At 48.6% G+C, this 57671-nt stretch carries 52 protein-coding genes and 4 tRNA genes (1 of these 56 only partly in view); 31 read left to right on the top strand and 25 right to left on the bottom strand.

Annotated elements, in window-relative coordinates:
• Nucleotides 1-40: 40 nt before the first annotated feature.
• Complete coding sequence (gene dsbB / locus J3B89_RS15465) at nt 41-577, top strand: disulfide bond formation protein DsbB (protein WP_215398507.1); 537 nt, start codon at nt 41-43, stop codon at nt 575-577.
• A 55-nt stretch (nt 578-632) separates the two neighbouring features.
• On the opposite strand, the gene J3B89_RS15460 is transcribed toward dsbB, so the two are convergent.
• The 3 genes from J3B89_RS15460 to J3B89_RS15450 form a co-directional block, all read right to left on the bottom strand.
• Nucleotides 633-1685 carry an alkene reductase gene (locus J3B89_RS15460; RefSeq protein ID WP_215398506.1) on the bottom strand — a complete coding sequence of 351 codons (1053 nt, stop codon included), beginning with the start codon at nt 1683-1685 and terminating at the stop codon, nt 633-635.
• A gap of 48 nt (nt 1686-1733) precedes the next feature.
• The gene (locus J3B89_RS15455; protein WP_215398505.1) at nt 1734-2048 is read right to left on the bottom strand and encodes an ArsR/SmtB family transcription factor; all 315 of its coding nucleotides are present in this window, start codon (nt 2046-2048) and stop codon (nt 1734-1736) included.
• A 118-nt stretch (nt 2049-2166) separates the two neighbouring features.
• The gene (locus tag J3B89_RS15450; protein ID WP_215398504.1) at nt 2167-2634 is read right to left on the bottom strand and encodes a GNAT family N-acetyltransferase; all 468 of its coding nucleotides are present in this window, start codon (nt 2632-2634) and stop codon (nt 2167-2169) included.
• 210 nt (nt 2635-2844) lie between these two features.
• Here J3B89_RS15450 and J3B89_RS15445 point away from each other — a divergent pair, with 210 nt between their 5' ends.
• Genes J3B89_RS15445 through J3B89_RS15435 form a run of 3 tightly spaced genes read left to right on the top strand, consistent with a single transcriptional unit; the run spans nt 2845 to nt 6074 of the window.
• Entirely contained in the window at nt 2845-4329 is a 1485-nt protein-coding gene (locus J3B89_RS15445; protein ID WP_215398503.1) for a TrkH family potassium uptake protein, read from the top strand.
• A 13-nt stretch (nt 4330-4342) separates the two neighbouring features.
• On the top strand, nt 4343-5410 hold the full coding sequence (locus tag J3B89_RS15440; RefSeq protein WP_215398502.1) for a sensor histidine kinase: 1068 nt from the start codon (nt 4343-4345) through the stop codon (nt 5408-5410).
• The gene (locus J3B89_RS15435) at nt 5403-6074 is read left to right on the top strand and encodes a response regulator transcription factor (RefSeq protein WP_215398501.1); all 672 of its coding nucleotides are present in this window, start codon (nt 5403-5405) and stop codon (nt 6072-6074) included. Before J3B89_RS15440 ends, J3B89_RS15435 begins: the two co-directional genes overlap by 8 nt.
• Nucleotides 6075-6122: 48 nt before the next feature.
• Here J3B89_RS15435 and bamJ read toward each other — a convergent pair whose 3' ends face one another.
• The 6 genes from bamJ to prmB form a co-directional block, all read right to left on the bottom strand.
• The gene (gene bamJ, locus J3B89_RS15430; protein WP_215398500.1) at nt 6123-6740 is read right to left on the bottom strand and encodes a BamJ family beta-barrel-assembly machinery protein; all 618 of its coding nucleotides are present in this window, start codon (nt 6738-6740) and stop codon (nt 6123-6125) included.
• Nucleotides 6741-6826: 86 nt separating this feature from the next.
• Nucleotides 6827-7117: a YfcL family protein gene (locus J3B89_RS15425; protein WP_215398499.1), complete on the bottom strand. Its 291-nt coding sequence runs from the start codon at nt 7115-7117 to the stop codon at nt 6827-6829.
• 1 nt (nt 7118) lies between these two features.
• Complete coding sequence (locus J3B89_RS15420; protein WP_215398498.1) at nt 7119-8249, bottom strand: ATP-NAD kinase family protein; 1131 nt, start codon at nt 8247-8249, stop codon at nt 7119-7121.
• Between the two features lie 37 nt (nt 8250-8286).
• Nucleotides 8287-9456, bottom strand: a complete 1170-nt coding sequence (locus J3B89_RS15415) for an MFS transporter (protein ID WP_215398497.1) — start codon at nt 9454-9456, stop codon at nt 8287-8289.
• A gap of 8 nt (nt 9457-9464) precedes the next feature.
• Complete coding sequence (gene aroC / locus J3B89_RS15410) at nt 9465-10568, bottom strand: chorismate synthase (RefSeq protein WP_215398496.1); 1104 nt, start codon at nt 10566-10568, stop codon at nt 9465-9467.
• Nucleotides 10569-10577: 9 nt separating this feature from the next.
• Nucleotides 10578-11537: a 50S ribosomal protein L3 N(5)-glutamine methyltransferase gene (gene prmB, locus J3B89_RS15405; RefSeq protein ID WP_215398495.1), complete on the bottom strand. Its 960-nt coding sequence runs from the start codon at nt 11535-11537 to the stop codon at nt 10578-10580.
• 53 nt (nt 11538-11590) lie between these two features.
• On the opposite strand from prmB, the gene smrB reads away from it, so the two are divergent.
• Nucleotides 11591-12133 (top strand): endonuclease SmrB, encoded by a 543-nt coding sequence (gene smrB / locus J3B89_RS15400; RefSeq protein WP_215398494.1) that lies wholly within the window; start codon nt 11591-11593, stop codon nt 12131-12133.
• 2 nt (nt 12134-12135) lie between these two features.
• Here smrB and sixA read toward each other — a convergent pair whose 3' ends face one another.
• Nucleotides 12136-12624 carry a phosphohistidine phosphatase SixA gene (gene sixA / locus J3B89_RS15395; RefSeq protein ID WP_215398493.1) on the bottom strand — a complete coding sequence of 163 codons (489 nt, stop codon included), beginning with the start codon at nt 12622-12624 and terminating at the stop codon, nt 12136-12138.
• A gap of 201 nt (nt 12625-12825) precedes the next feature.
• On the opposite strand from sixA, the gene J3B89_RS15390 reads away from it, so the two are divergent.
• A complete protein-coding gene (locus tag J3B89_RS15390; RefSeq protein ID WP_215398492.1) occupies nt 12826-15621 on the top strand; it encodes an insulinase family protein in 2796 nt (931 codons plus the stop codon).
• 124 nt (nt 15622-15745) lie between these two features.
• The gene (locus J3B89_RS15385) at nt 15746-17905 is read left to right on the top strand and encodes a bifunctional diguanylate cyclase/phosphodiesterase (protein WP_251372476.1); all 2160 of its coding nucleotides are present in this window, start codon (nt 15746-15748) and stop codon (nt 17903-17905) included.
• Nucleotides 17906-17956: 51 nt separating this feature from the next.
• On the opposite strand, the gene J3B89_RS15380 is transcribed toward J3B89_RS15385, so the two are convergent.
• On the bottom strand, nt 17957-18304 hold the full coding sequence (locus J3B89_RS15380; protein ID WP_215398490.1) for a MaoP family protein: 348 nt from the start codon (nt 18302-18304) through the stop codon (nt 17957-17959).
• Nucleotides 18305-18433: 129 nt separating this feature from the next.
• Here J3B89_RS15380 and hdfR point away from each other — a divergent pair, with 129 nt between their 5' ends.
• Nucleotides 18434-19294, top strand: coding sequence for an HTH-type transcriptional regulator HdfR (gene hdfR / locus J3B89_RS15375; protein WP_215398489.1), 861 nt, complete (start codon nt 18434-18436; stop codon nt 19292-19294).
• A 4-nt stretch (nt 19295-19298) separates the two neighbouring features.
• On the opposite strand, the gene J3B89_RS15370 is transcribed toward hdfR, so the two are convergent.
• From J3B89_RS15370 to fadI, 3 genes are all read right to left on the bottom strand, one after another.
• Nucleotides 19299-19496, bottom strand: a complete 198-nt coding sequence (locus J3B89_RS15370) for a hypothetical protein (protein WP_215398487.1) — start codon at nt 19494-19496, stop codon at nt 19299-19301.
• 68 nt (nt 19497-19564) lie between these two features.
• The gene (fadJ, locus tag J3B89_RS15365) at nt 19565-21697 is read right to left on the bottom strand and encodes a fatty acid oxidation complex subunit alpha FadJ (RefSeq protein ID WP_215398486.1); all 2133 of its coding nucleotides are present in this window, start codon (nt 21695-21697) and stop codon (nt 19565-19567) included.
• Complete coding sequence (gene fadI, locus J3B89_RS15360; protein ID WP_215398485.1) at nt 21697-23007, bottom strand: acetyl-CoA C-acyltransferase FadI; 1311 nt, start codon at nt 23005-23007, stop codon at nt 21697-21699. Before fadI ends, fadJ begins: the two co-directional genes overlap by 1 nt.
• A 199-nt stretch (nt 23008-23206) precedes the next feature.
• Between fadI and J3B89_RS15355 the strand changes: the two genes are divergently transcribed.
• From J3B89_RS15355 to J3B89_RS15320, 8 genes are all read left to right on the top strand, one after another.
• Nucleotides 23207-24160 (top strand): AAA family ATPase, encoded by a 954-nt coding sequence (locus J3B89_RS15355; RefSeq protein WP_215398484.1) that lies wholly within the window; start codon nt 23207-23209, stop codon nt 24158-24160.
• Between the two features lie 2 nt (nt 24161-24162).
• Nucleotides 24163-25107, top strand: coding sequence for a DUF58 domain-containing protein (locus tag J3B89_RS15350; RefSeq protein WP_215398483.1), 945 nt, complete (start codon nt 24163-24165; stop codon nt 25105-25107).
• Entirely contained in the window at nt 25100-25588 is a 489-nt protein-coding gene (locus J3B89_RS15345; RefSeq protein WP_215398482.1) for a DUF4381 domain-containing protein, read from the top strand. The genes J3B89_RS15350 and J3B89_RS15345 overlap by 8 nt, the downstream gene beginning before the upstream one ends.
• Nucleotides 25581-26573, top strand: coding sequence for a vWA domain-containing protein (locus tag J3B89_RS15340; RefSeq protein WP_215398481.1), 993 nt, complete (start codon nt 25581-25583; stop codon nt 26571-26573). Before J3B89_RS15345 ends, J3B89_RS15340 begins: the two co-directional genes overlap by 8 nt.
• A complete protein-coding gene (locus tag J3B89_RS15335; RefSeq protein ID WP_215398480.1) occupies nt 26563-28377 on the top strand; it encodes a VWA domain-containing protein in 1815 nt (604 codons plus the stop codon). Before J3B89_RS15340 ends, J3B89_RS15335 begins: the two co-directional genes overlap by 11 nt.
• Nucleotides 28371-30029, top strand: a complete 1659-nt coding sequence (locus tag J3B89_RS15330; protein WP_215398479.1) for a BatD family protein — start codon at nt 28371-28373, stop codon at nt 30027-30029. Before J3B89_RS15335 ends, J3B89_RS15330 begins: the two co-directional genes overlap by 7 nt.
• A gap of 227 nt (nt 30030-30256) precedes the next feature.
• Entirely contained in the window at nt 30257-31768 is a 1512-nt protein-coding gene (gene putP / locus J3B89_RS15325; RefSeq protein ID WP_215398478.1) for a sodium/proline symporter PutP, read from the top strand.
• A gap of 109 nt (nt 31769-31877) precedes the next feature.
• A complete protein-coding gene (locus tag J3B89_RS15320) occupies nt 31878-33098 on the top strand; it encodes an EAL and HDOD domain-containing protein (RefSeq protein WP_215398477.1) in 1221 nt (406 codons plus the stop codon).
• A 19-nt stretch (nt 33099-33117) separates the two neighbouring features.
• Here J3B89_RS15320 and J3B89_RS15315 read toward each other — a convergent pair whose 3' ends face one another.
• Entirely contained in the window at nt 33118-33432 is a 315-nt protein-coding gene (locus J3B89_RS15315) for a ComEA family DNA-binding protein (protein WP_215398476.1), read from the bottom strand.
• A gap of 360 nt (nt 33433-33792) precedes the next feature.
• On the opposite strand from J3B89_RS15315, the gene J3B89_RS15310 reads away from it, so the two are divergent.
• From J3B89_RS15310 to J3B89_RS15290, 5 genes are all read left to right on the top strand, one after another.
• A complete protein-coding gene (locus J3B89_RS15310) occupies nt 33793-34050 on the top strand; it encodes a PepSY domain-containing protein (protein WP_215398475.1) in 258 nt (85 codons plus the stop codon).
• The gene (locus J3B89_RS15305; RefSeq protein WP_092790854.1) at nt 34050-34727 is read left to right on the top strand and encodes a response regulator transcription factor; all 678 of its coding nucleotides are present in this window, start codon (nt 34050-34052) and stop codon (nt 34725-34727) included. Before J3B89_RS15310 ends, J3B89_RS15305 begins: the two co-directional genes overlap by 1 nt.
• Before the next feature lies 1 nt (nt 34728).
• A complete protein-coding gene (locus J3B89_RS15300; protein ID WP_215398474.1) occupies nt 34729-36036 on the top strand; it encodes an ATP-binding protein in 1308 nt (435 codons plus the stop codon).
• A 91-nt stretch (nt 36037-36127) separates the two neighbouring features.
• Entirely contained in the window at nt 36128-36493 is a 366-nt protein-coding gene (folX, locus tag J3B89_RS15295; RefSeq protein ID WP_215398473.1) for a dihydroneopterin triphosphate 2'-epimerase, read from the top strand.
• 45 nt (nt 36494-36538) lie between these two features.
• Nucleotides 36539-37432 carry a TIGR01777 family oxidoreductase gene (locus J3B89_RS15290; protein ID WP_215398472.1) on the top strand — a complete coding sequence of 298 codons (894 nt, stop codon included), beginning with the start codon at nt 36539-36541 and terminating at the stop codon, nt 37430-37432.
• Here J3B89_RS15290 and J3B89_RS15285 read toward each other — a convergent pair.
• Both J3B89_RS15285 and J3B89_RS15280 read right to left on the bottom strand, forming a co-directional pair.
• Nucleotides 37429-39915: an ABC transporter permease gene (locus tag J3B89_RS15285; protein ID WP_215398471.1), complete on the bottom strand. Its 2487-nt coding sequence runs from the start codon at nt 39913-39915 to the stop codon at nt 37429-37431. The genes J3B89_RS15290 and J3B89_RS15285 overlap by 4 nt on opposite strands.
• Nucleotides 39905-40609 carry an ABC transporter ATP-binding protein gene (locus J3B89_RS15280; RefSeq protein WP_215398470.1) on the bottom strand — a complete coding sequence of 235 codons (705 nt, stop codon included), beginning with the start codon at nt 40607-40609 and terminating at the stop codon, nt 39905-39907. Before J3B89_RS15280 ends, J3B89_RS15285 begins: the two co-directional genes overlap by 11 nt.
• A 1-nt stretch (nt 40610) precedes the next feature.
• Between J3B89_RS15280 and J3B89_RS15275 the strand changes: the two genes are divergently transcribed.
• A complete protein-coding gene (locus J3B89_RS15275) occupies nt 40611-41201 on the top strand; it encodes an arylesterase (RefSeq protein WP_215398469.1) in 591 nt (196 codons plus the stop codon).
• 84 nt (nt 41202-41285) lie between these two features.
• Here the strand turns inward: J3B89_RS15275 and J3B89_RS15270 are convergent.
• From J3B89_RS15270 to J3B89_RS15255, 4 genes are all read right to left on the bottom strand, one after another.
• A tRNA-Glu gene (locus J3B89_RS15270) sits at nt 41286-41361 on the bottom strand.
• A gap of 32 nt (nt 41362-41393) precedes the next feature.
• Nucleotides 41394-41469, bottom strand: a tRNA-Glu gene (locus tag J3B89_RS15265).
• 32 nt (nt 41470-41501) lie between these two features.
• Nucleotides 41502-41577: transfer RNA gene (locus J3B89_RS15260), tRNA-Glu, on the bottom strand.
• A 14-nt stretch (nt 41578-41591) separates the two neighbouring features.
• Nucleotides 41592-41667, bottom strand: a tRNA-Ala gene (locus J3B89_RS15255).
• Between the two features lie 348 nt (nt 41668-42015).
• Here J3B89_RS15255 and J3B89_RS15250 point away from each other — a divergent pair.
• Nucleotides 42016-43014, top strand: a complete 999-nt coding sequence (locus J3B89_RS15250) for an ExeA family protein (protein WP_215398468.1) — start codon at nt 42016-42018, stop codon at nt 43012-43014.
• Nucleotides 43015-43048: 34 nt separating this feature from the next.
• Here J3B89_RS15250 and J3B89_RS15245 read toward each other — a convergent pair whose 3' ends face one another.
• Genes J3B89_RS15245 through J3B89_RS15230 form a run of 4 tightly spaced genes read right to left on the bottom strand, consistent with a single transcriptional unit; the run spans nt 43049 to nt 47881 of the window.
• The gene (locus J3B89_RS15245; protein ID WP_215398467.1) at nt 43049-44677 is read right to left on the bottom strand and encodes a TIGR03016 family PEP-CTERM system-associated outer membrane protein; all 1629 of its coding nucleotides are present in this window, start codon (nt 44675-44677) and stop codon (nt 43049-43051) included.
• A complete protein-coding gene (locus J3B89_RS15240; RefSeq protein WP_215398466.1) occupies nt 44664-45614 on the bottom strand; it encodes an XrtA-associated tyrosine autokinase in 951 nt (316 codons plus the stop codon). Before J3B89_RS15240 ends, J3B89_RS15245 begins: the two co-directional genes overlap by 14 nt.
• On the bottom strand, nt 45611-47206 hold the full coding sequence (locus J3B89_RS15235) for an XrtA system polysaccharide chain length determinant (protein ID WP_215398465.1): 1596 nt from the start codon (nt 47204-47206) through the stop codon (nt 45611-45613). Before J3B89_RS15235 ends, J3B89_RS15240 begins: the two co-directional genes overlap by 4 nt.
• A gap of 39 nt (nt 47207-47245) precedes the next feature.
• Complete coding sequence (locus tag J3B89_RS15230; protein ID WP_215398464.1) at nt 47246-47881, bottom strand: XrtA/PEP-CTERM system exopolysaccharide export protein; 636 nt, start codon at nt 47879-47881, stop codon at nt 47246-47248.
• A gap of 186 nt (nt 47882-48067) precedes the next feature.
• Here J3B89_RS15230 and J3B89_RS15225 point away from each other — a divergent pair, with 186 nt between their 5' ends.
• The 8 genes in view from J3B89_RS15225 to J3B89_RS15190 are tightly spaced (at most 15 nt apart) and all read left to right on the top strand, a layout consistent with a single transcriptional unit that may run on beyond the window.
• Nucleotides 48068-49477: a TIGR03013 family XrtA/PEP-CTERM system glycosyltransferase gene (locus J3B89_RS15225; RefSeq protein WP_215398463.1), complete on the top strand. Its 1410-nt coding sequence runs from the start codon at nt 48068-48070 to the stop codon at nt 49475-49477.
• Between the two features lie 5 nt (nt 49478-49482).
• Complete coding sequence (locus tag J3B89_RS15220) at nt 49483-50331, top strand: XrtA system polysaccharide deacetylase (protein ID WP_215398462.1); 849 nt, start codon at nt 49483-49485, stop codon at nt 50329-50331.
• Nucleotides 50332-50346: 15 nt separating this feature from the next.
• Nucleotides 50347-51375 (top strand): FemAB family XrtA/PEP-CTERM system-associated protein, encoded by a 1029-nt coding sequence (locus J3B89_RS15215; RefSeq protein ID WP_215398461.1) that lies wholly within the window; start codon nt 50347-50349, stop codon nt 51373-51375.
• Entirely contained in the window at nt 51372-52592 is a 1221-nt protein-coding gene (locus J3B89_RS15210) for a TIGR03087 family PEP-CTERM/XrtA system glycosyltransferase (RefSeq protein WP_215398460.1), read from the top strand. The genes J3B89_RS15215 and J3B89_RS15210 overlap by 4 nt, the downstream gene beginning before the upstream one ends.
• Nucleotides 52589-54052, top strand: a complete 1464-nt coding sequence (gene xrtA, locus J3B89_RS15205; protein WP_215398459.1) for an exosortase A — start codon at nt 52589-52591, stop codon at nt 54050-54052. Before J3B89_RS15210 ends, xrtA begins: the two co-directional genes overlap by 4 nt.
• Nucleotides 54045-55202 (top strand): TIGR03088 family PEP-CTERM/XrtA system glycosyltransferase, encoded by a 1158-nt coding sequence (locus tag J3B89_RS15200; RefSeq protein ID WP_215398458.1) that lies wholly within the window; start codon nt 54045-54047, stop codon nt 55200-55202. Before xrtA ends, J3B89_RS15200 begins: the two co-directional genes overlap by 8 nt.
• A gap of 2 nt (nt 55203-55204) precedes the next feature.
• Complete coding sequence (locus J3B89_RS15195) at nt 55205-57100, top strand: XrtA/PEP-CTERM system amidotransferase (RefSeq protein WP_215398457.1); 1896 nt, start codon at nt 55205-55207, stop codon at nt 57098-57100.
• On the top strand, nt 57097-57671 hold the start of the coding sequence (locus tag J3B89_RS15190; RefSeq protein ID WP_215398456.1) for a TIGR04063 family PEP-CTERM/XrtA system glycosyltransferase. The gene runs 631 nt beyond the window's last position; 575 of the gene's 1206 nt are visible here — the first part of the coding sequence; it begins with the start codon at nt 57097-57099; its stop codon lies beyond the right edge, outside the window. The genes J3B89_RS15195 and J3B89_RS15190 overlap by 4 nt, the downstream gene beginning before the upstream one ends.

The raw sequence follows: 57671 nt of genomic DNA, 5'->3' as shown, positions 1-57671 counted from the left end.
TAACCGCAGCTGAAGAAAATTCCCGTCAGAAGGATAAAAAATGCTACAACAGATCAAACGTTTATCTATGCAGCGCTGGCCCTGGATGCTGCTGATGTTATCCTGCCTGGGGTTATTGGCCAGCGCGCTGTATTTTCAGTACGGGCTAAACTTACAGCCTTGTATTAAATGTATTTACATCCGCAGTGCTTTTGTTGGTGTATTACTGGCCGCCATTATTGGCTTGCTGGCGCCCGCCAATGCATTGTTCAGGCTACTGGCTGTGTTTGGTGTACTTGCATCTGCCGGTTTTGGCATTATGCAAGCCAACGAGCTACTGCATATTGAGCAACTACTGGCTGAAGGAGGCTTTTTCAGTTGCGCGCTGTTTGCTGAGTTTCCTAGCTGGATGCCGTTGGATCAATGGCTGCCAAGTGTATTTGAACCCACCGGCAGTTGTGGTGACACCATCTGGCAGTTTTTAGATAAAAGTATGGCATTCTGGAGTGCGGTATCGCTTTGGATTTATGCCGTAATAGCAGCAATACTGCTGCTAAGCCAGCCGGTACGGATTAGCAATAACCCTTACCGCGATTAATGCTTTTTGATAAAACAACACCGGCAAATGCCGGTGTTGTTTTATCTGTCTGCACTTAGCTAAGTGCAGGGTAATCGGTATAACCTTCAGCGCCGCTGGCATAAAACAGCTCGGGCCTGGGCGTATTTAATGGTGCATCTTTGGCAAAACGCTGCACTAAATCCGGGTTAGCAATGTAAGGCACACCAAAGGCTACCGCATCAGCCGTACCTGCTACCAGCGCGGCTTCAGCCGAGGCTTTATCAAACTTCTCGTTGGCGATATACACACCAGCAAATTGCTGTTTTAATTGTGGCCCCAGGCTGTCATCGCCCTGAGCTTCGCGGGCACAAATAAAAGCAATACCGCGTTTACCCAGTTGCTGTGCGACATAGCCAAAGGTATCGGCACGGTGCGAGTCGCCCATAGTATGCGCATCTGCGCGTGGCGCTAAATGCATACCCACCCGGCCTGCACCCCAAACAGAAATCACGGCATCGGTGACTTCCAGCATTAAACGGGCACGGTTTTCAATACTGCCACCGTAGTTGTCGGTGCGTTTATTGGTGCTGTCCTGTAAAAACTGATCCAATAAATAGCCGTTGGCACCGTGAATTTCCACGCCGTCAAAACCTGCTTTTTTCGCGTTTTCAGCCCCCAGCCGGTAAGCCTCAACAATATCGGCAATTTCGGCAGTTTCCAGTGCTCTTGGTGTAACATACGGCTTTTTCGGCCGCATTAAACTAACATGGCCTTCTGCTGCGATAGCGCTGGGGGCTACCGGCAACTGACCGTCTAAATAATGCGGATCAGAGATACGGCCAACATGCCATAATTGCAGCATTATCCGGCCACCGGCGTTATGTACTGCGGCAGTAATTTTGCGCCAGCCGGCAACTTGTTCCTCTGACCAAATACCCGGCGTGTCGGGGTAACCCACGCCCATTGGCGTAACAGAAGTGGCCTCAGTTAAAATAAGCCCGGCACTGGCGCGCTGCACATAATATTCAGCCATCAGCTCATTAGGCACCCGGCCCTCACTTGCACGGCAGCGGGTTAATGGCGCCATAATAATGCGATTGGGTAACTGTAAATCACCTACTTTTATCGGGTCGAATAACGTTGTCATAATATAAATCCTATGTGGTTAAGCTACAGTGTAATTACCGCTTGTTACTCAGAGTTGGCTACTGATCTGTGCCAGAAACTGCTGGATCAGCACCTCATCCCGTTTAAAAAAATGCCACTGCCCTACTTTCTGGCTGGTTATAGCCCCGGCCCGTTGCAAAGTAGCCAAATGGGCCGACACCGTGCTTTGCGACAAGCCGGTTTTACGTTCAATTTTACCGGCGCATACGCCCAAGCTAAGCGGGTGATCCTGATCAGCAAAATACAGCTCCGGCGTTTTTAGCCAGTGCAAAATATCGCGCCGCACCGGATGCGCCAGCGCCTTTATCAGGTCATCAATTTGTTTTGGGTTAAGTGCCGTCATACGTTAATCTTTAATTTATATATCGCGATGAAACGATATATATAGTTAAAGCAAAGGCATTTCAAGGGCGGGGTTTAATTAAATTAGGATTTGTAAAATTAGCTGGCCGTCAGGACGGTCAGAGCGTTCGCTTTTCCATTAAAAAATTCGTTAGCACCACGCCGCGAACTTCTTTTTGCTGCTGCCTTACTACTTCAAAGCCATAGTGCTGAAAAAATGGCTTAGCGGTAATGCTGACATCCGCGTAAAAGCGTTTTACGCCATAGCGTTTACCTGTTTTCAGCAGGTGCTTCATTAAGGCTTTGCCCACACCCTTACCCTGATACGCCTGATGGCAAAAGAAAAAGTCGATATAGCCGTCAGTTTGCACATCAGCAAAGCCGACAATCTCTTCGTTGTGTAGCGCAACAAAAGGCTCGCTTTGCGCCAGCCGTGCCGACCAGACATTGGCGTCATAACGCTGTGGCGCCCAGGCTTCGCGCTGCTCTACGCTGTAATCGCGCTGGTTAACATTATGCACGGTGCTGTAAAACAACTCGCGCAGTAGCGGCTCTTCGCCGGGTTGGTAAGGGCGGATGTGATACATAATTAACCTTCTGACAAAATATGCTGCACAGCATAACAGAGCTGTAAGCCATGGCCCAGAGCATGGCCTGGCTATAACTTAACTTACTGATAGAAAACAATCTTTATAAAATCTTTATATCCAAACGCTAAATCTTTAGAAAAGCTTTACAGCATCAAGCAGCCTAAATCATTAGGCTTTGACTACCAACCGGCCTTACCGCAGTACCTTATGTCGACCTACTCCTACTCTTTTACCGCAACCAATAGCGGCAACAGGCATTTCTTTTACCGGGTTATTGGCTATTTACTGCTTAGCCTGAGCGGTGCACAACTGCTCACCACAGTTGTCAGCTTTAGCCTGGCCGACAAAGCTTTCTGGAGTTTTTTATTGTCGGCCTGCATTACCTCCGGTGCCGGTAGCATGCTGGTTGGGCGATCCGGCGGCGCGGTGCAACTGAAAAAGCGTTATTTATTTTTACTCACCACACTGTGCTGGCTGGCAATCTGTGTGTTTTCGGCATTGCCGCTTTACCTGAGTATTCCCGGCCTTAGCATTACCGACGCCTGGTTTGAAACGGTATCTGCTATTACCACTACCGGTTCTACCGTATTAAGCAGCCTGGATACCATGCCCAAAGGCGTATTGTTCTGGCGCGCGCTGCTGCAATGGATTGGTGGTATCGGTATTATTGTGATGGCGATTGCCATTTTACCGGCACTGAAAATTGGCGGTATGAAACTGTTTAAAACCGAAAGCTCAGATATTTCTGAAAAAATACTACCGCGCAGCAGTAGTTTGTCGGCTTATATTCTGCTGGTATATTTAAGCATCAGTGTGGCAGCAGCACTTAGCTACGCTATTGGCGGAATGTCGTGGTTTGATGCTATTACCCACGCCATGACGTCAGCTGCCACCGGTGGTTTTGCTAATTATGATGCGTCGTTTGGCTACTTTAATGACAAGCCCTGGCTGCTATGGCTGGCCAGTTTATGGATGACTATGGCAGCGCTGCCCTTTGTGTTGTTTGTTGGTATGGCCAAAGGTGACAAATGGGCTTTGCTGCGCGATCCGCAGGTAAAGGCATTTCTGGCAGTAGTGCTGGCCGTTACCCTGATGCTAACCTTATATCAGATACAGCATCATGACAGGCCCTGGCCGGATGCCCTGACACACACCCTGTTTAACGTGGTGTCGGTGATCACCACCTGCGGTTATGCCTCTGAGGATTACTCTGCCTGGGGCAGTATGGCAATAGTATTGTTTTTCTACCTGACGTTTAGTGGCGGCTGCTCAGGTTCTACCTCGGGCGGTTTAAAGATTTTCCGTACCCAACTGGCCGGTTATTTACTGCTGAAACAATTAAATCTACTGATCCACCCCAATGCTATCTGGACGCAAAAATATGGCAGCAAAAAAGTAGACGACGCACTGCTTGGTGCAGTACTGGCGTTCGCCTTTGTATATTTTGCTACCATAGCCATACTGGCACTGGTGCTGTCGATGTTTAATCTGGATTTTGTTACCGCACTTACCGGTGCCGCTACGGCTGTTAGTAACGTTGGCCCCGGTTTGGGTGATATTATCGGCCCGGCCGGTAACTTTGCTTCTTTGCCGGATGGTGCAAAATGGAGTTTAACTCTGGGTATGTTACTGGGGCGGCTGGAAATTTTAACTATGCTACTGTTATTTACGCCTATGTACTGGCGCTACTGAGTTGATACCACCAATGAAATTACTGCAAAGCGGGCGCTATGCCATGTGGCAGCTGTTACTGCTGGCACTTGTGGTTCCGCTATTAATTGCTTTGGCATTGCTACCTGCCAGAGCATTACTGACCACCACAGATGTGGCCATGTTGCAACTATTATGGGTAACCTGGATTGCACAGCAGGCCGGGCAGCGCTGGGCCATTATTACCACCATTAACAGCGTGCTGCTGCTGGACTTTCTTTTTGTAGCACCCTACTACACCTTATATGTGCACCAGGTTGACTATCTGATCACCTTTATTGTGATGCTACTGCTGGGCATTTTTATTGGTCGTTTATCCGGCCGTTTGCGCGTAGAACTGGCACGGGCGAAAAAACATATGCGTCAACGCCAGTTGCTGGCCGGTAAAACACGCCAGGCCCGGATGCAGGCCGAGCTTGAACATAGCCGCGCCATGATGCTGCGCTCCATCTCGCATGATTTACGTACACCACTGGCTACCATTATGGGCGCCTCCAGCATGCTGGCCGATAAAGAACTGCAGCTTAGCGAAGCAGAAGTACATGAGCAAGCCAGCAATATATACCGCCAGAGCAGCCTGCTTAGCGAGCACTTTGACAAAGTCATGGAGCTAAGCCGGGTGCAGCAACCGCAAAGCACTATGCAGTTGGAATCGCTTGCCGTTACCGATGTAATATCAGCTGCTATCGCCAGACGCACCGCCTTACTGGCCACTCAGTCGTTTGATGTACAACTTAGCACAGCCGACTGCTTTGCCGACGCCACCTTACTGGAAATAGCCCTGGCTAATATGCTGGAAAACGCTGTAAAACACGGGGGGGCGCCGGTTAGCATTGGTTTTACCCGGCAAAATGGCCATTTTATGCTAAGCGTTTGCAATGCTGCCGCGCCTAAACGCAACGTACAGCGGGACAGCGGCACTGGCCTTGGCACAGCTATTTGCAAAGCCGTAATGCACTTACACAACGGCGACTTTAGTTTGCTGCACGATACAGAACAGGCCACGGTTACCGCTTTGCTGCGTTGGCCGCTAACCAGTAATAACGGAGTACAGCATGGCTGAAACTATACTGGTGCTGGAAGACGATCCGGCAATGCAGAGCTTTCTTGGCACCTTACTTAAAACCCAGCAGCATCAGGTGCATTGCTTTAGTGAAGGCATCGCCGCTTTACAGCATCTGGTGCAACAACCGGTAGATTTGATCCTGCTGGATTTAGGCCTGGCTGATATGGACGGTCAGCTGTGGCTGGCACAATTACGCAGTTGGTGTGACACGCCGGTAATAGTCATTTCTGCCCGCCACCGTGAGCAGGACAAAGTGCAGGCGCTGGATAACGGCGCTAACGACTATGTCACCAAACCCTTTAGTGCGGCAGAGCTACTGGCACGCATCCGGGCTAACTTACGCCATAATATGCCACAGCAGCAAGCATTTAGTTTTGGTGATGTCAGGCTGGACCCGGTGCTACGCCAGGTGAGCCGCGCCGGTGCTGAAGTACACCTGACCAAAACCGAATATGATATTTTGCTTTTGCTAATGCGCCACGCCGATAAAGTATTGACACACAACCAGATCCTGACTCAGGTATGGGGTAAAACCTATACCGACCGGCCGGAATATGTGCGCGTGCATATGGCACAGCTACGGCAGAAACTTGAAGACACCCCGGCCGCACCGGTATACCTGAAAACCGAGCCCGGCGTAGGTTACCGTTTAAAACGGTAAAAAAAAGCCCTGCAATGTGCAGGGCCTGGTTAACATTCAGTGTAGCTATTACAGAATAGCTAGCAGCTCTACATCAAATACCAGTGCACTGAATGGTGCGATAGCATTACCGGCACCGCGCTCGCCGTAGGCCAGGTTGTGCGGGATGTATAAACGCAATTTTGAGCCAGGTGACATCAGCTGCAATGCTTCAGTCCAGCCGGCGATAACACCTGATACCGGGAATTCTGCCGGTTCACCACGCTGATAAGAGCTGTCAAACACCGTGCCGTCAATTAAGGTACCGTGGTAATGTGTGCGTACCGTTGAATTACGGGTGGGTTTTTCACCTTCAGCCGCTACCAGTACTTCGTACTGCAGGCCAGAAGCAGTTACGGTAACTTCGGCACGTTTAGCGTTTTCTGCCAGGAAAGCTTCACCGGCACCGGCTAATAATTCAGCTTTTTCAGCTTGTTCAGCTTGCATACGCTCACTGATCACACCAAAGGCCGCGCGAATTTGCTCGTCGCTTACTTCAGCGTCCTGTTCGGTATAAGCTGCGATAACACCAGCGGCAACGGCGTTAATATCTAAGCCGTCAAACGGGTTGTCGGCCAGTTGCTGGCCCATTTGTAAACCAATACCATAGCTGGCGTGCTGTTCAAGCGTTGTGTATTTATCTGACATGAGTTCCACTTATGCTAACGAAGCCAATGCTTCGGGTTAAAAAGTGCGCCTATGCTAACGCAAAAACGCATGAATGTCTTGCCGCCTCACTCGGCCAGTTGCTGTACCCGTAACCAGATAACATTAACATGCTGTTGATCTTGCTCGGTTAGTTCACCATTGCCTATAGCCTGTGTCAGAGTACTACTGACCTGGGTTATGACATCGGCAGCGGTAAAAGGCTCAGCCGCTACCTGTAAGGTGCCTACAGCTAAATCAAAATGCCCGCGCAGATAACCGGAGGCAAATAACTCGTCATCGGTAGCAACCGGCACTAAGGCATCAAACAATTCGGCGGCAGCGTCAATAAACTGCTCAGGTACTGATACTGCTGTCATATTAAAGTTCATCCTCGTACCCTAAACGGTACATTACGTAATCGTTATAGCCGGTTAATATATTGATTAAACCGGTAAGCTGCTGATCCAGCATAGCATCGCCGGTATCGGCCAGTAACGGCCTGCCCTCAAGCTGCTGCAATTTGGCTTTGCTGGCAATCAGTAGAATATTGTCCCGACCAATAGCGCGAACCACCGCCGGTGACAACTGCTGATTACCACGGCCAAACACATGGCCCTGGCCACCAATTAAGGTGATCACTAATTTACTCGGGTAGCCCTGCACCAGCTTAAGTAGCTGTGCTGCGCTAACATCTTTGGCAATAAGCTTACCGTTTTCTACCACATCTACACCAAGCAGGGTGTTATCCAGCCCAAGCTCAGCCATTACTGCCGCTACGGTAGAGCCTGAGCCCATCACATAGCGCACGTTGTCTTCCATTTGCGTGGTAACGTAAGCGGCCAAATCGGCCAGCACCAGCTCTTCAGACTCTCGCCCGCCCATTTTTACGCTTTGCACATAACGTAACTGCGCCGGTATACGCATTTCACCAAAACGCCGGGCTTTTACCACACCGTCGCGAAAAGCCTGTTCGTCTATATCCATTACCGGTGCTTCACTAAGTGATACCAGTTCACCGGCAATTAACTTTGCCACCAGCTTACCGGCAGCCTGAGGCGATATCGCATAAACACCGGAATGAATTTTCACCCCGGCCGGAATACCCAGAACAGTTGTTTGCTCACCTACTGCAGTGCAAATATTACGTGCGGTGCCATCGCCACCGGCAAACAGCAGTAAATCCACGCCCTTTTCGGCCAACAGCCTGGCAGAGTGTTCAGTATCTGCAGCTGTAGATGGTAACATTTGTGGCTGGTATACCAGTTGATAATTCAGTCCAAGCGCATCACACACACTCTGGCCCATCTCACCGGCTACAGTAAGCACGGTAAATTTATCCCGTAGTGGCAACAGCTCAGTTAACGCAGTGGTGGCACGGTTCATGGCCTGTGGGGTGGCTCCCAGTGCCAGAGCTTGCTCTGCCTGGCCGTCTGAGCCTTTTAAGCCCACACTCCCACCCAGACCAGCCAGCGGGTTAATGATCAGCCCAAGCCGAAACAGATTTGCCATACTGCAATATCCTTTAGCGCACCTTAAAAAATGGCGGCTATTGTAAAGCCTTGGCGCCAGCTTTGCTACCCGGCAAGGTTAACGCCAGCAGCGTTGCGGCCAGCGCCAGCAGCGCAGCAATGCTAAAGGTTAACGCCGCCCCTTTGCCGTTTTGCCAGATTAAGCCTGAGAAATAAGCGCCTATGGCACCACCGCCACCGAAAATCACACCGGCGTACAACGCCTGACCACGGCTGCGCAGTTTTTTCGGGAAAAACTGCTGGATAAACTGCATGGCACAGCTGTGGGCGATAGCAAAGCTACCGGCATGCAGCAACATACTAAAACACAGCAACCAGACGTTGTCGGCCACCGTTGCCAGCAAACTCCAGCGTAGCACCGTTAAGCCGTAGCATACACTCAACAGTACACGGTAACTACGGTTACGCATTAAGTTGCCGGCAAAGTAAAACGCTGCTATTTCGGCCGCCACCGCCAGGCCGATAAATAAGCCGGTTTGCGTACCGCTGTAGCCCAGATCGCGGCTGTACAGCGTAAAAAAACCATAAAAGGGGGCAAAGCTCATTTGCAGCAATAAAGCAGCCAGCATAAAACGCAGCAATACGCTGTTTTTAATTAATTTACTAAAACGCACAGGCTCGCTGCTAAGCTCGGCATTTACCGTCACTTTGGGCAGTAAAAATAAGCTGGTAAGCAGCAATACTAAAAACAGCAAGGCAGATAATGGCAAAAACTCACTGCCGTAGCGCTCAAACAGCCAGCCACCCAGCATTACCAGCACAATATAACCCACGCTGCCTGCGGTACGAATACGGCTGTAAGCGCGGGTATCGTCATTCACAAAGGCAAAAGTGGCCACTTCCAGTTGCGGTAAAATAGCTGTCCAGAAAAAACTAAACAGCGCAAAACCCAACAGCAAAGGCCAGAAACCATAATCGGCGAAACTGCTCAGCCAGCCAATAGCCGCTAACAAAGCACCAAGACGCATTACGGTTAACGGCTTACCGCTGCGCTCGGCGATCAGCGCCCATACTGTAGGGCCAACAATACGACTGGCAGTAACAATGGCCAGCAGCATGCCGATATCAGCCGAACTTAAACCGCGGCCATCAAGAAACAGGCCGAAATACGGCACAAAAATACCCAGCACACCAAAATAAGTGAAATAAGCCAGCACTAAGGCTGGCCGGGCAGAAATGCTAAGCATACGGCGGGCTAATCTCTGTTGTTGCGGGCAATGTCAGGCGTAGTTACCTGTACATGCATATTTTGCGCGCGGTGGCGCAGGTAGTGGTCCATCAGCACTATCGCCAGCATGGCTTCAGCAATAGGCACGGCACGAATACCGACACAAGGGTCATGCCGGCCTTTGGTGACAATATCTACCACTTCACCACGGGTATTAATGCTTTTACCCGGGATACTGATACTGGACGTAGGCTTAAGCGCCATACTAACCAGCAGATCCTGGCCGGACGAAATACCACCTAACACGCCACCGGCGTGGTTGGCGCTAAAGCCCTGCGGCGTTAATTCATCGCGGTGGGTAGAACCACGCTGCTCTACCACCGCAAAACCGTCGCCAATTTCTACCGCTTTTACTGCGTTAATGCTCATCATGGCGTGAGCAATATCAGCATCGAGCCGGTCAAACACCGGTTCGCCCCAGCCTACCGGCATATTGCTTGCCACTACGTTTACCCGGGCACCTACCGAGTCGCCGTCTTTTTTCAGTTGGCGCATGTATTCATCCAACGCGTCAAGCTTGGCAGGATCCGGGCAAAAAAACGGGTTGTTGTGTACTTCATCCCAGCTTACCAGTTCGGCTTTTACCGGGCCCAACTGAGCTAAATAGCCGCGAATTTCAATACCACATTGCTCTCGCAGATATTTTTTGGCAATAGCACCAGCCGCCACCCGTACTGCAGTTTCTCGCGCCGACGAGCGACCACCACCACGGTAATCGCGGATACCAAATTTATGCCAGTACGTGTAATCGGCATGGCCGGGGCGGAACTGCTCTTTAATCTCAGAGTAATCCTGCGAGCGTTGATCGGTATTTTCAATCAGCAGGCCAATGCTGGCACCGGTGGTGGTGTTTTCAAATACACCGGACAGAATTTTTACCGCATCTTCTTCACGCCGTGCCGTGGTATAGCGCGATGTGCCGGGTTTACGCCGGTCTAAATCCAGTTGTAAATCGTCGGCAGTTAATGCCATACCCGGCGGGCAGCCATCCACTATGCCGCCAATGGCCGGGCCATGGCTTTCACCAAAAGTCGTAACTTTAAACAATTGCCCTATGCTGTTACCGGCCATAGCTGTTCCTTAACATAATGTGTCTTTAAATAAATGCTGGCAGCGCTCAAGTTCGGCTTTAGTAATGGCAAATACACCTAAACCACCATGCTCAAACTCCAGCCAGTCAAATGCCACTTCAGGGTAATCCTGCTGTAATTGCACCATACTGTTACCCACTTCACATACCAGCACACCGCCGTCAGTTAAATGTGCAGCCGCTTCACGCAAAATACGCCGTGTCAGTGCCAGGCCGTCTTCACCGGAAGCTAAGCCCAATTCCGGCTCGTGGCGGTATTCGTCCGGTAAATCGGCCATATCGTCTGCATCGACATACGGCGGGTTGGTCACGATTAAATCATATTGCGCGCCAGCCAGAGCGCTGTAGCCATCCGATAATATCGGGAATACTCTGTGTTCCAGGCCATGGCTTTCAATGTTTAGCTGTGCCACTTCTAAGGCATCTTCACTGATATCCACCGCATCAACTTCAGCCTCGGCAAAAGCATAGGCGCAGGCTATAGCAATACAGCCCGATCCGGTGCATAAATCCAGGATATGCTTTGGTGTTTTAGCACCAAGCTGGCGGACAAACTTAGCGCCGATTAATTCAGCAATTGGTGAGCGCGGCACCAGCACACGTTCATCTACATAAAACGGTAAACCGGCAAAATAGGCCTGATGCGTTAAATAAGCCGCCGGCAAGCGCTGTTCTATACGTTGTTTTAACAGGCTGATAAAACTCTGGCGCTCAATGCGGGTAAGGCGCACCGAAAACAGCTTTTCATCTGTCATTGGCGGCAAAAACAGTACATGTGTTAGCAGTGCTGCGGCTTCATCCCAGGGGTTATCAGTGCCATGGCCCAGATAAACCTGCGCCTGGTTTAATTTACTAACGGCAAAACGCAGCCAGTCGTGCACAGTAACCAGTTCAGCGAGGGCATCGCTTATTAGCTCGGAGGTAAACAGAATTTCGCCAGTATCGGACATGATGGATTTAAGCTCTTTTTGTAATAACCGGTCAGTTTGAGTAGACTTGCGCGATGCAAAAGAAAGCTATTGTAACATCAACCGGCATTAGTGCCGAGGACAGCCAGCTGTTTCGCGAGTCGATAACAGGCGCTCGGCCTATTGCGCAGGACAAGATACCGCCAGTTGCCGCCCCTCGCAAGAAAAAAAGACGTACAGACGTCTTAAGCAAACAGCTTGATGAAAATTTGTTCTGGTTCTCAGATGAGTTTGAAGGTTATATCGCCGACGGTACCAACCTGAGCTGGATACAAAGCGGTGATGATCCGCATTTAACCGGGCGTTTGCGCCGTGGTGAGTTTCAGCCCCAGGTGGTGCTGGATTTACACGGCATGACAACACAACAGGCAAAAACGGAACTGGCCGGCCTGTTGGCATACTGCGAAAAACAGCAATTTAACTGTGCCTGCGTAGTGCATGGCAAAGGCTTGGGTATCTTGGCAAAAAAAGTGCCTAACTGGCTGATACAGCACCCGAATGTACGTGCATTTCATACCGCACCGAAAAGCTGGGGCAAGCATGGCGCACTGATACTGTTACTGAAAATAGCCAGCTAAATTCAGAAACTCAGCAGCGCCAGCTCCTGTGGTGCCAACCGCTCTAACAAACGCCCGCCCCGCCCCGGCTGATAATCTATACAGGCCAGTTGCGCCGGGCTGAATATGGGCGCCTGATCGGGTATAGTAAAAGCCTCTACCAAAAAACTGACCAGTGGCATATGTGACACCAGCAACACTCGGGCATCGGGCTTTTCACTGATACGAACATCAAAATAGGCTTTAAATAGTGCGGCATCACCATCCGGCACCAGTTGCGGCACAATCTCCAGTTGGCTAAACGGCGCCTGCTTGGCTAACATTAGCTCTGCCGTCTGACGGGTTCGCAAATAGGGGCTTGCCCAAACCCAGTCAAAGGCGGCATAGTGGTGCTGTAACCATAATGCCATCTGGCTAACCTCATGCTGACCTCTGGCGTTTAGCTGCCGCAGGCTATCTTCCGATGATAGCGGCTCTGCTTCACCATGACGCATGATAACGAGATTTACCATTGCTTAAGTACCATACTGCTGTTTGAGTCCTGTTAAATCCCGGCAGATAACAATACGCCGGGTAAAAATTGTGCGCTATGATAATGAAAGTTGTCGTCCAGAGTAACTGCTAATAACGCATAACATCTAGGCTGTTTATTACTTATCGCTATGATAAAGCCGTTCAGAACCACACCAGTGCCGCCAGAAAAGGGATAACTTTTGAAAAATAGTCAGATATTGCAAAGCCCTAACGACAGCCGCAGCTATGAAAGCCTGCAGCTGAGCAATGGCTTAACAGTATTACTGGTACATCAGGCTGACAGTGAAAAAAGTGCTGCTGCGCTTACAGTAAATGTTGGCCACTTTGATGATCCACTGCCGCGCGAAGGGCTGGCGCACTTTCTGGAACATATGTTATTTCTTGGCTCTGCACGCTACCCTGTAGCTGGCGACTACCAGCAGTTTATCAGCCATCATGGCGGCAGCCATAACGCCTGGACAGGCACCGAACACAGCAGTTTTTTCTTTGATATTGATACTGCATTTTTTGCCGAAGGGCTGGATCGTTTCGCCGATATGTTCTGCCAGCCACTGTTTAGCAATGAATATGTCGAAAAAGAACGCCACGCTATTGAAGCCGAGTTTTCGCTGAAGTTAAAAGACGATGGCCGGCGCATTTATCAGGTACATAAAGAAACCATTAATCCGGCACATCCGTTTGCTAAGTTTTCTGTCGGTAATCTAAGCACTCTGGCCGACACCGCCGAGAGCAGCCTGCAGCAGGCACTGCAGGATTTCTTTACCGCACAATACAGCGCCAGCCGCATGACACTTACGCTGGTATCCCCGTTAACCTTAGCAGAGCAAAAACAGTTGGTATTGCAGCATTTCAGTGCATTACCCGCCCATTTACCGAAAAAAGCCGCCCTGACAGTGCCACTGTATTTAGCCGAACATCAGGCAATACAACTTAATATTCAGCCGCACCGCGACACACAAAAATTAGTGGCAAGTTTTGCCATGCCGGATATTCAGCCCTGGTATAAACATAAAATTATCAGCTTTATTGCCCATTTACTGGGTGACGAAGGCCAGGGCTCATTACTCAGTTACCTCAAGCAACTGGGCCTGGTTAACCAGCTAAGCGCAGGCGGCGGTATAGATGGCAGTAACTACAAAGATTTTACCATCGCCTTTGAGCTTACTGATGCCGGCCTTAACGGCCGCGACACTATTTTACAGGCGCTGTTCAGTGCATTGGCAGAGCTAAAACGCCAGCCGTTGCCCACAGGTTTATTTGCCGAACGGCAAAAATTGCTGCACTGGAGTTATTTGTATCAGGAGCCCTCAACCGCGCAACAAACCGCTAATCATTTATCGGTCAGTATGCAGCACTACCCGATGGAAGATGTCATATTTGGTGATTACCGCATGGAGCTGCCAACCGATACGTTGTATCAGCAGGTATTAGGTTATTTTAGCAGCAACAATATGCGGCTGATGTTTATAGCACCGGGAGTTCCTACCACGCATGAAGCACGCTGGTACCAAACGCCTTACAGTGTAGAGCCACTAAGCGCAGCCTTACTGCACCGGCTGGATAACTGCCAGCCTGACAGCGCCATTACCCTGCCTGCGGCCAACCCTTATTTAGCCGGTGATATCAGCCTGCTTGAGCAAAGTGCACATATGGCACTACCCGAAGCGATATACCAGCAACAGGCACTTAGCGTCTGGTATAAAGCCGATACTGATTTTCACACTCCCAAAGGCCACATTTTTGTTCAGCTTAGCCTGCCACACAGTATTGACAACTGCACGCATATGGCCGCAACCCGGCTTTGGGTTGAACTGTTTCTGGATAATATTAACCAGCAGTTTTATGCCGCCACTACCATCGGCCTGGTATACCATCTGCACGTACAACGCCAGGGGATCAGTATTCACACCAGCGGCCTGGCCAGCAACCAGATTTTGCTGCTGCAAGAGCTGTTAAAACAAATGCCAACGCAGCAATTTGATGAAAACCGCTTTGCCGAACTAAAACGCCAATTGGGGCGACATTGGCGCAACAGCAGCAAAAACAAGCCGGTTTCGCGCTTATTCAGCCAATTATCGGCCATTTTGCAGCCACTGAACCCTGAAATTGAACAACTGGCCGATGCATTAGAAACGCTGAGCTTTAGCGACTTTTTGCAATTTGACCGCAACTTGCTGCAACAGGTGCATATTGAAAGTTTATTGCTGGGCAACTGGTCTGCCAGCCAGGCCACACAACTGACCGACGTATTACACAGCTGGCAAACCCAGCTAGCCAGCACCGGCGTGCGGCTAAACAACCCGGCTTTTGCATTGCAAGGTCAGGGGCCGGTGTGGCTGCAACTGGATGTAGAGCACAATGACCATGCTCTGGTGATTTATTTACCGGCGCAGCAGGCTACGCCAGAACAAATGGCGCTGTTTATGCTGGCAAACCATCTGTTGTCTCCTGAGTATTTCCATCAACTGCGCACAGAGCAGCAATTAGGTTATCTGGTAGGTACCGGTTATGTTCCTATTAACACCTTGCCCGGCATTGCTTTTTATGTGCAATCGCCTAACACCAACTGCGAACAGCTGTACGAAGCCACCATCATGTTTTTCCGTGCTTTTCTGGCCGACACTGAAATGATGTCAGCAAACGATTTTGCCGAAATAAAACAAGGCTTACTGGCGCAACTACATGAACGGGACAACAGCCTGGGTGCCAGAGCCAAACGATACTGGCTGGCCCTGGGCCAGCAAGATCACAGTTTTGCTTTAAATAACCATATTGCCAGCGCACTGGATACGCTGAGCCTTAGCAACTTTATTGCCTTTTTACAGCAGCTGTTACTGCCCGATTATGACGCGATTTTTCTGGCAACCGATGGCAAACCAAGCCACAGCCATTTGCAGTTCAGTACTGTAGCCGCCCTGAAACAACGGCTGGTGCAAAAACAAATTGCTTTTGACAGTGCCGGTAAAGTTATATAACGTAAGCATTCATATTGCTGACTAGCCATCATAAGTGTTAGTAAAACTAAAAAAAATTATAAATATCAGCGCATTGCTTATTTGCTTTTTGCCCTTTAGCCTGCACGCAGCGGGCTGGACCAGTTTGCAACCCTATGTGCTGAGCGCAGTTTTGCTGTGCTCTTTCGGTGCTTTAATTCTGGCACATGTCAGCATTTTAAAAATGCGCCGTTATCAGGCAAAACTTGAAAGCAGTGAAGAACGGCTGCGGTTATCGCTGTGGGGTAGCGGCGATGAACTGTGGGACTGGAATATCAGCAGTGGCGAGCTGTATCGCTCCAGTTCCTGGCTGCACCCGGTAGAGTTACAGCCTAACAGCAGCGATATACCACCGAATAAGCAACAAATTCATCCGCAGGATATTGACCGCGTTTGCCAGCAATTACAGCTGCACCTGGAAGGTAAAACCAGCCATTTTGAAGCTACCTACCGGCTTAAAACTGCCGATCAGCAATGGACCTGGGTACTGGACCGCGGTAAAGCTGTAGAGTTTAGCAAAAGTGGCAAACCCAGCCGCATGACAGGTACCCTGAAAAACATTCACCAGTTAAAACAAACTGAAGAGCAACTGCAATTATTTGCCCGCTGCCTGCAAACTATTTCTGATGCGGTAGTGATTTGCGATACCGATTTTAACATTATTGAGGTTAACCCGGCCTTTAGCAAAATTACCGGCAAATCCCGCGAACTGATGCTAAACCGCCGCTTTGAACTGACAATGTACCCCAGCCGTTTTATGCATGATATCCGCCACACCTTGCATCAGCATGGCAGTTGGAGTGGTGAAATCCGTGAGCAGCGCCTTAATGCAGAGGTGTACCAGGCCGAACTGACATTCGATTTAATTAAAGATGATCTGGGTATGGTCAGCCAGTATGTTGCGGTATTTTCAGATATCACCGAACGAAAACTACGTGAAGCCGAGTTAAGCCGTCTGGCCAGCAGTGACACCCTGACCGGCCTGCCAAACCGGGCAGTATTCTTACAAAAACTGGCACAGCTGGTAAGTGAAAAAACCGAGCATGCTTTACTGGTATTTGATTTAGATAATTTTAAAAAAATTAACGACTCTCTCGGCCATGAGCTCGGCGACAACCTGCTGTGTAAACTGGCCGATCGCTTAAGTAACTATAAGCGCTATCAGAATTGCCTCTACCGGCTGGGCGGCGATGAGTTTGCTATGCTACTGGATCACACTAATGATCTGCATTTTATTACCTCACTGGCAAAAGAGCTGCTGGCACTAATCAACCAGCCGATACTGGTTAATCAGCACGAGCTGGCTATTACCAGCAGTATTGGCATAGTGTTATTTCCTGATGATGGCAGCGATCCGCAGGCATTACTGCGTAATGCTGATACGGCGATGTACCATGCTAAAAGCCAGGGCGCAAACCGCTACCTGTTTTTTAATGACTCCATGAACAAACTGGCTGTAAAGCGGCTGCAGGTAGAAAACCTTATTCGCCACGGCCTGAAAGAAAGCTATTTCAGTGTTTATTATCAGCCCAAAATGGATATCGCTACCGGGCAGCTAACCGGGATGGAGGCGCTGGTACGTTTTATTACCCCTAAGGGGGGGTTAATAAGCCCGGCCAGCTTTATTCCGGTAGCAGAAGAAACCGGCCAGATTATAGAAATTGGTGAGGTAGTATTACGCCAGGCCTGTAAAGATGTAAAACGCTGGATTGATCAGGATTTATTTCAGGGCCGGGTTGCGGTTAACTTATCTTCACGCCAGTTCAGCCTGCCATTTTTATGTGAGCAGATAGACGATATTCTGCAGGAAACCGAACTCCCCTCTTATCATCTGGAACTGGAAATTACCGAAGGCACGGTAATGCAATCGCCACCGCAGGCGATTGACACCATGAAAAAGCTACGCGCCCGTGGTATACATCTGGCCATGGATGACTTTGGCACCGGCTATTCTTCACTGGCGTACTTAAAGCAATTTCCACTTAATACGCTGAAAATAGACAAAGCCTTTGTTGACGATATGAACACCGCACGCGGCCGTAATATGGTCGACACCATAGTAACCATTGCACACAACCTTAGCCTGACGGTAGTAGCCGAAGGTGTTGAACAGGCAGAACAACTTGAGATGTTGCGTAAACTGCGCTGCGAAGTGATCCAGGGCTACTACTACAGCAAGCCGTTATCAGCTGATGACTTTGCTGAATTTCTACGCCTGCATAAAAAACAGCACAACAAACCGGTTGCGGTGCCTGCGCTTAGCTAAGCTTATGCTCAAACCGCAGCTACAAAAAAGCCCCAATCACGGGGCTTTAAGTTAGTCTGAGTCGGTCTCGACATAAGAAAAATCGTCACTGCCATCGGCAATACGCTTTTTACCAAACACAGTATGAAACTTACGCTTTTCTGCCAGGCGCTGTTTGTATTTCAGCCAGGTTTTCTCAAACGCCGTGGTGGCGGGTTCTTCCCCTTTACACACCAATAGAAAGCGTTTTTCCTCATCATTCACCGGTGCGCGGTTTCCCTGCTCCAGTTCCTGCATTGCCACCCCATGTTTCTCCAGCATATTACCTTCTGCCAGAGTAAAGCGCCCGGACCGCGTAAATCCTCTTGGGAAATTACGGTCATCGAAAAAGCGACGGTTAGCGACAAAACTTTGCTGCATCACTTTTTTCCTCTAATCTCGTTGAATATCAAGCCAGCCTGTTTAAACTGTGCGGAGTATGGTTAACAAAATTCCTGTCGTAAAACAAATATTTTTTATCGACACCATAAAAAAACTAAAGGATTCAATTTGGATACCGAACTGCTTAAAACCTTTATAGAAGTTCAGCGTACAAGGCATTTTGGTAAAGCTGCCGAAAATCTCTACCTGACCCAGTCTGCCGTTAGCTTTCGCATCCGTCAGTTGGAACAACAACTTGGCGTTAACCTGTTTAGCCGCTACCGTAATAATATTCAGCTTACCACCGCCGGAGAGCGCCTTTTACCACATGCTGAGGCCATGCTGACAGCATTGCAGCGGGCCAGACAAGACGTAGCGGTAAGTGCAGAACAAGCCTTGCAACTGTCTGTCGCCGCTACCGCTAATGTATGGGATGCGTTTTTATTACAGGGTTTTATTAACATCCAAAAAGCGTTGCCGGGTTTATCCTGGCGGGCAGAATCGATGGGTAAAGATCAGATAGCCCGACAAGTGCTGGAGCGCCATCTCGATCTGGCTATTTTGTTTGATGCGCCCAAAGTAGAAGAAATGCAGATAGATAAGCTCGGAGATATAAAGCTATTGCCCGTAACCACTCTTGCCAGCAATAACGCCAACCAGGCCATGCGCCAGCAATATATTCTGGTAGATTGGGGTACTGCTTTTGAGATCCAGCATGCACGTTTCTTCCCTGACTTACCGCCACCACAGTTACGTACCGGCAGTGCCCGTATTGCACTGGAGCTAATGCAGCAAAGCGGAGGTTCGGCCTATTTACCTGACACCATGGTAAGAAAATTGCTGGCAGATACCAGCTTACGTTTGATTGAAGATGCGCCGGTAATGACGCGGGAATTATTTGCCGTATCCTTGCCCAAAGCCGCCCAGCGCGGCCAGATCAGCGATATTATTGCGCAGTTGCGTACTTCTTTACACAGCACAGCTAAGTAAATGTTCAGGGCCGGAATAATACCGTATTGCGGCCACGCGCTTTATGAAGCAACAGGCGTTTATGACTGTTAAACAAGGGTAATAACAGGGGGCCGGTAAATAAAGCCGCCAGTGCCCATTTAAACGCCTTCATGCCACTGCGTAGCGCTGCAATATAAATACCGATGGCGCTAAGCAACCACACTACAGGTAACACTAACACGTAGATCCCCTAAAAATAGCAACAGGCCGGTTATTATACCGGCCTGTTGCTATCGCTGCTGTTAAGCTTTAGTTATAAAAGCGCTGTTGCTGCTCTGCCATCGTTACCAATAATGGTGCCGGTGAAAAACGGCTGCCAAACCGGCTTTCCAGATTACGCAGCTGTGTCACCAGGTTAGCGGCACCTAACTGATCGATATAACGGAATGGCCCCCCCAGAAACGGCGGAAAGCCAATACCGAAAATAGCACCTATATCACCATCCCGGGCTGAAGCGATAATGCCCTCATCAAGGCAACGCACGGCCTCATTTAGCATTTGCACCACACAGCGGCTACTGATTTCATCACTGTTCAGCCTCGGTGCCAGGGTCACACCCAGTACGTTGTACACGCTGTCATCCACCAGTTTTTTGCCTTTTTTGCCATTTTTGCCGTACAGGTAAAAGCCTTTTTCAGTTTTCTTACCTTTGCGGCCATCTGCCAATAACTTGTCAAAGGCAGCTGGCGCGGCAAAACGCTCACCAAGCTCAGAGGTTAGAATGGGCGAAATTTTGGCGCCAACGTCAATGCCCACTTCGTCAAGCAAGGTTACCGGCCCAACCGGGAAGCCAAATTTAACTAAGGCTTTATCTATTTTTTCTACCGGCTCACCTTCAAGCAGGATATTGGCTGCTTCGTTAATATACAGCGCCAGAATACGGTTAACGTAAAAACCTGCACCATCTTTTACCACTATTGGCGTTTTACCTTGCTTACGGGCAAAGGCTACCGTAGTAGCGATGGTTTGCGCCGAAGTCGCCTCATGCGCAATCACCTCTACCAGTGGCATTTTATCGACTGGTGAAAAATAGTGCAGACCAATCACATTTTCTGGCCGGGCCGCTTTCGCCGCAATCTGGCCTATTGGCAATGAGCTGGTGTTGCTGGCAAAAATAGTTTGCTCATTGCAATGCTGCTCAATATCAGCAACCATTTGCTGCTTTAAAGCTAAATCTTCAAATACCGCCTCTACCACGATGTCGGCATCATGAAAACCGCTGTAATTTGTGGTACCGGTAATTAACAGCAGTTGCTTTTGCATTTCAGCTTTGCTGATAAAACGGCGCTTGAGTTTTTTCTCCAGCAACGAGTAGCTGTATTTCAGCGCATTGCTGATCCCCTGCTCGTTAATATCTTTGATACGCACCGGTATACCGGCTTTAGTAGCAGTAACGTTAGCAATACCACCGCCCATTAAGCCGCCGCCCAGTACAGCAGCTTTGCGCACTTTATTGGGCTTAGTGTCACCGGCGCCGCTTTCTTTTTTCATCTGGGTGGTAGCAAAAAATAAGCTACGCAGTGCGGCCGATTCTTTGGTCATGCAAAGCTCACCAAAAGCTTTGGCTTCTGCGGCTAAACCGGCTTGCATACCGCTGTCGACACCGGTTTTTATCACATCAAGGATTTTCAGCGGTGCCGGATAATTACCCTGGGTTTTCTTCAGTGTTTGCTTGCGTGCCTGGCTAAATAAGATATTGCGGCCAAACGGAGTGCGCTCCAGCACTTTGCCAAGCAGGTTTAATTTCAGCTGCCCGCGCTGTGGTTTACCTTTAAGCGCACACTTAACGGCAGCTTCAAGTAAAATACTGTTTGCCACCACTTCATCCACCAAACCGGCTTTTTTGGCCTGTACTGCACGCAGTTGCTTGCCGGTTAAGATCATATCCAGTGCTTTTTGCAGGCCAACCAGGCGTGGCAGGCGCTGTGTACCGCCACTGCCGGGTAATAAACCCAGCTGCACTTCAGGCAGCCCCAACACCGTTTTACTGTCATTACTGGCAACTCTGGCATGGCAGGCCATGGCCAGCTCTAAACCACCTCCCAGACAAGGGCCATGAATCGCCGCCACTAACGGAATAGATAATTGCTCAAGCTGATCAAACATTTGCTGACCCATACGGCCAATAGCCTGTGCTTCTTCGGCAGTTTTACAGCCGTCCAGCATTGAAATATCCGCCCCGGCAATAAAGGAGTCAGGCTTGCCGCTGATAAACACCAGGCCTTTTAACTGGCTGTTGGCTTTTATCTGAGCCAACAGCGCAGATATTTCATCAGCAAAAGCGGCTTTTAATACATTCATTGACTCACCGGCGATATCCATCGTGATAACGCCAACCTGATCGTCGCGAATTTGCAGGCTAAAACTCGTTGTTGTTGTCATTATTCTGTCTCCACTATCATCGCCGCGCCCAAGCCACCTGCCGCACAGGCAGTTGTTAAGCCAATACCGCCACCACGGCGTTTTAATTCATTCAGAGTTTGCACGATTAAACGGGTGCCGGTTGCAGCAAACGGGTGGCCATAAGCCAGTGAGCCCCCCTGAACGTTAAATTTGGTCATATCAATATCACCGATGGCGCTTGAGCGCCCCAGCTTTTCTTCGGCAAATTTTTTACTGGCAAACATTTTCACGTTGGCCAGCGTTTGCGCCGCAAAAGCTTCATGCATTTCAATCAGCGTTAAATCATTTAAAGACATACCGGCACGGTCCAGCGCAATAGGCGTGGCATAGGATGGCCCCATCAGCATATCGTCATACACGTCAATGGCAGCAAAAGCATAACTGCGGATATATCCCAGTGGTGTATACCCCAGCGCCTTGGCACGGCTTTCTGTCATCATTAACACCGCAGATGCACCGTCGGTCAGCGGTGTGCTGGTAGCAGCCGTTACAGTACCGTGCACCCGGTCAAATACCGGTTTTAATTTGCTGTAAGATTCCAGCTTAGAATCCTGGCGGATATTGTTATCGATATCTAAAAAGCGCGAATAAGGCTCAACGTGTGCGGTCATTACTTCATCTTTCATCACGCCGCTTTGCCAGGCCTGGGCCGCTAAACTGTGCGAGCGGTGTGCCAGTGCATCCTGATCGGCCCGGCTGATATTATGGGTTTTTGCCATTTGCTCGGCGGTATCGCCCATTGATAAACCAGTACTGTATTCAGCTACCGCCGGCGGCACCGGCAGTAAATCTTTCAAACCTAAACGGCGGAAAATAGCCAGTTTCTGGCCGAAAGTACGCGCTTTGTTTAAATCTACCAGTGCCCGGGCCAGCTTTTTGCTGACACCAATGGGCAATACTGAACTGGAATCGGCCCCGCCTGCTAAACCAATTTGGGTAATACCGGCCATCATCGATTCAGCCACACTAACCACAGACTGAAAGCTGGTGGCACAGGCCCGGGTAACACTATACGCATCGGTGTGCACATTCATACCGGTACCCAGCACAATTTCGCGGGCAATATTCGGTGCCTCCGGCATTTGCACTACCTGACCATACACCACCTGCTCAACCAGTTTTGCCTCCAGCTCGCTTCTGATCAGCAACTCGTTTACCACCAGTTTGCCTAAGTCCAGTGCCGAAATACCATGAAATTCAGTAGCCTGCTTGGCAAACGGTGTACGCAGGCCACGGACGATAGCAATCCGGTCGCCCTGGCGGGTGGTAAGTTTAATTGGCGAGCTCATAGTGTTCCTCTTGTTATTAATATCACAGGTCTGACCTGTATTGTTAAGGTCGATTGTAACGACAGTCGCTGAAAATTAAAACACTTGTTTTAATGCAAACGGAACCATATTTAGGTTATAACGTCTTAGCCTAGCCCGTTTTTTCGGTAAATGGCGATAAAACAACCAATAAATCCAATTAATTAAGACAGATAACATTATGGTGAATGCGTTTTCAGGCTTAAAAGCCTATCTGGACAGCCAGGTACTGGGTCAATCTGAACTTACTGAAGGCATTTTGCTGGCGTTGCTGGCAAATGGCCATTTACTGGTAGAAGGCCCGCCAGGCCTGGCCAAAACCCGGGCCGTTAACGCTCTGGCACATGGTGTTGAAGGCCAGTTCCACCGCATTCAGTTTACACCGGATTTATTACCGGCCGATTTAACCGGTACCGACATTTACCGCCCCGAAACCGGCCAGTTTGAATTTCAAAGTGGCCCGCTGTTTCATCATATTATTCTGGCTGACGAAATAAACCGTGCCCCGGCCAAGGTGCAGTCTGCCTTGTTGGAAGCGATGGCAGAAAAACAGGTAACCGTTGGCCGTAAAACTTACCCGTTGCCAGAGCTGTTTCTGGTTATGGCGACACAAAACCCGCTGGAGCAGGAAGGTACCTACCCCCTGCCTGAAGCCCAGCTCGATCGCTTTTTGCTACATTTGAAAGTTGATTACCCGGATGCCGCTACTGAACTGGCAATACTGAAACTAACCCGCGGCGAGGCACTGTCTGGCGCGCAGGCTGCAGTGTCGCCCATCAGCCAGGCTGATATCTTTGCTGCGCGTAAAGCCATTTTACAACTGCATATGGCCGACAGCCTGGAGCATTATATAGTACAGCTGATTATGGCTACCCGTAACGCCAAGGCATACAGCGATAAACTGGCCAGTTGGATTGGTTATGGTGCCAGCCCCCGTGCCACTATTGCTGTAGAGCGCTGTGCCCGGGCCAAAGCCTGGCTGGCAGGTCGTGACTTTGTTACGCCAGATGATATTCAGGCCGTATTTCATAACGCCCTGCGCCACCGTTTAATTCTTACCTATGCCGCTGAAGCTGAAGGCATCACGACTGATGATGTACTAAGCGAAATTCTGCGTCTGGTGCCGTCGGCCTGATTATGAGCGTTCAGTTGTCTGCCCAGCAATGGCTGGCACAAAACGGCACTAACGGCACCATGCCAGGCCTGACAGAATTGCTGTGGTATCAGCGTTATACCAAGGTACTGAATTTAACCCCAGGTATGGCGATCCAAAGCAAACTGGCGGGTACTTATCTGGCTAAAAGTAAAGGCCGTGGCATGGAGTTTGACGAGGTACGGCATTACCAGAGCGGTGATGATGTGCGCACCATTGACTGGCGTGTTACTGCCCGTACCGGCAAAGTACATACTAAGCTGTTCCGCGAAGAAAAAGAGCGGCCGGTGTTTATTCTTACCGATCTTGGCAGTAGCATGCGCTTTGGCTCCAGCTTGCTGTTTAAGTCAGTACAGGCAACGCACTTAGCTGCGTTGATTGCCTGGCACGTTAAACAGCGTGGCGACAAACTCGGCGGTCTGGTATTTAGCCAGCAACAGCACGTTGAGCTGAAACCGCAAAGCCGCAGCCATGGTGTGTTGCGTTATTTTCATGCGTTAACAGAAGTGCACCAAAGCAGCAACGGTAACCGTGGTCTGAGTTTAAATGAAGCGCTCAGTCAGTTACGCCGTTTGGTGCGCCCCGGCAGCCTGGTTTATCTGTTGTCTGACTTTAACGATTTTAACGACGATGGCCTGCGTCATATTCGCGCCATTCGCCAGCACAATGAGATAACCTGCTGCCCGATCAGCGATCCGCTGGATTTAATGCTGCCGGTAAACAGCCATGGCATCGCAGCGGTAAGTGACGGCACTAGCACCGGTTATATCGAACTTGGCAGCAGCACACTAAAACAACGCTATGCCAGCCAACAACAAGATACCCGGCAGTTGTTACAGCAGCATATCAGTCAGCTTGGCTGTAAATGGTTGCCGGTTAGTGCTGCCGAGCCGGTACTAAGCCAATTAGAGAGAAAGTGGTATGGCTGATATACACTCGCCGTTAGACCAGCTTGCCGATATCAGTGAACCTGCGCTGCAGCAAAGCTTTGCGCTGGCGCCGCTCTGGTGGTTGCTGCTGATAGTAGTGCTTTCTGCTCTGACGTACTTGTTGCTACGGCTGTATAAACGCTGGCGTTATTTTGCCGCCAGGCGCCAGGCTTTACAGCTGCTGGAGAAAATATCAATTGAACCCGATGCAGCTGCACAAATTAATCAGCTGCTAAAACGGGTGCTACAGCATTACCAGCCGGCACACCCTGCACTGTCAATGCCGACACAACAATGGCAAAGCTGGCTGGCGCAGCAACACAGCAAGCCTTTACCGGATCTGTCCCGCCTGCTGTACCAGGCCGGTAGCGACAGCAGTGCTAACGAACAATTTTATCAGTTTGCCAAAGCCTGGCTTTGCAGCTACAGCGGCAAAGCGCAACCCAGCGTAATCAATAGCCAGGAGGCCGCCAATGCTTGATTTTGGCTATCCCTGGCTGGCATTACTGGCGCTGGCACCTTTATTATTGCGGTTAAAACGCCGGGCAGCCTCAGAGGCTACGTTAACCTTGCCCGCTCTGGCAAAACTGGCTTCATCTGATAAACAGGTTGATCGAAGTTGGCTAAATTTAAGCTCTGTACTGGCGCTGCTAATCTGGCTGTTACTGGTGTTATGCGCCACCCAGCCGCGCTGGCTGGGTGAGCCGGTATCTTTGCCACAACAAGGGCGCGATTTAATGCTGGCACTGGATTTATCCGGTTCAATGGAAATTGCTGATATGCAGCATCAGGGCCAGAGTATTAACCGGCTTGATGCAGTAAAACTGGTGGTCAGCGATTTTATCAAACGCCGTCAGGGTGACAGAATCGGTTTAATTTTATTTGCCGATGCGGCTTATCAGCAAACACCACTGACCTTTGATTTAGTTACCGTACAAAAAATGCTGGATGACAGTGTACTGCGCCTGGTTGGCACCCGCACGGCTATTGGTGAAGCCATCGGTTTAGCAGTAAAACGGCTCAATACTTATGAAAGCTCAAACAAAGTGCTTATTTTGCTAAGCGACGGTGCCAATACCGCCGGAAATATTCAACCGCTCGAAGCGCTGCAACTGGCCAAAGCCGCCGGGGTAAAAATTCATACTGTTGGCGTAGGTGCGGAACAAATGATGCAACAAAGCGTATTTGGCCGGCGCATGATTAACCCGTCGCAAGATCTGGACGAAGCCTTATTAACCCGGCTGGCCAGCGAAACCGGCGGCCGTTACTTCCGGGCCCGTGATCTAAATGAACTGAACCAGATTTACCAATTAATAGACCAACTGGAACCGATTGAACGCGACAGCGTAACCTACCGGCCACAACGCAGCCTGCTGCACTGGCCGCTGGCGCTGGCACTATTGCTGTCATTTGTGCTCGCTGCCCGCAATATATACTGGCGTGGAGTATTTAAACATGCTGGCTGATTTTCACTTTTTACGCCCTTTATGGTTACTCGCTGCCCTGCCGGTGCTGCTATTGGGTGCACTGCTATATTACTACCGCCGCGAACAAAGTCCCTGGCACAGCCTTATTGCACCGCATTTGCAACAAGTGTTGCTCGGCGGCCAGTTGCTGGTTAAAAAACAACCTCTGGCATTGCCACTACTAATGCTGTGCTGGCTTATTACGACAGTGGCACTGGCCGGCCCCAGCTGGCAAAAACTGCCGCAACCTGCTTTTGCGCTGAAAAAAGCTACTGTATTGGTGCTGGATATGTCGTTGTCGATGCGGGCAACCGATATGGCGCCAGACCGGCTGACCCAGCAACGCTTCGCCGCGCTGGATTTTGCCGGGCAGTTAAAAGAAGGCGAGCTGGCTCTGCTGAGTTTTGCCGGTGATGCCTTTGTTATTTCACCACTTACGCCGGATCACAATAATATCCGCTTACTGATCCCGGATTTAAAACCCGAAATTATGCCGGCGCAGGGCTCTAATTTACTGGCCGCGTTACAGCAGGCAGATAAACTGCTGCGCCAGGCCGGTTATATCAGAGGCGATGTGGTGGTTTTTGCTGATGGTTTTGACAATAACAGTTTACGGGACATTCAGGATTTGCTGAATAACTGGCCACACCGGCTGTCAATATTAGGTTTTGGTACGGAGGCCGGTGCGCCGGTTAAACTGGAAAACGGCGAACTGCTAAAAAGTGCTACCGGGGCAGTAGTAGTACCTAAACTGCCACAAGCCCAGCTAGCTGCACTGGCTAAACGCAGCGGCGGTGTTTATGCGCAGGCGACAGCCTCGGCTAACGCGCTGGATAGCCTGCTTAACTTACCGCCGCTTTCCGCACTGGACCAGGCTGATACAGCCAAACAAATTCAGGGCGACCAATGGCAGGACAATGCCATTTATCTGGTCTGGTTATTATTACCGCTGCTACTGTTGCAACGTAAATACAGCAGTCTGCTTAGCCTGGGGTTACTAATGATGTTGCCCTATCAGGCCGATGCAACAGAATGGCGCGACTTGTGGCAAACCAGACAACAACAGGCCATACAAGATTATGCCAATGGCGACTTTGCCTCAGCACAGCACAAGTTTAATGATCCTTTGTGGCAGGGCAACGCCGCCTATCGTAGTGGTGACTACGCCGCAGCGGAGCAGGCATTTCGTCAGGCAGCAGAGCAAACCCCGGGTACAGATGCCCTGCACAACCTGGGTAACAGCCTGGCTCAGCAGCAACGCTATAAAGAAGCGTTGGCGGCTTATCAGCAAGCTTTGCAGCTTAATAAAGACTTTACCCCGGCACAGCAAAATGCCGATTTGATGCAACAGTTGCTACAACAGCAGGAACAGCAAAAACAGCAACAAGAGCAGCAGGATCAACAGCAACAGGATGGTGAAAAACAACAGCAGCAAGACGCTGATGGCGAACCGCAAAGCGACGAAAATGCCGATAGTAAGGCGGATAACGAAGCCGACGCCGACAGTGAATCGCAGCAACAGCAAAGCGAGCAACAACAGCAAAATGCTGAACCAGAGCAGCAAGAACAAGCTGAGCCACAACAAATGCAGCCAGAACAAGATACCCAGGCTGATGAAGCTGAACAGCAACAAGCGGTGCACGAAGCCTGGCCTAATGCCACGCCTGAAGAGCAACAGCAACTGGATAATTTGCTGCGCAAAGTGCAGGACGACCCTGCCCTGCTGCTACGCAATAAAATGTATTTAGAGTATTTAAAACGCCAACAACAGCGTTTGCCCAAGGGAGTTGATGAACAATGGTAAAAGGTGTTCTGCTGGCAGCCGTGCTGCTGCTGAGTTTACCGTTACAGGCACTGACACAGCTTAGCGCCAGCGTTGATAAAAACCCGGCCTTGCGCGGTGAAGCCGTTACACTTGAAGTTACGGCTAATGCCCGTGTTGCAGCCGATGCCATTAATTTCAGAGTACTGGAGCAGGATTTTACGGTAATGGTACCATCGGTCAGTACCAGCACCCAGATCATTAACGGCCAGTCCAGCCAGAGTACCATCTGGAGAATTGTGCTGTTACCCAAAAAAGCCGGTAACTATACCATACCGGCTTTTACCCTACAGGGCCTTAGCACCAAACCTATCAGCTTAGAGGTGCTTAACGAAACGGCACAAACTAACAATAACAGCAATACCGAACTGTTCCTGCAGGCCAATATCGAACAGCAGCAACTGTACGTGCAACAGCTAAGTTATTATCAGGTAACAATTTATTTTAACGGCGATTTACAGCGTGGTTCATTATCAGAGCCACAGATGGATGGTGCCAGTGTTATGCAGGTTGGCCAGGATGCCGAAGGCACAGAGCTGGTTAATGGCATTCGCTACCGCACTATTACCCGCCGTTACGCAATTACACCGCAGCGCAGCGGCAGCTTTACTATTACTCCGCCAACGTTCAGCGGAGAAATGATTGACCGCGACAGCGCCCGCTATAACTATTTTGCCCGTACCAAAACAGTGGTGCAGCAAGCCGAACCGATAGATGTTGTGGTAAATGCCATTCCGGCTAATTTTCCCGGCAACTGGCTGGTAGCAGGCCTGGTAACTTTAACTGAAGAATGGAGCCCGGATATTACCGAGTTAAAACAAGGTGAGCCGGTGACGCGTATTATTACGTTATCTGCGGTAGACGTAGCAGAAAACCAGTTACCTGATTTAAAACAAGGTTTTCCTGAAGGCCTGCGGCTATACCAGGAGCAGCCCCAGGCTAAAAGTGCTGAACGTAATGGCCGTCTGGTGGCACAAAAGATTTATACCACCGCAGTTATTGCCAATACAGCAGGAAAACTCGAGCTACCGGAAGTGTCTTTAGCCTGGTGGAACAGCCAGACCAATAAACTTGAACATGCCCGCCTGCCAGCCCGCACATTAAGTGTTACAGCGGTTGCCGGCGCAGCAGAGCAAACCAGCACAATATCGCCAGCACTGAATATTGCCACCCCGCTAACCGCACCAGCCGGCAGCAGCGAAGCCTCACCATGGCAATGGAACTATACAAGCAGCGTATTGCTGGCAGTCTGGCTATTCACCCTGCTCGGCAGTTATGTGTTATGGCGCTTAAAAGCTCCTGCTAAGCCTGCCACGCAAACACACAGCCGGGTACGCTTTAACAGCTCTGAACTTAAACGCGCCTGTAAACAAGGTGATGCCACTGCAGCTAAAGCGGAGCTATTACGCTTTGCTCATCAGCAACTGGACAAACGTTGTCAGTCACTAACTGAAATAAGTGCTTATATTCAATCAGCAGAGCTTAAAAACCAGCTTATTAAACTCAATGCTGCACTGTATGGTAATAGCAACGCCTGGCAAGGTGAACACCTGTGGCAAGCCTGGCAGCAATATGATGCCGGCAGAAAGCAGGCCGGCACTTCAGACAAGCTGCAACCTCTTTATCCGCAATAGCAATTTACCGTTTAGCACACTTTACCCGCCCTGCGTGCATGCTTACCGTTTTACGCTGGTAAGCATGCACGCAACTTGTTAGCATAAATAAGTTAACTCAGCCTGATCCCGTATCAGGTATTTTTTTGTACCGCATTTTGGTTAAGCCCATTTTGGGGTTCGCCACTGTTTTTTGGTTAGCCGCGGGTTAACCAAAGCTCAGAGCAGCTTAATAAGGAGAAACTGTTTTGGAAACAGGCACTATTATTTCACTTGCGATCTATTTTCTTGCCATGCTTAGTATTGGCCTATACGGCTACCGAACCTCTACCAGTGATGTATCCGGCTATATGCTCGGCGGCCGCAAACTGGGCCCTGGCGTAACTGCCTTATCCGCCGGAGCTTCAGATATGAGTGGCTGGATGTTGATGGGGGTACCCGGTGCCATGTATTTAAACGGTCTCAGCAGCGGCTGGATGGCTGTCGGCTTATTAATCGGCGCTTTTTTCAATTATATTATTGTCGCGCCAAGGCTAAGGGTATATACCGAAGTTGCCAATGATTCTATTACCATCCCGGATTATTTTGAAAACCGCTTTGCCGATAAAACCCGCATACTACGGGTGGTCTCATCGCTGGTTATCGTTATTTTCTTTACTTTGTATACCTCATCCGGCGTAGTGGGCGGCGGTAAGCTGTTTGAAAGCTCTTTCGGCCTTAGTTACGAGCTGGGACTGTATATTACGGCTGGCGTGGTGGTAGCTTATACTATGTTTGGCGGCTTTCTTGCCGTGAGCATTACTGACTTTGTGCAGGGCTGCATTATGTTTATATCGCTGGTTCTGGTACCCGTGGTAGCATTCGACCATCTCGGAGGTGTCAGTGCCGTTGTAACCCAGGTAAACAGTATTGATCCTGCGTTGCTCAACCCTTTTATAGACGCAAAAACAGGTGCAGCGCTGTCTGCATTAGGCATTATTTCGCTGTTATCCTGGGGCTTTGGCTATTTTGGCCAGCCACATATTATTGTGCGCTTTATGGCTATTCGTAGCACCCGTGATATCAAAACCGCACGCCGTATTGGTATCAGCTGGATGTTTATCACTCTGCTGGGCGCGGTTAGCACCGGCCTGGTCGGCGTAGTGTATGTCGCCAACACTAAAATGTCTCTTAGCGATCCGGAAACGATTTTTATCGTGTTTTCACAGTTTTTGTTCCATCCGTTAATATCCGGATTTTTGTTAGCAGCAATTCTGGCCGCTATTATGAGTACCATTTCTTCTCAATTGCTGGTCACATCCAGTTCATTAACTGAAGATTTCTATAAGATATTTGTAAAACGCGATGCCAGCCAGGGTGAATTAGTCTTAATTGGCCGCTTGTCGGTCTTGCTGGTGGCCGTGGTTGCCATAATTCTGGCTTATGACAGAGACAGCTCTATTCTCAAGCAGGTGAGCAATGCCTGGGCTGGTTTTGGTGCTGCTTTCGGTCCGCTGGTGGTGCTAAGTTTGTATTGGCGCCGGATGACCTTTGCCGGAGCACTTAGCGGCATAATATCAGGTGCTGTTACTGTATTATTTTGGATTTACGCTCCGGTGCTGGAAAATAATGAAACGTTAAATAGTGTGGTATACGCCATCGTTCCCGGCGTTATTATCAGCACGGTCACTATTGTTCTGGTCAGTAAGCTAACACAGCAGCCTTCTGCTGAAGTAAAACAACTATTTGAACAGATGTTGGTTAAGCTGAAACAGGCGTAAAAGTATCTACTTTTACAGAACAGCCGGGGAGCAATAAAAAATTGTATCCCCGGCTGACAATTCTTTGCTAAATTACAAATTCAGAGTTTTCTGTTGAGACCATACGTCTATGTACTTTTATGCGGCCCGCCAACCTATTCTTGATCGTAATAAAGAATTATACGCCTACGAATTGCTATTTCGCGATGGCCTTGAAAATGCCTTTCCCGACATAGACGCCGATGAAGCAACATCACGTATGGTAGAAGGCAGCCAGTTTAGTTTCGGTTTAGATGATTTTCTTGGCGATAAACCCGGTTTTATTAATTTCACTCTAGACACGCTGCAAAAAAAATATCCCAGTATGCTGCCCAAAGAGCAGGTTGTAGTAGAAATACTCGAAACTATACAACCTGGCAAACGCTTACTGGCAGAATGTCAGGATTTAAAAGAAAAAGGCTATGTGCTGGCTTTGGATGATTATATTCACCAGCCGGTATGGCGGCACTTTTACCCTTTTATTGACATTATCAAAATAGATTTCCGTTCTACCTCAACCGATACTATTACCGATATTAAACAAGCTATTGCTGATTTCCCGCATATCAGGTTGCTGGCAGAGAAAGTAGAAACGAACGAAGAGTTTCAGGTTGCCCTTGATCTTGGTTTTAGTTACTTCCAGGGATATTTTTTCTCGAAACCCGAAATGATGCAAAGCAAAGCCTTGTCACCTGCACAGATGACGCTGGCAGAATTGCTGTATGAAACCTCTAAATCAGATCTGGATCTTGGTAAAATTACTCAGGTATTTCAGCGTGATGTACACTTGTCCTACAAGTTACTACGTTACAGTAACTCGACAATTTTTAAACGCCGCTCAGAAATTGAAACCATAAAGCAGGCGCTGGTAGTGTTAGGGCAGGCTGAGCTGAAGAAATTTTTGTCGTTATTATTTACCTCACAAATCAGCAGTGATAAACCGGCAGAGCTGATGCGTTTATCAATGACCCGGGCCCGCTTTGCCGAGGGTATTGCTGAACTGCATGGCAAAGTAGATACCGCCAAAGCTTTTCTTACCGGCATGATGTCACTAATGGATGCAATACTGGACGAACCGATCGACAGCGTAATGAATAAACTGCCTTTGGCCAGGGAAATTAAAGATGCGCTGGTAATGCGACAAGGTGTGTTGTCTGAGTACATTACCCTGATCCAGTTTTATGAACACGGCCAGTGGCAAGAGGCTAATCAGGCAATAAGTATGCTGCAGTTACCACCAGACAAAGTACCTGATGCCTACCATACCGCGGTGCAATGGGCCAATGAGCAAATGAAGGCCCTTGGAGATTAATCACAAGGGCTATACCGGGCTAGTTGTAGCTCAGATAAGGGCCAATTTTGGCCGCCAGTTTATCGCCAATACCTTTTACCTGAGTTAACTGCGCCTGATCTTTAATCGGGCCGTTTTCAGCAATATGATCCAACACTGCCTGAGCTTTTTTCTTGCCCAAACCCGGAATTGCATCGAGTTGTTCCAGTGTGGCGTTATTGATATTTACTTTTTGTACATTGTGCGCAGCAGCGCTGGCCTTGGTAACCTCAGCTGCAGATTGCGTCTGAGCCAGACACTGGTTTGCAGTTAAGGTTAATAATGTCATACCCACAGCAATAGCTAACTTTTTCATTGTTTCATCCTTAAAGTGCTCTCCTATCCCTGAAGACTCCCTCGACTACAGCCTGTCAAACCTCGGTTGGCATTATTCCGGCAGGCAGGCTACCCAATCAGCATCGGAGATCTGTAAATGCCAACACCTTTAAATTAGCCAATAAATTCACATTTGCAAATATTAATTAACCTTAATTCAATTTAACCCAAAATAACATTCAGCGCTAATTAAGACATCCGCCACTAAGCTGCATGCAGGAGCTTTAAAAAGGTACTGATGCGTGTTGAAAAAAACAAAGAAAAGTCTTTGACACACATTGATGATTGCCGCTGAATTAATAGTTCGGTACAGTACCGCTGATACATTCTGGAGAGAACAATGCTTCGCACTAAGGTACTTCTGATCATAACGGCACTGCTATTCAGTGCTGCTACTGCGGCAATGACATCGCCCAAACGACCTGCGGTAACAAAAGAACAAGCGGCAACACTGGCCCAGCAGAGATATCCGGGTAAAATCGTTAAAGTTCAGACCGAACAACAAAATTATCGCATCAGGGTGTTACAATCTGATGGCCGTGTGGTAACAGTATTAGTTGATGGCCGTTCCGGCCAGGTGCAAAGGGAAGGAAATTAATGCGTCTATTAGTTGTTGAAGATGAAAACCTGCTGGCTCAGCAAATAAAAGAACAACTGCAACAGCAACAATTTAGTGTTGACGTTGCTGTAGATGGTGACGATGGCTGGTTCAAATTGTCTGAGTATCCTTACGACCTGGCAATTATTGACATCGGCCTGCCTAAAATGGATGGCCTGACGTTGATCCGCAAAGCCAGACAAAAAGCGCTTAAAACGCCTATTATCGTACTGACTGCCCGCGGCAGCTGGCAGGAAAAAGTCGAAGGCCTTGATGCCGGAGCTGATGACTACCTGACTAAACCCTTTCATACCGAAGAGCTGCTTGCCCGGTGCAATGCATTAATCCGCCGTGCCGCCGGACAACCGGAGCCTACCCTGTCTGCAGGCCCTATTGCTTTGAATAGCCGAACTCAACAAGTTTGGGTGCGCGAAGAAGAAATAAACCTGACAGCATACGAATATAAGGTGCTGGAATACTTCATGCTTAACCCGAATAAGGTTATTTCCAAAACAGAACTGACTGAACATATTTATGATCAGGACTTTGATTTGGACAGCAATGTTATAGAGGTTTTTGTGCTGCGCCTGCGTAAAAAGCTGGACCCTGACGGTGAAACCAAGCCAATAGAAACACTGCGTGGCAGAGGTTATCGCTTCACAATGACAGTAGCCTGATATGGCGTTGTCATTAAAGCTGAGGCAGTTATTGATCAGCATTTTTTTGCTGTTGTTACTGCTTCCCAGTTCTTTTCTGGCTATCGATCGTGCATTTTATACCCAGCTTCTGACTAACACAGAACAGAAGCTGGAAGTACATATGTACGCAATGTTATCTGAACTTAGCGTGTCTGAAGACAAAGTTGAGTTAATCAATAATACTCTGGCGCCGGATTTTTACCGGCCAGACTCCGGTCTGAGCGCTTTTGTTACCCATGAACAGGACTTAGTCTGGCAGTCAGATTCATCACTAAATCAGAATTTCGTACCTCCGGTAGAGCAACTGCCGCCAGGTGAGCATTTATTCCGCTCTGTTACGCAGCACGGTGAGCAATACTGGGTTTTGTCGATCTCGTTATTATTTGATGCCGAAGAGTATACCCGGCCACTGAGTATGCACGTGGTACAAACCCATGAACGTCTGATAGCACCACAAAAAGCATTTCGCGCCACATTAATTCAATGGTTTATCGGTATAGGTATTATGCTGCTGTTGTTAATGTTGCTAGCCTATTACTGGACGACTAAACCCCTGTCGCGGCTCGATCATGAAATACGCCGGGTCGAAAACGGCAGTCAGGAGCAACTTACCGGCCGTTACCCTGCAGAGCTTACTATTCTTAAAGAAGATTTAAATTTACTGCTGCAAAACCAAAACCGGCAAAAACAGCGCTACCGTCATCACCTTAGCGATCTGGCTCACGCCCTGAAAACACCAGTGGCGGTGTTACAAACCTCTGCTCTTAGCCAGCAACCTGAACTTAAAGAACAGCTTGACCGTATTACCGCCATGATTGAACATCAGTTAAAACGTGCCAGCAGCTCCGGCCAGGACGTCTGGAAAAAACAAATAGCGGTTAAACCATTAATAGAGAAGCTTACTTCTGCATTGCAGAAAATTCACCGTGATAAGAATGTCGCTTTTGACGTAGATTGCGCAGCTAATGCAGTATTTCGCGGTGATGAAACAGACTTAATGGAAATTCTTGGCAATCTGCTCGACAATGCCAGTAAAGCCTGCCGGCATCAGGTGCATGTTACTATTCGTCAGAATCCGTTCAGCCTCTGTGTTGAAGACGACGGCCCCGGTGTACCGGTGGCAAAACGTAAACAGCTGTTTGAGCGCGGTACCCGGTTGGATACCTATCGCGAAGGCCATGGCGTAGGGTTAGCCATTGTCGCCGAGCTGGTAGAATCTTACTCCGGTGAACTGGTATTAGATGACAGCCCACTGGGCGGCGCCCGTTTTAGCGTAAAGTTTAACTAATATACACTCAGCGCTGTTGTGGCGCTGATCGTACCGGGCAAACCAGGCGTAATGGCATACAGAATGTTTAATTTGAGTTGGATAGCACCCGATGGAACTTAATAACCCCGCTGTAATAAAAATTAAAAACTTACGTTTACGTACCTATATTGGCATTAAAGACGAAGAAATAAACAATAAGCAAGACGTTGTGATCAATGCAAAAATTCATTACAGCGCTAATGATGCCGCCAACACTGACGATATGGACAAGGCACTTAACTACCGCACTATAACAAAAAGAATTATCGCTCTGGTGGAGCAACAACGTTTTTCGTTGCTGGAAAAGTTGACGGCAGAAGTGCTGGCGATTGCTGCTGAGCACCCTTCTGTGCGTTATGCCGAAGTAGAAATTGATAAACCACACGCTCTGCGTTTTGCCGATTCCGTATCGCTTACCCTGTCACTGAATAAATAACTTCTATACTGAAGTTATCTTCAACATTGGCGGCAAGGTTTATCTATGCATATTTTACTGACCGGCGGCACCGGTTTAATTGGCTCAGCGCTGGTAAAACAGTGGCTTAACCAGCATAAATTGATAGTGCTGACACGGGACCCCAACCGGGCTAAGCAGCAACTGGGGCCGGAAGTGAGCACCGTGCAGTCAGTGCAGCAGGTCGATTTTAATCAGATTGATGCAGTAATTAACCTTGCTGGCGAACCTATTGTTGGCAAACGCTGGAGCAACAAGCAAAAACAAGTGTTGTGTGAAAGCCGCTGGGCGATAACAAAACAACTGGTGGCTGCTATAAAAGGCGCCAGCTCGCCACCTTCGGTTTTGATCAGTGGTTCTGCCATCGGTATTTATGGCCGCCAGCAGCAACAGTTTATTGACGAAGATTATCAGTCGTTTCATGCCGAGTTTTCATCTGAGCTATGCCAGCGCTGGGAACAACTGGCGCTGGAGGCTCAGTCTGCCAGGACCCGCGTCTGCTTATTACGTACAGGTATCGTACTGGCAAACGAAGGCGGAGCATTAAAAAAAATGTTACTGCCATTTAAGCTCGGTCTGGGGGGCCGTATTGGCAACGGCGAGCAGTATATGTCGTGGCTGCATTTGCACGATATGCTACGGTTAATTGATTTTTTGCTACAGCATCCTACTTTAACCGGCGCCTTTAACGCTACCGCGCCAAACCCGGTAACCAATGCAGAATTCAGCCGGCAACTGGCCGGGGTATTGCACCGCCCTGCGCTACTGCCGATGCCGGCTTTTGTGCTTAAGCTTATGCTGGGTGAAATGGCCGATCTGCTACTAACCGGCCAGCGGGTTATACCGGCAAAACTGCAACAAGCCGGTTTTACATTTAACTACCCTCAACTAGCCGATGCACTAAAGGCGCTGCAAGGTTAACCCTGCAGCACTTTACGCATTAACTGGGCACCGGGCATACGCAGCAACCGCTTCAGCTGCCACCAGCCCAGTAAGGTTACAGCTACAACACCCAGTACAGGCCCAAGCCACCATAAGGTGTAATGCAGCTGAAAGGGTAAATTAAACACCCGCTGCTGTACTATCACCAGCATCAACTCCGCCAGGATAGTAGCAAATAAACCGGCCATGGCTCCCAGCAAAGCAAACTCCAGTATCAGCGCATTACGTAAAAACGCATACTGGGCGCCTAAAGTGCGCAAAATGGCCAGTTCCTGCTCACGTTGCTCCAGCGTAGCCTGCACCTGAGCTACCAGCACTAAGCCGGCAGCCAGACAGATAATCACCAGAATAAAACTGAGTGCTACTGTCACCTGGTCAATAATATCGTTTACCTGTTTAATAATATTATCTACGCTTATTACTGTTACCGTTGGCATTAAGCGTGCCAGTTGGTTTAGCAACTGATTACGCTCAGCGTCCAGATAAAATGCCGTAATGTAGGTGGCAGGAAAATCTGCCAGTAAGTCGGGGCTTAGGATCATGTAAAAATTAGGCTGCAGACTATTCCAGTCCACTTTACGGATGCTGCTTACCTGAGCCGTTATCGGCTCACCGCCAATTGAAAACACCGCCGAATCACCCAGCTTTAATGCCAGCCGCTCGGCCAGCTCAGCTTCCACCGATACCTGAGCTGTGGCACGGCTGTCAAACCAGTTACCTGCAATGATCTGATTATTGGCTGGCAGCTCTGACAACCAGGTCAGGTTTAGCTCACGCCCCACCCCAACGCGCTGCTGGCTACGATCCTCTTTAGTGGCTTCTTGCTGCAGCTGTTCATCATTAATTGACATTAAGCGGCCACGCACCACCGGATAATAGCTGTCCAGCTGCAACTCATGCTGCGCAGCAAACTGGTTAAGATCACTGCGTTGCTGCTCAGTAATATTAACCAAAAACTGGTTTGGTGCCCCCGGTGGGATCTGCTGCTGCCATTGGCCAATTAACTCTGCCCGCAAAAAATATAATAGCAATGCCAGAAAAATTGCCAGGCTGAACGTAATTAACTGAAAACTGTTTGCCCACAGCCGGCGACGCAAATTAGCTAACGCTAAACGCCTGGCGCTGCTTTGTCCGGCCGCTACCGGTTTGGCCAGCCGAACCAATAAACTGGCCCCTCCCAGCAGCAGTAAGGCAAATAAGCTGCATAATGCAAATAAACCAATACTTAAGACAAATTCACCGCTAAACAGCCACATCAGGCCCCAGATGGCCGCAGCACCTGACACCAGTTGCAATTTATCCAGCCCCAGATTTATTGCCGGCTGTTTTAATACATCAATCGCCGCAGTTTGAGACAGGCGCCACATAGGTCGGGCTGCAAATAGCAAGGCGCAAATAACACAGGTGAGTATACCCAGCCAAAGTGGCCGCCAACTGAATTCTGCTCTGTAATCACTAAGAAACTGCGTAATGCCCCACTGTGCCGCTTCAATGGTTAACTGCCCTGCAACAGCTCCACAGAGCAAACTAAACAGCACAACCAGCAACAAATGGCTGCCATAAATAAGCCTGATTTGCGTTGTAGTAGCGCCCAGTGCCTTAATTACCGCTACCGACTGTGTGTGGCGCTGGCTATAGCGCCCCGCCGCTACGGCAGCGGCACAGGCAGCCAGAACGATACCCAGCAAACCGGCAAGCAATAAAAAGCGTTCTGCACGCTCCAGAGCGCTGCCAATAGCTGATTCACGGTCCATATCCTGCCAGCGCTGATGCGCACTAAGTTGCGGTGTCATCTGTGCTTCAAAACTGGCAAGGTCTGAAGCGGCACCGGCAAACAAATAGCGATAGCCAATACGGCTGCCAGGTTGCACAACTTGTGTCGCCGCCACGTCATCCAGATGCATCAGTACACGTGGCGCTCCGCCAAAAACACTCAATGGCGCATCAGGTTCATTAGCAATAACACCCTTTACGGTAAGGCTTAGCATGCCTATCTCAATTTGATCACCCGGCACTATGCCCATTAAGTTGAACAAACGCTCTTCAACATAAACCGAACCGGGTGCCAGGTTGGCATACTCACCAGAGCTGATATCTGCCGACGCCCTGAGTAACAGCTCGCCCCGTAACGGATAGCTATCGCTAACCGCTTTTATCGTTGCCAGTTGCATGCTATCACCGGAAAACAACATAGAGTCAAATTGCATTTGCCGCGCCGTTGCCAGATTATTCTGCTGCGCAAGTTCGATCACCGCCATATCAAATGGCTGGCTTGAGCGCAAAACTTTATCTGCTGCGATAAACTGGGCGCTGCGTTGCATCAGAGCACTTTTTACACCTTGTGTAATACCACTAAGGCTGACCACTGAGCCCACAGCCAGAAACAAAGCAAAGGCGATAACCCACAGCTCGCCGCGGCGCAGTTCACGCCAGAACAGGCGCCAGGCGATACTAGCCCACATGCGCCATTTCCTCTTTTGCTGTGACAAAACGCCCGGCCTGCATACGATATTGCCGCTGGCAGCGCTCTGCCAGTTCATCATTATGTGTTACCAGCACCAGTGTAGTACCCTGCCCGGCATTTAAACTAAACAGTAAATCTTCAATTTTACGTCCTGTTGCAGCATCAAGGTTTGCAGAAGGCTCATCGGCAAATAACACAGCCGGCCTGGTAATAAATGCTCTGGCTATTGCAACCCGCTGTTGCTCACCACCAGATAATTGTGCCGGATAAAAATGCGCCCGCTCAGCCAGGCCAACCTGCTGCAACAATTCAAGCCCACGCTGTTTAGCCTGTTTATCGCCAGCCAACTCTGCTGGTAAAGTAACGTTTTCCAGAGCAGTAAGGCTGGGTAATAACAAAAAAGACTGAAATACAAAACCAACATCTCTGGCACGGATTGCCGCCCGCTGATCTTCTGACAAAGTGTGCAGCTTATGTCCGGCCAGGTGTACTTCACCTGCCGTAGGCACATCCAGCCCCGCCAACAAACTAAGCAATGTAGATTTACCGGAGCCTGAAGCACCGACAATAGCAACCGTCTCTGCGCGATTGATAGTCAAACTGATATCATGCAGGATAGTGAGTGAACCATCGGTAACTTTAACGCTCTTAGCCAGGTTAACCGCTTTTATATGAACTTCAGGTATTTTCATTATGCGTATTTTCTTAATTTTGTTAATCGGATTCTTCAGTCAGGCCTGCTTCGCACAAAAAATGCTGATCCTGGGCGACAGCCTCAGCGCAGCTTATGGCATGCAACAGCAGCAGGGCTGGCCACACCTGCTGCAACAACAACAGCAAGACTGGCAGCTGATCAATGCCAGTATCAGCGGCGAAACAACTGCTGGCGGGTTAGCGCGTTTACCCGCTCTGCTAACACAACATAAACCAGACGCGGTACTAATTGAGCTTGGTGGTAACGATGGCCTGCGCGGCTTTGCCATTGACACTGTACAAGCAAACCTGAACAGCATTATTTCACTGATACTGCAGAATAATGCCGTGCCGGTGTTAATGCAAATACGCATTCCGCCAAACTATGGACCACGCTACGGCAAACAATTCAGCGATTTATATCCGCAATTGGCAGAAAAACATCAAATAACCCTGTGGCCGTTTTTCATGGACGACATCGCTGTTAACAGCGAACTCATGCTGCCGGATGGCATACATCCGAACAGCAAAGCACAGCCACTGATTAGCGAATTTGTCGGCAAGCTCCTGGTGACGTTAGAAACGGACTAGCGGATTTTGAAACAAAATAAGTAAAGACTCAAGGATGAGTTTGTTAGCGGATGTGTATTGGTAATTTACTGCTAAGACGCGAATTGGCGTCCCCTAGGGGATTCGAACCCCTGTTACCGCCGTGAAAGGGCGGTGTCCTAGGCCTCTAGACGAAGGGGACGCAAAGACATTCATTTAATATTGCAGATTAATTGGCGTCCCCTAGGGGATTCGAACCCCTGTTACCGCCGTGAAAGGGCGGTGTCCTAGGCCTCTAGACGAAGGGGACGCAAAGACATTCATTTAATATTGCAGATTAATTGGCGTCCCCTAGGGGATTCGAACCCCTGTTACCGCCGTGAAAGGGCGGTGTCCTAGGCCTCTAGACGAAGGGGACGCACGAAAAAATCTTGGTGGAGCTAAGCGGGATCGAACCGCTGACCTCTTGCATGCCATGCAAGCGCTCTCCCAGCTGAGCTATAGCCCCACACTTTTGTGTTTTTTACCAACCGAGGTTAGCGCTGAACACGGGGCGCATTCTAGGGTGCCACTGAAAATGTGTCAACAGTTTTTTCTGCAGCTTTTATCGTTCGGGCATTTTTTAAACGCAATGCTGAATTTGCAGACAAAAACTGTTGAAATTACAGACTTTATAACAGCTTAGCGAAGAGTTTAACTATGTCACCTGAAGCCAGTCGCAACTAAACAGAAAAAACCCCTGCCGCATTTGCTTGTCAGCATCGTGTTATGGCTGTTTTTTGTATAAACTAAGCCACATCAGATAAGCTGTAAGCGCGGTATATAAGACCTGCGTTAATTAAAAAGGATTTTCACTATGTACGAAAAGTACTACGGGTTAAAGGAACGGCCATTTCAGCTTACACCAAGCCTGAATTTATTTTATGCCAGCAAACTGCATAAACGCGCCCTTGCCTATCTACAGTATGGGTTAAGTCAGGGTGAAGGTTTTATTGTTATCACCGGTGATGTTGGCACCGGAAAAACCACTATTGCCAATCAGCTGTTAAGTCAGTTGAATCAGGATGAAATTATAGCCAAGCAGATTGTCACATCAAAACTGGAGCCCGACGATCTTATTCGTATGATTGCGTCCTGTTTTAATCTGGTGGTAACAGAGCATACTAAAGCCAGTTATCTTGACGCCATTTACAGTTATCTTAAACGCCTGCATTCCCAGCATCGCAGAGCTCTGTTACTGGTCGATGAAGCGCAAAACTTACCGCTGGCCTCTATTGAAGAGCTGCGAATGCTGTCTAATTTTCAGCTTAATGGTAAACCCCTGTTACAAAGCTTCCTGTTGGGCCAGAATGAATTAAATGCGATTATTCAGGCCGAAAATATGGAACAGTTTCGCCAGCGGATTATCGCCTCCTCTAACCTGTCAGCATTTCAGATTGAAGATACCAAAGCTTATATCCAATACCGTTTGCTGCAAGCTGGTGGCAATGCAGGCATATTACAGGATGCCTGCTTCGCCCTTATTCAGCAGCACAGCCGCGGCATACCACGGAAAATTAATACCGTAATGGACAGAATACTGCTATTTGGTTATTTGGAAGAATGCCCGGTTATTACTGCAGAGCATGTCAAAACCGTGCTGGATGAATTATCGCAGGAAATTGCCAACCAGCAGCCATCAGCACCTGCAATGTCAGTGCAACAACCTCAGACTGTATCAAAACAGAGTATGTTAAGTGAATTATCAGCGGTGCTTGACAGTGCACTGGAGCAAAAGATCCGCATGGCAAAAGAGCTGGACGTGTTGCTTAAACGACAGCAGCAATTGCTTAACAACAGAGATAATAAAGAATAATAAGCCGGGCTTAACAGCAGCGATACGCCGATAATTACAGGCGTATCGTATAGCTTAACCAGATCCTGTTTTCAGTAAGATCAAAACTGTCTACTGACGAATTGCGGCTGATGCGTTTTAACATAGCCTTAATCTCAGAACGTTCATTCAACTGACGTTTAAGACCCATTTCTACAGACACATTTTTATCTTCGCGCTCATCGGTCAGATAATTAATATCGTAATAATAGCCGTTAAGTAACAAGCTGGAGTGTTTAGATAACTTCCAGAATGACTGAACAGAGAAAGAATTGCGGTTATTTTCCCGCTCGGTTTCGACATATTCATCTTCACTTCGGCTAAGCATAACACTCAACGCCAGACGGTTTTTATTGTAGCCTACTGTCATTGCTGCTGTGCGTCGTTTAATCAACTCTTCGCTAAGCTCAAGCTCTGCATTAAACAGCTGCCTAAACGACTCTCCGGTGCCTAACTGATAGTTATTTGTCGGCGGCCGGAAACAGTCTGTAAACTGAGACGCACCATCCGGACAGACAAAAATACCAAGATCTTCAATAATCTGATCTAAAGAAGATAATGTTTGCACATCTTCGCGAACAGACAACCTTACCGACAAAAATCTGAGGTTGTATTGTCCCTGTAAACTTGAACTGCGGCCAAAATAACGCCGGTCAAGGCTATAAGACAAAGATGTTCGTCGTGTTGGTGCCAGGAAAACTTCAGCGGCAAGATAATTCTCGTCAATATCTTGCTGTTGCTCACCAACAGAGCGTGTTGCCCAGTTTTGTGTAACATTAATTCGTGATGCCTGGCCAAACTGATACTCAAGGCCTACACCATATGACTTAAATTCATTGGCATAACCTGAGGTATTATCGTTGTCGTCATAGCTGCCGCGAACTATCATCGACAAACTGGGCAGCAACGGCAAACCCGCTGTACCGCTGGCCCGCTTACTGACAAAGTCCCCTCTGTTACCTTCGCGCCCGGTTTTATTGTAGTTTGCTGATAACTGCCAAAACAGAGGCGACTGGCGTTGTGCACTGCCAAGCGCAAGAAAACTGCTTAACGTATCATTGTCAAAATCACCTAAATTATCCTGCAACTCAGGTTGCCTGGAACTCAGCTTATTGTACGCCAGACCAAGCTGAGCATTCACGTCTGCTGTTTGCAACGTACGGAAATTTATATTAGCACCATAATTACTGGTTTTAGACAGATTTTCAGTGCCGGTAATAATATCGGAGAACACGCCGTTGCGAGAGTCGCGGATCCGGTAACCTGAATCTGCACTTAACCCCAGGCTGATACGATCATCGTAAGCGTTGAACATATTGCGCCAGCTATATTTATCCAGGCTTTTATGTGAACGTTGCGAATCGTCATACCATACGGATTCATTCTGTAAAAACAGTGCTGAAGAAGCATTCTTACCGGTAAGGTTGATAGCTACTGAAGGTTTCAGTAAGGCAGCCATTCCTTTATCCAGCCCACCACCTGTCTGCTCGTCTCTGATCCAGTAACCATAGGTACGGGTTTCTATTTCAGGCTTAATGTCTGTTTTTGCCGATAGCACCTGTGCTGATGTCAGCAATGCAGCAATAGCAGTAACCAGCGATGTTAATTGGGCTGGGTGGTACAGTACGGTTTTAGCCCGCGCCATAATAGTAACCGTAACCGTAACCTCTACCCTGATTACGGTGAGCCTTGTTGATCAAAAAACCTATCGCAATGTCTTTGGGTAGCAATGCCACTGCCTGTTCTATTTCTGCCAGTTTAGAGTGATTTTCTTCTACAACTACTACTGCCTGGCCACACATAGAAGCCATTACCGCCGTTTCATTAACGCCCAGCAGCGGCGGCGCATCAAAAATAACAATACGGTCTGAATAACGCGAAGCGAATTCATTAACTAACATCAGCATACGTTCACTGGCAAGCAACTCCGTGGACAAATGATGTGGCCGGCCGGCAGTGATGATCTTCAGCCGACTGACATTAGTGCTCAGAATAATATCCGACGCTTTAATCTCACTTGACAGCAAGTAATCGGTCAAACCTACATCATGATGAATATTCAGCGTTTTTGATACGCTGGGACGCAGTACGTCACTGTCTACCAGTAATACTGTCTTATCCTGTTCCAGCGCGATGCTAAGAGCCAGATTGATAGCAGAAAAGGTTTTCCCCTCCCCCGGCCTTGAACTGCTAACCAGGATCAGATTTGGATGCTTTAATGTACTGCTAAGTGCACCAAATGCATTACTGATAAGTTTGCGTTTGATAACACGATATTCTTCATTAATAAGACGACGTTCACTGGACAACGAAACAAAGTTCTTCTGCTCCAGTAATCTCAGGTCCAGCGTAACCGAAGGTTTATGCCCCTGCAAATCTTCTGCTGTGGTCTGATTGTCTGTAGCAATATAGTCTTCTGCTATTGCACTGTATACTGGTTCTCGCTTAGATGCAGGAACCTCTTGTTGCAGTGTGGTATCTGTCGCCGGTGCAACTACCTGCTGTGCCCGCTCCAGCGTAGTATCTGCTTGTTTAGCAGATACATCAGACTGTTTTCTTATGGCTTTTTCAATAATACTCACCGGATCACCCTCAACAACAGCTCGGCAGAGCGGCCAAACAGCACTTCATTACTTAACAATGCGGCATAGCACAACAATAAGCCACCACTTAGCATGGCAAAGTACAGAAAATGTAACCGCACCTGCTTTAGAATAGCGTGTTTGTCGGTATGAGATACCACACCAAACACCGGATAATCACTGATGCTTTGCAATTGCAATGCGCTTGTTAACACAGGCGAAATAAGGCTGCGTACAAACGCCATAAATATTCCGGCACCAAGTCCCACTAACAGAACCAGCGAGTAAAATAATCCCCGGTTTGGCCCTGAAGGCGTTAAAGGTACGCGTGGCGGTTCTATTACGTTAAACTGCACATCCTGAGATGATGCATCCGCACGACGGGACAGCTCCATTGACTCTCTGCGGGCCAGTAAAGCTTCATACTTAGATTTGGTAATATCGTAGTCACGGTTCAGGCCAGTAAATTCAGCTTCAATCTCAGGGATCAGGTTAAGCCTGCTTTCCAGTGTCGCTACCCGATCCTTATAAGCCTGCACCCGCACCCGTGTCGAAGCCACCTCAGACTCCAGCCGTGACACACTGATACGTAACTCCTGATAAACAGCATTCTGATTCAGGTTACTGCTCTGGCCCGGATTTTCTGACGACATTTGTGCTAAAGCTTCATACTCACTGTCACGCTGTTGTTCCAACTGTTGCAGCAATCGCTTAGTTTCCAACACGTCAGGATGAAACTCCGTATAGCGGATCAGCAGGTTGTCTAATTGTGACTGTAAAGTTCTTATGCGTTCATCAAACTGGGTTGCAGGCCTGTTTGCACTGCCAGAATACGGCATAACACCAAATACCGGCTCTTCACCCAATAATTGGCTTTTAGACGATGCAAGCCGGGTTTCCAGCTCTTTAAGAGCCAGGTTAGCTTCTTCCAGGCGTTTCTTTTCATCGCTAATCTGGCTGTAGTAATCACTTTGATTACCCGGCAACATATTCATGCGGTGCTTTTTAAAGTCCGACAACCGCAGTTCTGCCTCAATAAGGCGGCGTTCGTAGTCTGATATCTGGTCAGTTAAAAAACGTTCTGCAGTCTGAGAGTCTGCACGGCTTGAACCTATTCGCCCTTCAACAAAGTTGTTAAGTGTTTCTTGCACTACTTTAAGCGCCATTTGTGGCTGCGGATTACTGTAAGCAATAACGTAAATATTTTCCCGGCCGGACGCCGATATTTTTATCTGCTTTTGCAGAGTATTGATAAGGTCTTCAAAAGCTTTTTCGTCTTTCGCCTGAATATCAAGATCGGTAGCTCTGGCAATTTTCTCCAGATTCGGCCTGCTTAGCAGGGTACGCGCCATCAGCTTGATTTCATCTTCAGAATTGGTCCGCAAGGCAAGGCCCCGCAGCAAAGGTTCCAGCACAGTACTGGTTTCTACATATAACTTAGCATTAGCTTCAAATGTAGGAGGCATATTGTACACATATACCCAGCCTACCGGGCAAATCAGCCAGGCAGTAATTACGATATAACGTCTGCGCAGCCACACGCCCTGAATATAGGTACGTACCTGCTCAATCGCTTGTTGCAGTTCTTTCATCAGTCACTCCCTGAACCTTAACCAGCGTATCCGCGCTGCTTAAAACCATGCTTCCGGAATAATTACGACATCGCCAGGCAACATATCTACGTTGGCAGCAATTTTGCCATCGCGGATAAGGTCATCCAGCCTGATATTAAATGTTACTTGCTGGCCATCTTTCGTTCTTACCAGCTTGGCACCATTACCGTTAGCAAATTCAGTTAAGCCACCAACTGCAATCATCAGATCAAGCACCGTCATATACTGGCGATAACTGATAGCCTGGGGGTTGGCAGCTGCGCCTATTACCCGCACCTGCTCACTGTATGGGCCAACAAAATTGGTTACCGACACAGTTACCACCGGATCACGGATATATTTACTAAGAATTGCCTCCATATCACGGGCAACCTGAGTTGGAGTTTTACCACTGACGGGAACATCTTCAACCAGAGAAGTCGATACCTTGCCATCTGGCCTGACGATAAAAGTGCCGGACAGCTCCGGGTTTCGCCAGACAAAAATGCCAACCGTGTCATTTGGGCCGATAAGATATTGGTAATTATCGACGGAAGTAGTCAAAGAGTTTTGCACCGTTGCCGGTGGCAAAGTGGGGTTGCTGCTGCAACCTGCTAAAAACAGACCTAAAATCAACGTTAAACCGCAATATCCTTTCGCTGGTGTAGCCATCATATTACTCATCCTTTTACTGACGCCCTGATAATATAACTTAAAAATTTACCCTTGTGATGTAAAAATTGAAAATTTAATTTTTGTTTTGCTGTAGAAATAGTATAATTAGTGCGCTTGGTTTTGCCTCACTGACCTTTTCGGTGGTGGTGATAGCTTAATTGCAACGGATGCAACAAGGATGTCGTTATGAGTAAAGCAAGTCGTTACGGACGAAATACGATTGCAGACAAGTTGTTTTTGCTGGGCGAATTAACACTGCTAGTGTTATCCAGTTTACTTGCCAGCTATGCCTACAGTTATTACCTGTCTCCTGTATCTTTTGAACACCGTCTGATTAATGCAGCGTTATTTGCGGCTTCAGTAATGCTGTGCGCTTTGTCAGTAGGTCTTTATGACCAGAAACTGCGCGAGGGGCAAAAAGGTATCATCAAGCGCGTCGTTATTACTCTGCTGTTTAACGCAATTTTGCTTGAACTGATTATTTTCCAGCTGTTTTCAGTACTGCATATCGGTACGCTGTATCTGGTTGCCGCCTCTGTACTTTCTGCGATCAGCGTATCGGCATTCCGCGCTTTTTTTCACTACAACGACATTACCCGCATCAGCAGACGCCGGGTATTGATATTAGGTGCTGGTGAGCGGGCCTCCATTATAGAGCGGCGCATGCGGCGTAATGTTGATAAGCGCAATTTTGAAATTGTCGGCTTTGCCCCAATTGAGGGCGATAAAGACGCCGGTATCGCTGAGCATAAGCTGGCTAAGTTCGACTATAAAAATGACCTCTATCAGTATGTTGTAGAACACAACATTGATCAGCTGGTTATTGCCTGTGACGAGCGTCGCAATATGTTGCCGGTTGAGCATTTATTTAAATGCAAAACACGTGGCATTGACGTTATCGAGATCCTCGATTTTATCGAGCGTGAAACCGGTCAGATTGCAGTGAACCTGATTTACCCAAGTTGGGTTATTTATGCCAACGGCCTGGATTTAAATCAGCGTTTTAAAACCAACCTCGATTACAAACTTAATGTTGTGCTGGCCCTTCTGTTACTGGCAGTGACCTGGCCTATTATGCTCATTACCACCCTGCTTATTTATCTGGAAGACGGCCGCAAAACCGGTGCTTCGGTATTTTACCGCCAGATAAGAGTGGGATATGACGGCAAGCCCTTTTATATTGTTAAATTCCGCAGTATGCGGCCTGACGCTGAGAAAAACGGCGCCCGCTGGGCGACAGCTGACGATGACAGGGTTACACGTGTAGGCCGCATCATCCGCAAATACCGTATAGATGAACTGCCTCAGCTAATGAATGTGTTATCCGGTGATATGGGCTTTGTCGGGCCCCGGCCAGAGCGGCCAGAATTTGTTAATCAACTGGCCAAAGACATCCCTTATTACAATCAGCGGCATAATGTTAAACCTGGCCTGACAGGCTGGGCCCAGCTTAAATATCCTTATGGTTCTACCGCTGAAGATGCGCAGGAAAAACTCAAATTTGACCTGTACTACATTAAACATCGCAGCCTGATGCTGGATTTGATGATTCTTGTCAGAACCGTAGAAATTGTACTTTTTGGCAAAGGGCGTTAATACCAATGCAGTATGCACGCTTAAGAAGTAATGCGCTTACTGTAGATGTTGAAGATTATTTTCATGTCGCAGCTTTTGATGCCACTGTGTCTCCGGCGCAGTGGCCCGATTTTCCGCAACGCGTAGCCCGTAACACTGAAATTTTGCTGCAACAGTTTGACAAACATCAGGCTACAGCCACCTTTTTTGTCTTGGGCTGGGTAGCCGAGCGCTATCCAGAACTGGTAAGGCAAATACATGCTGCGGGCCATGAAGTTGCCAGCCATGGCTATGCTCATGCTAAAGCTTCTGTACAAACCGCTGCTGAATTTTTGCAGGATGTCAGCCGGGCTAAAGCCATTCTGGAAGACATTACCGGCGCCGAAGTGGTTGGTTATCGCGCGCCAAGCTTTTCTATCGGCAAAACCAATGAATGGGCGTTTGATGTACTCCAACAGGCGGGATACCTCTACAGTTCAAGCACTTACCCTGTAGTGCACGACTTATATGGTACTCCGGATTGGCCGCAACAACCCTATAAACGAACCGAAGGTATTTGGGAATGCCCGATGCCTGTATTAAATAAAGCCGGCAAGCAGTGGCCCATTGCTGGCGGTGGTTACTTTCGTCTGCTGCCATACTGGCTCAGTAAAAAGTGTATCGACAGCTATCTGAAGCAAAGTGATGCACCTTATATGTTTTATTTTCATCCGTGGGAAATAGATCCGCATCAGCCACGGTTTGAGCAAGCACCGTTTAAATCAAAATTCAGGCACTACACAAACTTAAACCGCATGGAAGCTAAACTGGTGCGCTTGCTGCAAGACTATCAGTGGCGTAGCGTCAAAGAAGTATATCAACCATATTTTGCTTAAACAGAAGGGAACCGGATGTATCAACTGAATACATTGTCGCTCAGGGACGAGCAAGCAGTGGCGTGGGATAATTTTGTAACAGCCAGTGACGAAGCAACCTTTTTTCATTTATCCGGCTGGCAACAAATTATTGCTGATGCCGGTCATCGTTGTTATTACCTGTATGCCTCCGAGAATAACCAGATTGTTGGTGTACTGCCGCTGGCCCGCGTTAAAAGTATGCTGTTTGGCGATGCGCTGGTGTCTACGCCATTTTGTGTTTATGGCGGTGCTGTTGGCGAACCGGCCGTTAAACGGTTTTTAGAGCAGGAAGCAGTAAAACTTGCTACCTCACTGCAGGTAAAACATATTGAACTGCGTTATAAAACAGCACAGGACAATGACTTTACCACCCGTAGCCAGCATGCTTACTTTGCCTGTGAACTGGCTGAAACGGCAGAGCAGATCCTGGCTAACGTAAAGAAAAAACAACGTGCGGTTATCCGTCATGCGCTGAACGAGCCTTTACACTATACGCTGGATACAAACCCAAACGATTTTTACCAAACATATTCAGAAAGCGTGCGCAATTTGGGTACGCCGGTATTCAGCAAAGCTTTTTTCCAGAAAATCATGCAGGTATTTCCCGAACAGACTGAGATTCTGACAGTACGTAAAGATCAGCAAGCTGTATCCTCAGTACTGAGTTTTTATTATAAAGGTGAAGTGCTGCCTTATTATGGCGGTGGGATAAGCGAAGCTAAATCACTAAAAAGTAATGACTATATGTATTACCAACTGATGTGTCATGCCAGGCTGGATAAAAACTGCCAGCGCTACGACTTTGGCCGCAGCAAACTGGAATCCGGCGCCTATCAGTATAAAAAACATTGGGGCATGGAAGCGGCAGAACTGCATTACCAGTATAAATTGATCACTGCCCAACAACTGCCAAACCTGAGCCCTAATAATCCTAAATATCAGCTGTTTATCCGGCTATGGCAAAAACTCCCACTCTCCGTAAGCCAGTGGATTGGCCCTGCCCTGTCGAGGTATCTGGGATGACAACCACTAAACCGGATTTGTTGTTGCTGGTACATCGTATTCCCTACCCGCCAAATAAGGGCGATAAGATCCGCTCTTTTAACTTAATGAAAGCGCTAAGCCAGCACTACACAGTGCATTTGGGCTGTTTTATCGATGATCCTTTTGACAGACAGTATATAAACGCTCTCAACCAGTGGTGCGCCACTGTATTTTGTGTAAACCAAACCAAGTGGCAGGCAAAACTGTGTGCCTTAAGCGGTTTTATTAAAAACCAGGCCATTACCCTGCCCTATTATTTCAGCCGGGCTATGGCTGCCTGGGTAAAAGCCACTATTAGCACACATAAAATTGCAAAGGTACTGGTGTACTCATCTTCCATGGCTCAGTACGTCGATAAAAGCGAATATCAGTCATTAAGCAAGGTTATAGACTTTGTTGATATTGACTCAGACAAGTGGCGCCAGTATGCCGAGAAATCCCGTGGAGTAAAACGCTGGTTCTATCAGCGTGAAGCCAGATTGCTGCTGCAATACGAAAAACAGATTTGTCAGCGTTTTAGCAGCAGTCTGTTTGTGTCAGACGACGAAGCCAATGCATTTCGTGCCATGCTGCCAGCAGAGTTGCAGCACAAAGTGCACAGCGTATTAAATGGTGTTGATACTGACTATTTCTCACCTGAAACTGCACAGTACAGCGCAGAACAGACATTGCCTGAGCAGTATATCGTCTTTACCGGCGCCATGGATTACTGGGCTAACGTCGATGCCGTATGCTGGTTTTGTCAGAACATCTGGCCACGGTTAAAACAGTTATATCCGCAGTTACACTTTATGATAGTTGGCGGCAAACCCAGCGCTGAGGTGCGGGCCCTTAGCCAGCAAGCTGGTGTAGTTGTTACCGGCCGCGTAGATGACGTACGCCCCTACATCAGTCATGCTCTCTTTGCGGTAGCACCTATGCTGATAGCTCGCGGTATACAAAATAAAGTGCTTGAAGCTATGGCCATGAACAAAGCGGTGGTGTGCAGTGCCATGGCAATGGAAGGCATTAATGCTCCGGCCAGCGAAGATGCAGTGATTGCCGATGGCGTAGAGGGTTTTATCCGCGCCTGCAAACAGCAACTGGATCGCACCTCAACGCCCTCTGCCAACCGGCAGTGGATTTTACAGCATTTCACCTGGCAGCAAACGTTAGTACGGTTAAACAGTTTTATCCGTCCGGAGTTACCGGCATGACCCTGTTAAACCGCCAGCACAATATTTTGCTTGTTACTGTTATCAGCTTGGCTTATATCATGCTGTACAGCTCAACCTGGCTGGATATGGAGCGGGTATGGCGCAGTTCTGCCACCTATAATCATTGCTATCTGATCCTGCCCATCTGTCTGTATTTCTTTTACCGGGCTAAAACCCCGCTTATTACACCTTCCGCACCTGATTCCTGGCTATGGCTGCCTGCACTTGGCCTGATATTGCTGCAACTGATTTGGCTGTTTGGCTACGCGGCAGACATTGCCCTGCTAATGCATCTTGCAGCCGTAATGTCGTTACAGGCATTGCTATGGCTTGCTTTTGGTAGCACTAACAGCCGCCTGCATTGGTTTGCCATTGCTTATCTGATATTTCTGGTACCTTTTGGCGAAGAGCTATCGCCGTTTTTACAGAACATTACTGCCGATCTCACCGTGGTGATGCTACAGACTGTCAGTATTCCGGTTTACCGGGAGGGGCTTTATCTGGCCACTCCGGTAGGTTTATTTGAAGTTGCAGAAGCCTGCTCAGGCTTGCGTTTTCTTATTGCGTCTCTGGCTATTTCAGCGCTGTTTGCCTACCTGCACTATAACAAAATCTGGAAACAAATCAGTTTTGTCGTGTTTATGGCCTTGTTATCAGTGCTGGCCAATGGTGTGCGGGCTTTTATGCTGGTTTATATCGGTGAAAAAACCGATATGCGCTTTGGCTTTGGTGCTGATCACTATTTGTATGGCTGGCTGTTTTTCGGTCTGGTATTAATTGCAGGTTTCTGGTTAGGGGCAAGATTTTCAGATCCTGCCCAAAAGCTTGAACGGCGCAGCAAACAACATTTTAGCTTACAGACCAGACCATCAATGTTGGTTCTGGCCACTGCAATTGTGGCTATAACCCTGAGTTACCGGTTATCGCTAAATGTGATAACAGAACCCGCAACAGTGAACAACCTCATCATGCCTTTTGCCAGTGAGCCGGTAGAAAAAAGTAACTGGGGCATCAATTTTGTAGACAGTCTGGCCCAGAGCCATACTCAGGATAATGCAGGAACCGAGTATTTTGCCGCCCGTTATGGTAATAAGCAGCAAAATGGCGAACTGATTAACTGGCAAAATAATCTGTTTGATAAACAACGCTGGCAGATACAAAAACGCATTACCGGCACCGATAGTGCCATATTGCAGCTAAGAAGCCTGACGAATGAACAACGTACAGTGCTGTACTGGTACCAGATTGACGAACAACGGGTAGTACCCGAGCTGGAAGTAAAAATACGCCAGGCATTGAGCTACCTTGCTGATGACCAGTCCAGTGCCTATATTTTTGCGGTATCGGTAAATGGTAAAGCCTCAGAGCAAAATCTGGCAGTGCTACAACAAGCCGCAGCCTTGTTGGCCCAAACCCAAACCGGTACTGAGCAAGCCGTTGCCGGAGGCCAATATGACTGAACGCCAGCAACAACCGGTACATATTGCTCATCTGATCTGGCACTTTAGCACCGGTGGTCTGGAAAATGGCCTGGTTAACCTGATCAACCATTTACCGCAGGACAAATTTCGCCACAGTATTATTACGCTAACCGGCCACGACCCGCAGTTTGTCAAACGCATAAAAACAAATAATGCCGGACTGTACTGTCTGAACAAAGCCGAAGGCCATGACTGGGGTACATTTAGCCGGTTAAATGTGCTGTTACAGAACCTGCAGCCAGACATACTGCATAGCCGCAATCTGGCAACACTGGAACTGCAGGTTGTGGGGTGGTGGCGTAAAATACCCCTGCGTTTGCATGGAGAGCACGGCTGGGACAGCCATGATATAGGCGGTTGTAATAAAAAAAACCGCCTGATACGCCGTATATTTAAAGGCTTTGTTCAGCGCTTTATTTGTTTGTCATCTGAAGCGGAACATTATCTGACTAACATTATTAAACTGGACAAAAACCGGGTTGAGCGCATTTGCAACGGTGTAGAAACCGCTAAGTATGCCAATGCCACACCGGCAGAGCTTACTCTGCCGCCTGGCACTACTTCGCCTGCTCCTATTGTGTTTGCCACAGTGGGCCGCCTGGCCAGTGTTAAAAATCAGGCATTGCTGCTTCGCTCCTACAGTTTGTTGCTGCAGCAATATCCGCAGTACCGCTCAGAAAGTGCATTGATTATTGTCGGTGACGGTCCCTGCCGGCAAGAGCTTGAGCAACTGTGCGATACCTTAAAATTAGGCTCTCAGGTGGTGTTTACCGGCAACCGGCAGGATATTGCGCAGCTAATGCAGCGCTTCGATGTATTTGTGCTGCCCTCGCTGGCAGAAGGTATTTCTAATACTTTGCTCGAAGCCATGGCAGCCGGTACACCGGTTATTGCCACCGCAGTGGGCGGCAACCCGGATTTACTGCCAAGCGCACTGCTTAATACTAACCTGGTAGATTCAGATAACCCGCAGCAGTTATCGAACGCCATGTTACGCTATCTGCAACAGCGCAAAGCGCTGGCTTACGATGCAGATTTGGTAAAAAACCATTGCCATCAGCACTTTAGTATAGATACGATGGTACAGCGATATCAAAAGCTTTACGAAATGACAAGGACGCAGAGTTAACCATGTGTGGTATAGCAGGAATTTATCAGCTGAAAACCCAGGCTACGCCTGAATCGCAAGTTCTGGCTAAAATGAATGACAGCCAGTGGCACCGGGGCCCGGATGCAGGAGACTACTTTTTTCAACCGACGGTTGGCCTGGCGCACCGCCGGTTATCAATTATTGATATTGCCGGCAGCCCGCAACCTATGCAAAGCGCCAATGCACAGGCCTGCATCGTATTTAACGGTGAAATCTACAATTACCGTGAACTGCGTCAGGAGCTGCTTGGTAAGGGCTATCAGTTTAATACCAACGGTGATACCGAAACTATCCTTAATGCCTGGCTCGAATGGGGTGAGGACTGCGTGCATCACCTGCGCGGTATGTTCGCTTTTGCTATCTGGGATAGCAGCCGCCAGTGTCTGTTTCTGGCACGTGACCGTCTTGGCATTAAACCACTGTTTTACTCGCTGCTTGATGATGGCCAGTTTATTTTTGGCTCAGAACTTAAAGTACTGCGCAACCATCCGGATTTTGTTACCACACTGCGCGACAGTACTATCGAAGACTATTTCAGCTTTGGCTATATTCCAGAGCCTTATACTATTTACCAGCACAGCTATAAGTTAGCGCCGGGCCACACCTTGTTGTTACAGCACGGCCAGGCACAGCTTAGCGAGCCCAAACAGTACTGGGATGTGCCGACGCAATGGCAAGCTGCCGTAACAGAGCAGGAGCTAAGCGCAGAGCTGATCACCCGGTTTCGTGAAGCGGTTGATATTCGTCTGGTAGCAGAAGTACCGCTGGGGGCCTTTTTATCCGGTGGTGTCGATTCAAGTGCCGTTGTCGCTATGATGGCCGACCTGCAAAGTGATCCGGTTAATACCTGCTCTATTGGTTTTGACAGTCCACAATTTAATGAAACCGAATTTGCCCGTCAGGTTGCCACGCGTTATAACACTAACCACCATGAAAATGTCGTTAGCCAGAACGATTTTGAACTGCTGGATCAACTGGCAGACTTGTACGACGAGCCTTATGCCGACAGCTCTGCAATACCCACCTACCGCGTATGTCAAATGGCCCGCCAGCATGTCACAGTAGCATTAAGCGGCGATGGTGCCGACGAGTTATTTGCTGGCTATCGCCGCTATAAGCTGCACCTGAATGAAGAGCGTTTTCGTAACTGGTTGCCACTGGCAGTAAGAAAGCCTATTTTCGGCTTGCTGGGTAAAATTTATCCTAAACTGGACTGGGCACCGCGCTTTTTACGCGCAAAAACCACCTTTCAGTCATTGGCAATGGACACTGTTGCCGGCTACCACAACTCTATTGCTATTTTGCGCCAGGATCAGCGCGACAGGCTGTTTTCGCCGGCGTTTAAACAGCGTCTCAACGGTTACAGCTCGCTGGAAGTATTTCGCCGCTACGGTGCCAAAGTTAAACATCTTGACCCGATGAAAATAGCCCAGTATCTGGATATGAAAACCTATCTGGTGGGCGATATTCTTACCAAAGTAGACCGCGCCTCCATGGCGCACTCACTTGAAGTACGGGTGCCGTTTTTAGATCACAAATTTGTCGAGTGGGCCTTTACCGCTGATTCAGGCGCTAACTTGCAAAATGGCGTGGGTAAGTTCTCGCTGAAAAAAGCCCTGGAACCGCATTTACCGGCTGATGTGCTGTATCGTAAAAAAATGGGCTTTGCCGTTCCGCTGGCTGAATGGTTTCGCGGGCCATTGCAGCAAAAGCTGCAGGATAAATTGTTGTCCGACGTGATGATTAACAGCGGCTACTTTAATGTTACCGAGTTAAAACAGCTGATTGACGATCACAAACGCGCCCTGAAAGATAACAGCGCAGCACTATGGACACTGCTGATGTTTTCAGCGTTTCTGGAGCGCAACAGCAAATGAAGATCCTGCATATTTTTGATCATTCTTTGCCATTACACAGTGGCTATACGTTTCGCTCACGCGCTATTTTGCAGCAGCAACGTAAACTCGGCTACCAGACATGCCATGTTACCAGCCCGAAACACCCCACCGAAAAGCAAGGTACAGAACAAGCCGAAGGCTTCAGCTTTTACCGTACTTTGCCTTATAGCAGCTGGTTTTGGAGTTTACCGGTATTAAAAGAGCTGGCTGTGGTATTGGCGCTAAAAAAACGCATCTTAGAGATTATCAGCGAAGAAAAACCCGACATACTGCATGCGCACTCGCCAGCACTAAACGGTCTGGCAGCATTATGGGCGGCCAAAAAAGCCAAACTGCCGGTAGTGTATGAAATACGGGCGTTTTGGGAAGATGCCGCAGTTGACCATGGTACCTGCACCGAAGGTGATCTGCGTTATAACATGACGCAATCGCTGGAAACCCACGTGGCGAAAAAAGCAGATGCTGTTACCACTATTTGTGAGGGTTTAAGGCAAGACCTTGTCAGCCGTGGCATTAGCGCAGACAAAATAACCGTGATCCCCAATGCGGT

Source organism: Rheinheimera oceanensis, from assembly GCF_018831085.1.
GTDB lineage: Bacteria > Pseudomonadota > Gammaproteobacteria > Enterobacterales > Alteromonadaceae > Alishewanella > Alishewanella oceanensis.
The sequence above is the reverse complement of the archived record's forward strand: the minus strand, read 5'-3'. Positions and strand labels throughout refer to the sequence as shown.

Excerpts from the sequence above, each read along its gene's own strand:
- bamJ (WP_215398500.1), bottom strand. The coding sequence starts at position 6,740 with ATGTCAGATAAATACACAACGCTTGAACAGCACGCCAGCTATGGTATT.
- J3B89_RS15310 (WP_215398475.1), top strand. The coding sequence starts at position 33,793 with ATGCTTCGCACTAAGGTACTTCTGATCATAACGGCACTGCTATTCAGT.
- J3B89_RS15280 (WP_215398470.1), bottom strand. The coding sequence starts at position 40,609 with ATGAAAATACCTGAAGTTCATATAAAAGCGGTTAACCTGGCTAAGAGC.
- J3B89_RS15420 (WP_215398498.1), bottom strand. The coding sequence starts at position 8,249 with ATGGCAAATCTGTTTCGGCTTGGGCTGATCATTAACCCGCTGGCTGGT.
- J3B89_RS15230 (WP_215398464.1), bottom strand. The coding sequence starts at position 47,881 with ATGATGGCTACACCAGCGAAAGGATATTGCGGTTTAACGTTGATTTTA.
- smrB (WP_215398494.1), top strand. The coding sequence starts at position 11,591 with ATGCAAAAGAAAGCTATTGTAACATCAACCGGCATTAGTGCCGAGGAC.
- J3B89_RS15275 (WP_215398469.1), top strand. The coding sequence starts at position 40,611 with ATGCGTATTTTCTTAATTTTGTTAATCGGATTCTTCAGTCAGGCCTGC.
- J3B89_RS15330 (WP_215398479.1), top strand. The coding sequence starts at position 28,371 with ATGGTAAAAGGTGTTCTGCTGGCAGCCGTGCTGCTGCTGAGTTTACCG.
- J3B89_RS15335 (WP_215398480.1), top strand. The coding sequence starts at position 26,563 with ATGCTGGCTGATTTTCACTTTTTACGCCCTTTATGGTTACTCGCTGCC.
- J3B89_RS15315 (WP_215398476.1), bottom strand. The coding sequence starts at position 33,432 with ATGAAAAAGTTAGCTATTGCTGTGGGTATGACATTATTAACCTTAACT.
- J3B89_RS15200 (WP_215398458.1), top strand. The coding sequence starts at position 54,045 with ATGACTGAACGCCAGCAACAACCGGTACATATTGCTCATCTGATCTGG.
- J3B89_RS15435 (WP_215398501.1), top strand. The coding sequence starts at position 5,403 with ATGGCTGAAACTATACTGGTGCTGGAAGACGATCCGGCAATGCAGAGC.
- J3B89_RS15305 (WP_092790854.1), top strand. The coding sequence starts at position 34,050 with ATGCGTCTATTAGTTGTTGAAGATGAAAACCTGCTGGCTCAGCAAATA.
- J3B89_RS15210 (WP_215398460.1), top strand. The coding sequence starts at position 51,372 with ATGACAACCACTAAACCGGATTTGTTGTTGCTGGTACATCGTATTCCC.
- J3B89_RS15220 (WP_215398462.1), top strand. The coding sequence starts at position 49,483 with ATGCAGTATGCACGCTTAAGAAGTAATGCGCTTACTGTAGATGTTGAA.
- J3B89_RS15380 (WP_215398490.1), bottom strand. The coding sequence starts at position 18,304 with ATGCAGCAAAGTTTTGTCGCTAACCGTCGCTTTTTCGATGACCGTAAT.
- fadJ (WP_215398486.1), bottom strand. The coding sequence starts at position 21,697 with ATGACAACAACAACGAGTTTTAGCCTGCAAATTCGCGACGATCAGGTT.
- J3B89_RS15300 (WP_215398474.1), top strand. The coding sequence starts at position 34,729 with ATGGCGTTGTCATTAAAGCTGAGGCAGTTATTGATCAGCATTTTTTTG.
- J3B89_RS15350 (WP_215398483.1), top strand. The coding sequence starts at position 24,163 with ATGAGCGTTCAGTTGTCTGCCCAGCAATGGCTGGCACAAAACGGCACT.
- J3B89_RS15345 (WP_215398482.1), top strand. The coding sequence starts at position 25,100 with ATGGCTGATATACACTCGCCGTTAGACCAGCTTGCCGATATCAGTGAA.
- folX (WP_215398473.1), top strand. The coding sequence starts at position 36,128 with ATGGAACTTAATAACCCCGCTGTAATAAAAATTAAAAACTTACGTTTA.
- J3B89_RS15455 (WP_215398505.1), bottom strand. The coding sequence starts at position 2,048 with ATGACGGCACTTAACCCAAAACAAATTGATGACCTGATAAAGGCGCTG.
- prmB (WP_215398495.1), bottom strand. The coding sequence starts at position 11,537 with ATGTCCGATACTGGCGAAATTCTGTTTACCTCCGAGCTAATAAGCGAT.
- sixA (WP_215398493.1), bottom strand. The coding sequence starts at position 12,624 with ATGGTAAATCTCGTTATCATGCGTCATGGTGAAGCAGAGCCGCTATCA.
- J3B89_RS15290 (WP_215398472.1), top strand. The coding sequence starts at position 36,539 with ATGCATATTTTACTGACCGGCGGCACCGGTTTAATTGGCTCAGCGCTG.
- dsbB (WP_215398507.1), top strand. The coding sequence starts at position 41 with ATGCTACAACAGATCAAACGTTTATCTATGCAGCGCTGGCCCTGGATG.
- J3B89_RS15355 (WP_215398484.1), top strand. The coding sequence starts at position 23,207 with ATGGTGAATGCGTTTTCAGGCTTAAAAGCCTATCTGGACAGCCAGGTA.
- fadI (WP_215398485.1), bottom strand. The coding sequence starts at position 23,007 with ATGAGCTCGCCAATTAAACTTACCACCCGCCAGGGCGACCGGATTGCT.
- J3B89_RS15340 (WP_215398481.1), top strand. The coding sequence starts at position 25,581 with ATGCTTGATTTTGGCTATCCCTGGCTGGCATTACTGGCGCTGGCACCT.
- J3B89_RS15415 (WP_215398497.1), bottom strand. The coding sequence starts at position 9,456 with ATGCTTAGCATTTCTGCCCGGCCAGCCTTAGTGCTGGCTTATTTCACT.
- J3B89_RS15445 (WP_215398503.1), top strand. The coding sequence starts at position 2,845 with ATGTCGACCTACTCCTACTCTTTTACCGCAACCAATAGCGGCAACAGG.
- J3B89_RS15450 (WP_215398504.1), bottom strand. The coding sequence starts at position 2,634 with ATGTATCACATCCGCCCTTACCAACCCGGCGAAGAGCCGCTACTGCGC.
- J3B89_RS15425 (WP_215398499.1), bottom strand. The coding sequence starts at position 7,117 with ATGACAGCAGTATCAGTACCTGAGCAGTTTATTGACGCTGCCGCCGAA.
- J3B89_RS15285 (WP_215398471.1), bottom strand. The coding sequence starts at position 39,915 with ATGTGGGCTAGTATCGCCTGGCGCCTGTTCTGGCGTGAACTGCGCCGC.
- aroC (WP_215398496.1), bottom strand. The coding sequence starts at position 10,568 with ATGGCCGGTAACAGCATAGGGCAATTGTTTAAAGTTACGACTTTTGGT.
- J3B89_RS15245 (WP_215398467.1), bottom strand. The coding sequence starts at position 44,677 with ATGGCGCGGGCTAAAACCGTACTGTACCACCCAGCCCAATTAACATCG.
- J3B89_RS15235 (WP_215398465.1), bottom strand. The coding sequence starts at position 47,206 with ATGAAAGAACTGCAACAAGCGATTGAGCAGGTACGTACCTATATTCAG.
- J3B89_RS15225 (WP_215398463.1), top strand. The coding sequence starts at position 48,068 with ATGAGTAAAGCAAGTCGTTACGGACGAAATACGATTGCAGACAAGTTG.
- xrtA (WP_215398459.1), top strand. The coding sequence starts at position 52,589 with ATGACCCTGTTAAACCGCCAGCACAATATTTTGCTTGTTACTGTTATC.
- J3B89_RS15460 (WP_215398506.1), bottom strand. The coding sequence starts at position 1,685 with ATGACAACGTTATTCGACCCGATAAAAGTAGGTGATTTACAGTTACCC.
- J3B89_RS15320 (WP_215398477.1), top strand. The coding sequence starts at position 31,878 with ATGTACTTTTATGCGGCCCGCCAACCTATTCTTGATCGTAATAAAGAA.
- J3B89_RS15195 (WP_215398457.1), top strand. The coding sequence starts at position 55,205 with ATGTGTGGTATAGCAGGAATTTATCAGCTGAAAACCCAGGCTACGCCT.
- J3B89_RS15215 (WP_215398461.1), top strand. The coding sequence starts at position 50,347 with ATGTATCAACTGAATACATTGTCGCTCAGGGACGAGCAAGCAGTGGCG.
- J3B89_RS15250 (WP_215398468.1), top strand. The coding sequence starts at position 42,016 with ATGTACGAAAAGTACTACGGGTTAAAGGAACGGCCATTTCAGCTTACA.
- J3B89_RS15440 (WP_215398502.1), top strand. The coding sequence starts at position 4,343 with ATGAAATTACTGCAAAGCGGGCGCTATGCCATGTGGCAGCTGTTACTG.